Here is a 57,671-nt window from a genome sequence, read left to right as displayed (position 1 = left end):
ACCATACGCCGCCAAACCGGCGCCGCTGATGACCGCGGTAAATATCCCTTTCTCGATCGCTGTAAACAGCGGTTCACCCTGCTCGCGTTTGGCCTTGGCGAACAGAATCACCCCCGGCGCATACAACAACGCCGACAACAGCAAATACTTGACCCCGCCGGCGTACAACAGCCACACCGCATAACTCAGCGCGATGCCGCCGATCAGCAAGTCCTTGGTGCGTTCCGCCGACGCGTGCTCGTACGTTTCGCCGCGCCCGCTCAACAACACCGCATACGCTGCCGACCACAGATACGGCACCAGAATCATCGACGACGCGAGGTAGATCAGGCTGGTGTAAGTCCCGGCGGAAAACAGCGTGATCAGCAGGAAAAGCTGGATCATCACGTTGGTCAGCCACAGCGCATTGACCGGCACATGGTTGGCGTTTTCCTTTTTCAGGAAGGCCGGCATGGTCTTGTCCTTGGCCGTGGCGAAGAGGATTTCGGCGCAAAGCAGCGCCCAGGAGAGCAACGCGCCGAGCAGCGAAATCGCCAGGCCAATGCTGATCAACAACGCGCCCCAGGGCCCGACGATGTGTTCCAGCACCGCCGCCAGTGACGGGTTCTGCAGGTTGGCCAGTTCCGGCTGGCTCATGATCCCCAGCGACAACACGTTCACCAGCACCAACAGCGCCAGCACGCCAATAAAACCGATGACCGTCGCCCGGCCGACATCCGAACGTTTCTCCGCCCGCGCCGAATACACACTGGCGCCCTCGATGCCGATGAACACAAACACGGTGACCAGCATCATGTTGCGCACCTGATCCATCACGCCGCCGAAATTCGGGTTGCTGCGGCCCCAGATGTCACGGGTAAAGATGTCGGCCTTGAACGCCACGGCGGCGATGACGATGAACATGATCAGCGGCACGATCTTGGCCACGGTGGTCAACTGATTGATGAACGTCGCCTCCTTGATCCCGCGCAGCACCAGAAAATGCACGGCCCACAGCAGGACCGAGGCGCAACCGATGGCGATGGGCGTGTTGCCCTGGCCAAACACCGGAAAGAAGTACCCGAGAGTGCTGAACAGCAGAACGAAGTAACCGACGTTGCCCAGCCAGGCGCTGATCCAGTACCCCCACGCGGACGAGAAACCCATGTAGTCGCCGAACCCTGCCTTCGCGTAGGCGTACACCCCGGAATCCAGCTCGGGTTTGCGATTGGCCAGCGTCTGGAACACGAAGGCCAGCGTCAGCATTCCGACGGCGGTGATGGCCCAACCGATCAATATCGCGCCGGCATCGGCACGGGCGGCCATGTTCTGCGGCAAGGAAAAGATCCCGCCACCAATCATCGATCCAACCACCAGCGCGATCAGTGCGCTCAGGCGAAGTTTTTGCGTCGGTTGCGACATGCCTGCGTCTCCATTTTTCCCGATGTGACCGGGGAATGACCACGGCCGGGAAACCGTCACATGGTTGGTTTTAACTAAATAGGTACAGCGTAATAACGTTTATTAGAAAACGCCAAGTCATGTCCATTATTTATAGCGGATGATTCTATTAGCGTCTTGGCAAAGAGCGAATTTGTGGGTCAATCTTAATTAATCGATTCCATACCTGAAACCGGCGTCAAAAATTTGCGGAACGCAGAAAACGAACTAGCGTAAAAGTTCCAAGCAATTGGAGTTATTCCTTTTGTATGAGTCGAGGCCTCTGGACCGGGCTTTTCCGGAAATACCGTTATGCCCGGAAAAGGTTCATAAGTCTTTCATTAACAATGGAATGTAGCCATGCACTGATCTAAGTCAGCTGACTGAATTGCTAACAGAACTACTCTGTTGTCTCTCTTCTCCTGCATTGGAGTCATGCAATGTCTGAATCCCCCGGAAAACTGAAACTCGGTGCACTTGTTGCGTTGGTTGTCGGCTCTATGATTGGTGGCGGGATCTTTTCTTTGCCCCAGAACATGGCCGCCAGTGCCGACGTCGGCGCGGTGCTGATCGGTTGGGCCATCACTGCCGTAGGCATGCTGACACTCGCCTTCGTGTTCCAGACACTCGCCAATCGCAAACCTGACTTGGACGGCGGGGTCTACGCGTACGCCAAGGCCGGATTCGGCGACTACATGGGTTTCTCCTCCGCGTGGGGTTACTGGATCAGTGCCTGGCTCGGTAACGTCGGTTACTTCGTCCTGCTGTTCAGCACCCTCGGCTACTTCTTCCCGATCTTCGGCGAAGGCAATACCGTTGCCGCTGTGATTGGTGCATCGCTGCTGCTCTGGGGCGTGCACTTCCTCGTGCTGCGCGGGATCAAGGAAGCGGCGTTCATCAACCTGGTGACCACCGTCGCCAAGGTCGTGCCGCTGCTGCTGTTTGTGCTGATCGCGATCTTCGCCTTCAAGCTCGACATCTTCACCGCTGACATCTGGGGCGTGAAAAACCCCGACCTGGGCAGCGTGATGAACCAGGTGCGCAAAATGATGCTGGTCACCGTCTGGGTGTTCATCGGCATCGAAGGCGCGAGCATCTTCTCGGCGCGGGCGGAAAAGCGCAGCGACGTCGGTAAAGCCACCGTGATCGGCTTCATCACCGTGCTGTTGTTCCTGGTGCTGGTGAACGTGCTGTCGCTGGGCATCATGACCCAACCGGAACTGGCAAAACTGCAGAACCCGTCGATGGCCGCGGTGCTGGAGCACGTGGTCGGTCACTGGGGCGCGGTGCTGATCAGCGTCGGCCTGATCATTTCCCTGCTCGGTGCGTTGCTGTCATGGGTGCTGTTGTGTGCGGAGATCATGTTCGCCGCCGCCAAGGACCACACCATGCCGGAATTCCTGCGCAAGGAGAACGCCAACCATGTGCCGGTCAATGCCTTGTGGCTGACCAACGCGATGGTGCAGCTGTTCCTGATCATCACGTTGTTTTCCGCCAGTACTTACCTGTCGCTGATCTACCTCGCCACTTCAATGATTCTGGTGCCGTATCTGTGGTCCGCGGCTTATGCACTGCTGCTGGCGGTGCGCGGCGAGAGTTATGAAAACGACTCGGGCGAACGCTCGAAGGATTTGCTCATCGGTGCCATCGCGGTGATCTACGCGGTCTGGCTGGTCTACGCAGGGGGCACCAAATACTTGCTGTTGTCTGCCCTGCTCTATGCGCCCGGGGTCATCCTGTTCGCCAAGGCCAAGCGAGAACTCGGCAAACCGATTTTCACCAACGTCGAGAAGCTGATTTTTGCAGCCGTCATCGTGGGCGCCCTGGTGGCAGCTTACGGGCTGTATGACGGCTTCCTGACCCTGTAATACCCGATTGTTTTGTCATCTGGAGGATCACTGTAATGACCACGGAAAAAGTTAAGTACGGCGTACATTCCGAAGCCGGCAAACTGCGCAAAGTCATGGTTTGCTCCCCCGGCCTGGCCCACCAGCGGCTGACCCCGAACAACTGCGACGAACTGCTTTTCGATGATGTGCTGTGGGTCGCCCAGGCCAAGCGTGACCATTTCGATTTCGTCACCAAGATGCGTGAACGCGGGGTCGACGTGCTGGAAATGCACAACCTGCTGACCGACATCGTCGCGATTCCTGAAGCCCTCGACTGGATTCTGGAACGCAAGGTCACCGCCAATTCGGTCGGTTTGGGGTTGATCGATGAAACGAAGTCATGGCTGCGCAGCCTGGAGCCGCGCAAGATCGCTGAGTTCCTGATTGGCGGCGTCTCCGCCGATGACCTGCCGGACAGTTTCGGCGGCAAGACCATCCAGATGTTCCGCGATTTCCTCGGCCACTCCAGCTTCATTCTGCCGCCGCTGCCCAACACCCAGTTCACCCGCGACACCACGTGCTGGATCTACGGCGGCGTGACGCTGAACCCGATGTACTGGCCGGCGCGCCGTCAGGAAACCTTGCTGACCACCGCCATCTACAAATTCCACCCGCAGTTCACCAATGCCGACTTCGAAATCTGGTACGGCGATCCGGACCAGGAACACGGCAGTTCCACCCTTGAAGGCGGCGACGTCATGCCGATCGGCAACGGCGTGGTGTTGATCGGCATGGGCGAACGCTCATCCCGTCAGGCCATCGGCCTGTTGGCCCTGAACCTGTTCAAGAACAAGGCCGTGGAAAAAGTCATTGTCGCCGGTCTGCCGAAGTCCCGCGCGGCCATGCACCTGGACACCGTGTTCAGCTTCTGCGACCGCGACCTGGTGACGATTTTCCCGGAAGTGGTGAATCAGATCGTCGGCTTCACCCTGCGTCCGGATGAAGGCAAACAAGGGGGCATCGACATCCGTCGCGAAGAAGGCAACTTCCTCGATGTGGTGGCCAAGGCATTGAACCTCAAAGCGTTGCGCGTGGTGGAAACCGGCGGCAACAGCTTCGCCGCCGAACGCGAGCAGTGGGACGACGGCAACAACGTGGTGGCCGTGGAACCTGGCGTGGTGATCGGCTATGACCGCAACACCTACACCAACACCCTGCTGCGCAAGGCCGGTGTGGAAGTCATCACCATCAGCGCCGGTGAACTGGGGCGCGGGCGTGGCGGCGGCCACTGCATGACCTGCCCGATCATCCGCGACCCAATCGACTACTAAACGACCATCCCCCCGGCCGCACTGACCCGGTAGCGGCCGGGCCGATTACCGAACTCAAGGAGAATCATCATGGCGTTCAACATCCACAACCGTAACCTGCTCAGCCTGGAGCACCACACGCCCCGTGAGCTGCGTTACCTGCTCGACCTGTCCCGTGACCTCAAACGCGCGAAGTACACCGGCACCGAGCAACAACACCTCAAAGGCAACAACATCGCGCTGATCTTCGAAAAAACCTCGACCCGCACCCGTTGCGCCTTCGAAGTCGCGGCCTATGATCAGGGCGCCAATGTCACCTACATCGACCCGAATTCCTCGCAAATCGGCCACAAGGAAAGCATGAAGGACACCGCCCGAGTACTGGGGCGCATGTACGACGCTATCGAATACCGTGGCTTCAAGCAGGAAATCGTCGAGGAACTGGCCAAGTTCGCCGGCGTGCCGGTGTTCAACGGGCTGACCGACGAATACCACCCAACGCAAATGATCGCCGACGTGCTGACCATGCGTGAACACGCGGACAAGCCGATCCACGAAATCAGCTACGCCTACCTGGGCGACGCGCGCAACAACATGGGCAACTCGCTGCTGCTGATCGGCGCCAAGCTGGGCATGGACGTGCGCATCTGCGCGCCGAAAGCCCTGTGGCCCCTTGATGATCTGGTCTCGCGCTGCAAGAAATACGCGGAAGAAAGCGGCGCCCGCATCACCTTGACCGAAGACCCGAAAGCAGCGGTCAAGGGCGTGGACTTCATCCACACCGACGTTTGGGTGTCGATGGGCGAGCCGGTCGAAGCCTGGGCCGAACGCATCCAGCAACTGTTGCCCTACCAGGTCAACGCGGAACTGATGAAAGCCACCGGCAACCCGCGCACCAAGTTCATGCACTGTCTGCCGGCGTTCCATAACAGCGACACCAAGGTCGGTAAACAGATTGCCGAGCAGTATCCGCACCTGTCCAACGGCATCGAGGTCACCGATGACGTGTTCGAGTCGCCAGCGTGCATCGCCTTCGAGCAAGCGGAAAACCGCATGCACACGATCAAGGCGATCCTGGTGTCGACCCTGGCTGACCTGTAACGGCTGACCCGGCCTCCTGTAGGAGCCGGCTTGCCGGCGATGGCATCTCCTCGGTCTGTCAGATTCACCGCGGTGATGTCATCGCCGGCAAGCCGGCTCCTACAAGGACATCCGCAACTTCTCTGCTTTAGAAGGACTGAATCATGCGTATCGTCGTTGCTCTGGGCGGTAACGCCCTGCTCCGCCGTGGTGAACCCATGACCGCGGACAACCAACGCGCCAACATCCGGATCGCCACCGAACAGATCGCCAAGATCCATGCCGGCAACGAACTGGTCATCGCCCACGGCAACGGCCCGCAGGTCGGCCTGCTGTCGTTGCAGGCGGCGGCCTACACCTCGGTGTCGCCTTACCCGCTGGACGTGCTCGGCGCCGAAACCGAAGGCATGATCGGCTACATCATCGAACAGGAACTGGGCAACCTGCTGGACTTCGAAGTGCCCTTCGCCACGCTCCTGACCCAGGTCGAAGTCGACGCCAACGACCCGGCCTTCCAGAACCCGACCAAACCCATCGGCCCGGTGTACGCCAAGGCTGAAGCAGAAAAACTCGCCGCCGAAAAAGGCTGGGCGATTGCCCCGGACGGCGACAAATTCCGTCGCGTGGTGGCCAGCCCGAGACCGAAACGCATCTTCGAAATCCGCCCGATCAAGTGGCTGCTGGAAAAAGGCAGCATCGTGATTTGCGCCGGCGGTGGCGGCATCCCGACCATGTACGGCGCCCACGGCAAGCTGCAAGGCGTGGAAGCGGTGATCGACAAAGACCTGTGCTCGGCGCTGCTGGCCGAACAGCTGGACAGCGATTTGCTGGTGATTGCCACCGACGTCAGCGCGGCCTTCATCGACTACGGTAAACCCACGCAAAAGGCCATCGGCCAGGCGCACCCGGACGAAATGGAAAAACTCGGCTTCGCCGCCGGCTCCATGGGACCCAAGGTTCAGGCAGCCTGCGAGTTCGCGCGCCATACTGGAAAGGTCGCGGTGATCGGTTCACTCTCGGACATCGAGGCGATCGTCCAGGGCACGGCCGGCACCCGCATCAGCACGGCAAAACCTGGCATTACTTATTTATAAGGAGAACCGTCAATGGCACAGTTCGAGCCCGGTCACCTGCACATTGAGCGCCATGCACTGACACCGGACGATGTCAGCTACAACGTGCACCTCGACTATGAAGTCAGCAAGAATCCCAAGGGGGAGAAAGGAATTCAGTTCACCCTGCATGGCAGTATTCAAGGAAAGGACGTGAAGGAGCCCTTCTTTCTGCGCAAGGAGGAAGCCTACAACTTCGCCAACAACGTAACGAAAATCGCCGAGAAGTACGGGATTCCGAAGACCCATAGTCAGATCGGCTCGGTTCACAAGCATTACGATCTGATGTTCGAAGACATCCGCAAGCAGTTGGATATGAAATCCGGCGACCCGGTGAACATCGAACACTTCGAATAACCCACGCCCCTGCACAACACAAAACCTGTAGGAGCCAGCTTGCTGGCGATAGCATCGCCTCGGTGAATCAGACAAACCGAGGTGATGCTATCGCCAGCAAGCTGGCTCCTACAGAGTGGCGATCCCATCAGCGGATTTCACCTGAACCCCTCCTCCAAGGCATACTTGCCACCCTCCGCACGTCAGATAAAAAAACCGCCCCATGCGTATCCACGTCAGCTTCATCGACCGCGTCGGCATCACCCAGGAAGTCCTGGCCCTGCTCGGTGGGCGCAATCTCAATCTGGATGCGGTGGAAATGGTTCCGCCCAACGTCTACATCGACGCCCCGACCCTGAGCCCGGACGTGCTCGAAGAGCTGCACGACGCCTTGCTCAGCGTGCGCGGCGTGCAGGCGATGACGGTGGTCGACATCCTTCCCGGCCAACGTCGGCACTTGCAACTCGATGCGCTGCTCGCGGCCATGACCGACCCGGTACTGGCCCTGGACAGCGCCGGCAAGGTGCTGCTGGCCAACCCGGCATTGATTGCCTTGTACGGTCGCGAACCGGCCGGTGAAAGTGTCGCTGACCTGTTTGCCGATCCCGCATTGCTCGACGCCCTGCTGGAACACGGCTTTCGCCTGCCGCTGCGGGAGATTACCGTCAACGGTCAGACCTTGTTGCTGGACGCCACGCCGATCACCGACGCCGGCGCGCTGCTGACGCTGTATCAACCGAACCGCATCGGCGAACGCCTCTCGGCGCTGCACCACGACCATGCCGAAGGGTTCGATGCGCTGCTCGGCGAATCCCCGGCGATTCGTACGCTCAAGGCCCGCGCGCAGCGGGTTGCAGCCCTCGATGCGCCGCTGTTGATCCAGGGCGAAACCGGCACCGGCAAAGAACTCGTCGCCCGGGCCTGTCACGCCATCAGCGCGCGGCACAGTTCACCGTTCCTGGCACTGAACTGCGCGGCATTGCCAGAGAACCTCGCCGAAAGCGAGCTGTTCGGCTACGCCCCCGGCGCCTTCACCGGCGCGCAACGGGGCGGCAAGCCGGGGCTGATGGAATTGGCCAACCAGGGCACGGTGTTTCTCGATGAGATCGGCGAAATGTCGCCGTATTTGCAGGCGAAATTGCTGCGTTTCCTCAACGACGGCAGTTTCCGTCGGGTGGGCGGTGATCGTGAAGTGAAGGTCAACGTGCGGATCCTCAGCGCCACGCACCGCGATCTGGAAAAAATGGTCAGCGAAGGCTCGTTCCGCGAAGACCTGTTCTATCGCCTCAACGTGCTCAACGTCGAAGTCCCGCCGCTGCGCGAACGCGGCCAGGACATTCTGCTGCTGGCGCGCTATTTCATGCAGCAGGCCTGCGCGCAGATTCAGCGACCGGTGTGTCGCCTGGCGCCGGGCACTTACCCGGCGTTGCTGGGCAACCGCTGGCCGGGCAACGTGCGGCAACTGCAGAACGTGATCTTTCGCGCCGCGGCGATTTGCGAAAGCAGCCTGGTGGACATCGGCGACCTCGACATCGCCGGCACCTCCGTGGCGCGCCAGAGCGACACAGAAGTCGATAGCCTGGAGCAGGCGATGGAAGAGTTCGAAAAGACCCTGCTGGAAAAACTCTACGTCAGCTACCCCTCCACGCGGCAACTGGCCAGCCGCCTGCAAACCTCCCACACCGCGATTGCCCATCGGTTGCGTAAGTACGGCATTCCCAATAAGCCGTAACTCACCACAACCTGTAGGAGCCGGCTTGCCGGCGATGGTATCTCCTCGGTCTGTCAGATACACCGCGGTGATGCCATCGCCGGCAAGCCGGCTCCTACAGATTGTGGATCATCTGAAAACGACCTCCATCTGTACTGAAAGCGCTACAGCGGAACGATATCGATACACCCTCATCGGATCACCGCTGCACAAGGCTTTGATCCACCTATACTTTTTTGTTCGCATTCGACTGTAGCGATTTCGCTACACCGATCAAAAAGCCATCTCCAAAACAAACTCCTAACCAGTTGATTTATAACAATAAAATCAAATTGGCCGCGAAATTGCTTAGTAACCACTCATAAATCAGGGCTTACGCCCAAGCATTCAATCGCGTCCACCAGACGAGTCTGGCCCCCTTAGGAGTTTCCATGAGCGAGTTGCGTTTTACTGAAGATCACGAATGGCTGCGTACCGAAGCTGATGGCTCTGTCACCGTCGGCATCACCGCTTTCGCGCAGAACGCTTTGGGCGACGTGGTTTTCGTACAACTGCCTGAGCTGCAGTCCTACGACAAAGGCGCAGAAGCCGCCACCGTGGAATCGGTAAAAGCCGCCAGCGGCGTGTACATGCCACTCGACGGTGAAGTGCTTGAAGTAAACCCGGCGCTGGACAGCAGCCCGGAACTGGTCAACGAAGATCCGCTGGGCGAAGGCTGGTTCTTCCGCTTCCAGCCAACTGACGCCTCGGCTGTCGCCAAACTGCTGGATCAGGACGCCTACGACCGTCTGATCAAAGCCAACGCCGAAGCCTGAGGAGCACGCACATGACTCAAATCAATCTGAGCACTGCCAACGAATTCATCGCGCGCCACATCGGCCCGCGTTCCGGCGATGAGCAAGCGATGCTCAACAGCCTCGGTTTCGACTCGCTGGAAGCCCTGAGCGCCAGCGTCATTCCGGACAGCATCAAAGGCACCAGCGTGCTCGGCCTCGAAGACGGCCTGAGCGAAGCCGACGCCCTGGCGTTGATCAAAGGCATCGCTGCCAAGAACCAGCTGTTCAAGACTTACATCGGCCAGGGCTACTACGGCACCCACACACCGTCGCCGATCCTGCGCAACCTGCTGGAAAACCCGGCCTGGTACACCGCCTACACCCCGTACCAGCCAGAAATCTCCCAGGGCCGTCTCGAAGCGCTGTTGAACTTCCAGACCCTGATCAGCGACCTGACCGGTTTGCCGATCGCCAACGCCTCGCTGCTCGACGAAGCCACTGCCGCCGCCGAAGCCATGACCTTCTGCAAGCGCCTGAGCAAGAACAAAGGCAGCCACGCGTTCTTCGCCTCCGTGCATTGCCACCCGCAAACCCTCGACGTGCTGCGCACCCGTGCCGAGCCGTTGGGCATCGACGTGGTTGTCGGCGACGAGCTTGAACTGACTGACGTGACGCCGTTCTTCGGCGCCCTGCTGCAATACCCGGCCAGTAACGGTGACGTTTTCGACTACCGCGCACTGACCGAGCGCTTCCACGCCGCCAACGCACTGGTTGCCGTCGCTGCCGACCTGCTGGCCCTGACCGTGCTGACCCCGCCGGGCGAGTTCGGTGCCGACGTGGCCATCGGCAGCGCACAACGCTTCGGCGTGCCGCTGGGCTTCGGTGGCCCGCACGCGGCTTACTTCTCTACCAAAGATGCGTTCAAGCGCGACATGCCGGGCCGTCTGGTCGGTGTCTCCGTGGACCGTTTCGGCAAGCCGGCCCTGCGCCTGGCCATGCAGACCCGCGAGCAACACATCCGCCGCGAGAAGGCCACCAGCAACATCTGCACCGCGCAGGTTCTACTGGCCAACATCGCCAGCATGTACGCCGTGTATCACGGCCCGAAAGGCCTGACGCAGATTGCCAACCGCATTCATCACCTGACCGCGATCCTCGCCAAGGGCTTGAGTGCACTGGGCCTGACCGTCGAGCAAGCCAGCTTCTTCGACACCCTGACCCTGAACACCGGCGCCAACACCGCCAAACTGCATGACAAGGCGCGTGCGCAGCAGATCAACCTGCGCGTAGTCGATGGCGAGCGTCTGGGCCTGTCCCTCGACGAAACCACTTCGCAAGCTGACGTCGAAACCCTGTGGGCCTTGTTCGCCGACGGCAAAGCACTGCCGGACTTCGCTGCCATCGCAGCGGCAGTGGTCAGCGCGATCCCGGCTGCACTGGTTCGCCAATCGCCGATCCTCAGCCACCCGGTGTTCAACCGTTATCACTCGGAAACCGAGCTGATGCGCTACCTGCGCAAGCTCGCCGACAAGGACCTGGCCCTGGATCGCACCATGATCCCGCTGGGTTCGTGCACCATGAAACTCAACGCCGCCAGCGAAATGATCCCGGTGACCTGGGCTGAGTTCGGTGCCCTGCACCCGTTCGCCCCAGCCGAACAAAGCGCCGGTTACCAGCAACTGACCGACGAACTGGAAGCGATGCTCTGCGCCGCCACCGGTTACGACTCGATCTCGCTGCAACCGAACGCCGGTTCGCAAGGTGAATACGCCGGTCTGCTGGCCATTCGTGCTTACCACCAGAGCCGTGGCGAAGACCGTCGCGACATCTGCCTGATCCCGTCGTCCGCCCACGGCACCAACCCGGCCACCGCCAACATGGCTGGCATGCGCGTGGTCGTGACCGCCTGCGACGCCCGTGGCAACGTCGACATCGAAGACCTGCGCGCCAAGGCCATCGAGCACCGCGAACACCTCGCGGCGCTGATGATCACTTACCCGTCGACCCACGGCGTGTTCGAAGAAGGCATCCGCGAAATCTGCGGCATCATTCATGACAACGGCGGCCAGGTATACATCGACGGCGCCAACATGAACGCGATGGTCGGCCTCTGCGCGCCGGGCAAGTTCGGCGGCGACGTGTCCCACCTGAACCTGCACAAAACCTTCTGCATCCCTCACGGTGGTGGCGGCCCGGGCGTCGGCCCGATCGGCGTGAAATCGCACCTGACCCCGTTCCTGCCGGGCCACGCCCAGATGGAGCGCAAGGAAGGCGCGGTCTGCGCGGCACCGTTCGGCAGCGCGAGCATTCTGCCGATCACCTGGATGTACATTCGGATGATGGGTGGCGCGGGTCTCAAGCGCGCTTCGCAACTGGCGATCCTCAATGCCAACTACATTTCCCGTCGCCTCGAAGAGCACTATCCAGTGCTGTACACCGGCAGCAACGGCCTGGTTGCGCACGAATGCATCCTCGACCTGCGTCCGTTGAAAGACAGCAGTGGCATCAGCGTCGATGACGTTGCCAAGCGCCTGATCGACTTCGGCTTCCACGCCCCGACCATGTCGTTCCCGGTCGCCGGCACGCTGATGATCGAGCCGACCGAAAGCGAATCCAAGGAAGAACTGGACCGCTTCTGCGACGCCATGATCCGCATCCGCGAAGAAATCCGCGCAGTGGAAAACGGCACCCTGGACAAGGACGACAACCCGCTGAAAAACGCGCCGCACACTGCGGCGGAACTGGTCGGCGAGTGGTCCCATCCGTACAGCCGTGAGCAAGCGGTGTACCCGGTCGCGTCGTTGATCGAAGGCAAATACTGGCCGCCGGTCGGTCGCGTCGACAACGTCTTCGGTGATCGCAACCTGGTTTGCGCTTGCCCGTCGATCGAAAGCTACGCTTGATCTATAGGGGGCGGACTCTCTCGCCCCACTAGGACGCCACAAAAACCCGTAGGAGCGAGGCTTGCCCGCGAAGAGGCCATCAAGGTCGCCAAAAGCTTCGCGGGCAAGCCTCGCTCCTACGGGGTCGCGGTGCTCCTCATAACAAGAAACCGGAGAACAACCATGTCGTTAAGCGTGTTCGACCTGTTCAAGATTGGCATCGGCCCCTCCAGCTCCCATACCGTCGGCCCGATGCGCGCTGCTGCGCGTTTCGTCGAAGGTTTGCGCCGTGAAGGGCTGCTGGCCGCGACCACCTGCGTCAAAGTCGAGCTCTACGGCTCGCTCGGCGCCACCGGCAAGGGCCACGGCAGCGACAAGGCTGTGCTGCTTGGCCTGGAAGGTGAACACCCGGACACCGTTAACACCGAAACCGTCGCCGCCCGTCTGCAAGACATTCGTGGCAACGGTCGCTTGAACCTGCTCGGCGAACACAGCATTGCGTTCAACGAGAAAGAACACCTGGCGATGATCCGCAAACCGTTGGCCTATCACCCCAACGGCATGATCTTTCGCGCGTTCGACGCGGCGGGCCTGCAGATCCGCAGCCGCGAGTACTACTCGGTCGGCGGCGGTTTCGTCGTCGATGAAGACGCCGCCGGCGCCGACCGTATCGTCGAAGATGCGACACCACTGACCTTCCCGTTCAAAAGCGCAAAGGATCTGCTCGGTCATTGCACCACTTACGGCCTGTCCATCAGCCAGGTGATGCTGACCAACGAAAGCGCCTGGCGCCCGGAAGCGGAAACCCGCGCCGGCCTGCTGAAAATCTGGCAAGTGATGCAGGATTGCGTCGACGCCGGTTGCCGCAACGAAGGCATCCTGCCCGGCGGTTTGAAGGTCAAGCGGCGGGCGGCAGCGCTGCATCGGCAACTGTGCAAAAACCCCGAATCGTCGCTGCGTGATCCGTTGTCGGTGCTGGACTGGGTCAACCTGTACGCCTTGGCGGTCAACGAAGAAAACGCCAATGGCGGGCGCGTGGTCACCGCGCCGACCAACGGCGCGGCGGGCATCGTCCCGGCGGTTTTGCACTACTACATGCGCTTCATCCCCGGCGCCAACGAAGACGGCGTCGTACGTTTTCTGCTGACGGCTGCCGCCATCGGCATTCTCTATAAAGAAAACGCCTCGATCTCCGGCGCTGAAGTCGGTTGTCAGGGTGAAGTCGGCGTGGCCTGTTCGATGGCAGCCGGCGCGTTGTGCGAAGTGCTTGGCGGCACCGTGCAGCAAGTGGAAAACGCCGCCGAAATCGGCATGGAACACAACCTCGGCCTGACCTGCGACCCGATCGGTGGGCTGGTGCAAGTGCCTTGCATTGAGCGCAACGCCATGGGCTCGGTGAAAGCCATCAATGCCGTGCGTATGGCCCTGCGTGGCGACGGTCAGCACTTCGTCTCCCTCGACAAAGTCATCCGCACCATGCGCCAGACCGGCGCCGACATGAAAAGCAAATACAAGGAAACCGCCCGAGGCGGTTTGGCGGTCAACATTATCGAGTGCTGATGCGCGCTCACTGCATCTGCACACTTTTTCAGGAGCTGGATATGTCCACCGAACAACTGTTGAAAACCCCGTTGCACGCACTGCACATCGAACTCGGCGCCCGTATGGTGCCGTTTGCCGGCTATGACATGCCGGTGCAGTACCCGCTGGGCGTCATGAAGGAACACCAGCACACCCGTGATCAGGCCGGGCTGTTCGATGTTTCGCACATGGGCCAGATCCGCCTGACCGGCGCCAATGCCGCCAAGGCCCTGGAAACCCTGGTGCCGGTGGACATTATCGACCTGCCGGTGGGCATGCAGCGCTACGCCATGTTCACTAACGAGACGGGCGGCATCCTCGATGACCTGATGGTCGCCAACCTCGGTAACGACGAACTGTTCCTGGTGGTCAACGCCGCCTGCAAGGATCAGGACCTCGCGCACCTGCGCAAACACATCGGCGACCAATGCACCATCGAGCCGCTGTTCGAAGAGCGCGCACTGCTGGCCCTGCAAGGTCCGGCCGCCGTCACGGTGCTCGCGCGCCTGGCGCCGGAAGTGGCGAAAATGACGTTCATGCAGTTCGCCCGCGTGAAGTTGCTGGGCGTGGACTGCTTTGTCAGCCGCTCGGGTTACACCGGCGAAGACGGTTTCGAAATCTCCGTGCCGGCTGCCAATGCCGAAGCGTTGGCCCGCGCCCTGCTGGCCGAACCGGAAGTCGCGGCCATTGGCCTGGGCGCTCGTGATTCGCTGCGTCTGGAAGCCGGCCTGTGCCTCTACGGCCACGATATGAACACCGACACCACTCCGATTGAAGCGAGCCTGCTGTGGGCCATCTCCAAGCCTCGACGTGCCGATGGCGCGCGGGCCGGCGGCTTCCCTGGCGCTGAAACCGTGTTCGCCCAGCAGCAAGCCGGTGTCAGCCGCAAGCGCGTAGGCCTGTTACCGCAGGAACGCACACCCGTGCGCGAGGGTGCAGAGATCGTCAACGAAGCAGGCGAGATCATCGGTAGCGTTTGCAGCGGCGGTTTCGGTCCGACCTTGAGCGGTCCTTTGGCCATGGGTTACCTCGACAGCGCATACATCGCCATCGACACACCTGTGTTCGCAATTGTTCGTGGGAAAAAGGTACCTTTGCTTGTAAGCAAAATGCCATTCGTTGCACAACGCTACTATCGCGGTTGATTGACTGTTTCTATAAGTAACGCGGTTGCGTTAACAATGCACTAATGTGTAACGCAACCGCCATAAAACAGTGCAAGCTTTCGTTTATGAACGCTGCTTATAACAATCGAAAACAATTGAACCGCCGCATCGAATAAGCCGGAACTAGTGAAACACTAATGGCCAGCAACCTGAGTAAAACCGGGCCTCTCACAGGGCTTGTTTTTTCTCCCGTAGTTGGCGTAGAGTTTGTTCACTGTGTTTGCATGGGTCGCTTGGAATCGTGACCTGGGCAGTAGCCTACAAGTTAGCTACATCCCGTTCGACGTCTTCTTACTCTCCTGCAACCAGCCCCAGTACTCTTTCATGAGAAGGAGACTGTCATTAATTTTTGCGTCAAAGGAAATAAGAAATGTCCCAACGTCAGAGCGGTACCGTCAAGTGGTTTAACGACGAGAAAGGTTTTGGTTTTATCACTCCAGAAAGCGGTCCGGATCTGTTCGTGCATTTCCGCGCTATTCAGGGCAACGGCTTCAAGAGCCTGAAAGAAGGCCAGAAAGTGACCTTCATCGCCGTGCAAGGCCAGAAAGGCATGCAGGCTGACGAAGTACAAGCAGAAGCCTAACCTTCTGTTACGAAAAAGCCCCTGATGCTGACATCAGGGGCTTTTTTGTGCGCGTAAATCCGTAAAATGGCTTCTTTTTCCGTCGAGAGCCCTGCCATGTCGAAACACCTGCTCAACCCTCAGGGCGACTTTCCCGCCGCGACCCTGGGCCGTCGCCTGGCAGCGATGTTCTATGACTTTCTGTTGTGCACTGCCCTGCTGATCGTCACCAGCGGCCTCTACAAGATGATCCAGATGGCGATCATCGGCGAAGACAAAATGCGCACCCTGACCGAAGCCGGCGCGCTGGACGGTGACCCGTTGCTCTCGACGGTGTTGCTGTTCGTGCTGTTCGGCTTCTTCGCCAAGTTCTGGACCTGGTCCGGGCAGACCCTGGGCATGCAGGTTTGGTGCATCCGCGTGCAGAACGCCGATGGCTCATCCATCAGCCTGTGGCAGGCACTGCTGCGTTTTGTCGTGTCGATCGCATCCTTGCTGTGCGTCGGCCTTGGATTCATCTGGTCGCTGTTCGACAAACAGAAACGTAGCTGGCATGACATCTATTCGGGCACCCAGCTGGTGCGGATCCCGAAGAAGACCAAATAATCGGATAGCGTAAAACCATTGCGGGAGCGAGCCTGCTCGCGATGACGGAGTGTCAGCCGACATTAATGTTTGCTGACATTCCGCCATCGCGAGCAGGCTCGCTCCCACAGGTTTTTCAATTTGCCTGACAGCTATCAGGCGTTCCCGGCCAGCTTCATCCGCGCAGCCTGAGTGAAGTCGAGCATCCGCTTCAACGGGCGAATCGCCTGAGGGATCAACGCCGGATCGACAAAGATCTCGTTCGCCCCTTCCTTCAAGGCCTTCAGCGTGCGCTCAAGCGTATTCATCGCCATCCACGGGCAGTGCGCGCAACTGCGGCACGCCGCGCCGTTACCCGCTGTTGGCGCCTCGATGAACACCTTGTCCGGGCACAACTGCTGCATCTTGTAGAAGATGCCACGGTCGGTGGCAACGATAAGCGTCTTGTTCGGCAGGCTCTGCGCCGCTGCGATCAACTGACTGGTGGAACCGACAGCGTCCGCCAGCTCGATCACCGACGTCGGTGATTCCGGGTGCACCAGAATCGCCGCGTCCGGGTACAGCGCTTTCATGTCTTCGAGCTGCTTGGACTTGAACTCTTCGTGAACGATGCAGGCCCCGTCCCACAGCAACATGTCCGCACCGGTCTGGCGCTGAATGTAGGTGCCCAGGTGCTTGTCCGGGCCCCAGATGATCGTTTCGCCGTTATCCATCAGGCTTTCAACGATCTCCAGCGCACAACTTGAGGTCACAACCCAGTCCGCCCGGGCCTTGACCGCTGCCGAGGTGTTGGCATACACCACCACGGTACGTTCCGGGTGCTGATCGCAGAACGCCGAGAACTCGTCCACCGGGCAACCCAGGTCCAGCGAACAGGTCGCTTCCAGGGTCGGCATCAGCACACGTTTTTCAGGGTTGAGGATCTTGGCGGTTTCGCCCATGAATTTCACACCGGCGACCACAACGGTCTTGGCCGGGTGAGCATTGCCGAAACGGGCCATCTCCAGCGAGTCGGAGACACAGCCACCGGTTTCTTCAGCCAGGGCTTGAATAACCGGATCACAATAGAAGTGTGCAACCAGCACCGCGTCCTGAGCCTTGAGCTCGGCAGCAATGGCAGCGCGATAATAGGCCTCTTCCTCGACCGTCAGCGGCTTGGGCTGCTTGGCGTCGAGGTGGGCTTGAACCAGAAGGCGTTCGGAAATCTGCGTCATGTTCGCAAGACCTGCAAGCGCTTACGCGCGAAAGTCGAGTATACACCCGGCTCCGGACCCTTCAGGGGTACCGCCGGGAAAGTGAGTATTCATCAGGCATGGACAGCGTTGAAGCTGCGCAAGGCTACAGAATATCCCCTGGAGACAAAAGACCATTTCAAGCTGATTCCGATACACAACGCCTTGCCGGTCATGATTCTTGAAGCGAGAAATCTGCCAGTACTAACAGATTGAGTGGTGGCGGACGATTAAAAACCCGGCCACCACCGCTTTTCGGTGCACGAATCAAAATAACTTGATGGTGATCCAGCCGTTATCCTTGAATTGAGCATCTAGCACTTTGACATCCCCATCCATGGGCAGTTTTTTGCAAATCACGTTTGCGGGGAAATCCCTTTGCTTTTCAAGCGGCACATACTTCTGTCCCGAAAACGCTTTGATCGAAGCGTCAAAATAGTCAACTTTCAACGATGAATCGCCTTGTGAACGGCTCTTCAAAGTATCGGCAACTGTTTCCATTCGTTCAAGAACAGCACGACATCCGTTAGCAACCAAAGGAAAGTTGTACTGATAGGAGAATAGTGGCACCGCCATCATCGAAACCGAGTAAGGCAGCTTGGCAGACAAATCACTGTCTTGAATAACGATCGACATCGGATCGCCTGAGGCTGCCTTATATTCTTCAACCGATTTGAACTGCAAACCACGGAAATACGTGTACTCCCGTTCACTGAAGTTGAACCCATAAGCCTTGAACGTAAGATATAAAATAATCGAGGCGACAGCAAAACAAGCAAGCCTCGCACCGTTGATCGCATGACACCTTAGAAAATCAAGAAAAATAATTATTGCCACCCCAGCCACAAGACTGGTGGAGTAATCAATATAATTCTTGTACGACAGCATAACCCCAGAGACAACGTGCACATTACAAACAAGGAACAACGAAAGAGCAATAAAAAACTGGCTATATAGATGCCAAGTGTCTTTTATCGCGTATCGACGGGAAAGAGCAATCTGAACCAAGAAAAAACCAAGCGCTACAAGGCCGGAAACTGGCAACATCGGCACATGGCTTTTTATATAACCATCCGACATCGCGGAAATAAATGGATCTTTTGACAAAAACAGAAAATCAAAAAACATAAAACCGAAAGACATAGCCAAATAAGACGCCACGCAGGCGATACCTATTCGCAAATAGCTCAGGCTCTTATTAAAGAACCATGAATGCAGCAAGATAAAACCACAGACGAGGAAGTACGCATAAGATACCCCCACATAGAAATATAACAACGGCAACAACACAAACAAACAAAGCAAGCGCCCGGTTTTTAAAAAAGCCGAAACCGCCAACACAACAAAAAAATATGACAACTGTGGCTCCGGCGTTCTCAACGCCGATTGGTAATATTCCCAGCCGTAACCGAATACACCATAATCCCTGGTCAGATGCGCTATAAGCGGATTACCGAAATTAAAAATAATAGGAGAAAACAAAACTATCGCTGCGTATATCAATGCCCGCCCATAGTTGACATTCAACCGACGAAGAATAAATACAAGCAAGAAAAATGTGGCTGGCGTCAAGAGACAATCAAACAGAATATTGATTTCCCCCCCACTCAACCCCAGATTCTGTAGGGTATAAACGATCGCCCCGGATGCCCAATACCCAGGCACTGTCAAAGAACCCAATGCGCCTTGATAGCTAAGATAAGTCTCCTCATCCCAGGCGTTTACATAGATGAAATTGACAGATTCAAAGTAGGCGTAAATCATGGGAAAGGCGTAAGACAAATATGCCAGCACCACAAAAACTATCTTCAGAGCCAAACTGGCCGAAATTCTTTCAGATACCTGCTTTAGCACCGCAAAAAACATAATGTCTAAATCTCTGTTATGAAAACGAACTTCAATATGCCTGTTCCGGAGATATTAACCTCACGCACCATAGGCACGGATGCCACGAATGGCACCCTGTTCGCCATTGAATCTCACTGCAACTCTTCACAAAACACGTAGATTAACTAATAGCCCGCGCCAAGACGTCCACGACTTTATCTTGCTGCTCTGGTGCCAAGCCGACCCAAAGAGGTAGTCGCAATAAAGACTCTGAAAGTGCATCCGTATTGTCCATGGAACCATGAACTCGTCCGTAGCGCAGGCCGCCTGGTGACGAATGAAGAGGAACATAATGGAATACTGCGGATATATCGTTTTGCTTCAACGCTTCCAGGACAGCCTGTCGATCAACACCTGGCGCCAGCAACACGTAGTACATATGCGCATTGTGCTGACAGTCTTCCGGCACAATTGGACGACGCAACAAGCCCTTTTGCTCCAAAGGAGCAAGGGCAGCATGATAGTAGTCCCAGACTGCCAATCGTCGATCGGTGATACTTTTGGCCTCTTCCAGTTGAGCCCAAAGAAATGCGGCAATCAACTCTCCTGGCAAAAATGAAGAACCTACTTCCTGCCAGGTATATTTATCTACCAGCCCACGAAAGAAGCGACTGCGATCAGTGCCTTTCTCACGAATAATTTCAGCGCGCAACGAAAGCTGTGGCTCGTTAACTAAAAGCGCACCGCCCTCACCCGAAATCACATTCTTTGTTTCGTGAAAGCTGAATGCACCGAGATCACCAATACTCCCAAGTGCACGCCCCTTATAGCTGGACATTACACCCTGGGCAGCATCCTCCACTACTTTGAGACCATGCTTGCGAGCAATATGCATGATCGTATCCATCTCACAGGACACGCCCGCATAATGAACAGGAACAATAGCTTTGGTCCGGGGAGTAATGGCTGCTTCAATCAGCTTCTCATCCAGATTCAATGTATCTTTACGAATATCCACAAATACAGGGATCGCACCGCGCAGTACAAAGGCATTGGCGGTTGAAACGAACGTATAGGAAGGCAAGATCACTTCATCGCCAGGCTGTATATCCAGCAACAATGCAGCCATTTCAAGTGCGGCGGTGCATGAATGAGTGAGGAGCGCGGTATTACAGCCCGTGCTTTGTTCAATCCATTGATGACAACGCTTGGTGAAGGAGCCATCACCCGCCAGCATATTCCCAAACTTGGCTTCTGCGATGTAGTACAGCTCTTTACCCGTCATGTATGGACGATTGAAGAGTATTTTTTCAGTGCTCATGCCTGCTCCGACTGGGTAAGTTTTGGCCTTGGCTCATTAGGTTTTCGGAGTTTCAATGAAAACCACGGTGAGAAAAAGTTGAAACCCTATTGCCTGGACGGCAGAAGGAGAGCCCCGATCCGGGCTTTCATCTCTTTATGTCTCTGCCAATTCCACTTTGTCACAGTATGTCAGATGAGCCTGTCATTCTGAACATCCATGTCGAAAATGGCGCCTGCCATGGCCCTTACGAAGTCACACGCCTACGAAAGCCATACACCTCTGCTCCGTCCGCGCCGCGCACTTTCTTCCAGGCAAAAAAAAATCCGGAAATCCTCACTTTCGTGGGCCTTCCAGACTTTTAAAACTGCTATAAAAATGGTGGGTCGTGTGGGATTCGAACCTACGACCAATTGGTTAAAAGCCAACTGCTCTACCAACTGAGCTAACGACCCGCTGTGTGGTGGCGCGTATAATACTGATTTTTAAGGACTATTCAACACCTAATTTGAAATAAATCAAAAATAAGGTGTTGGATCGCTGATTCCGGCTGCTGCGAAGCCTTCCGCACGCAGTCGGCAGCTGTCGCATTTGCCGCACGCGTAGCCTTTATCGTCCGCCTGATAGCAGGAAACGGTCAGACCGTAATCGACGCCGAGCTTCACGCCCGCCTGGACAATCTGCGCCTTGCTCAGGTTTTGCAGGGGCGCCTGAATGCGGAAGCCATTGCCTTCGACACCGGCCTTGGTCGCCAGATTGGCCATGCGCTCGAAGGACTCGATGAACTCAGGACGGCAATCCGGATAGCCGGAGTAATCGACAGCGTTAACGCCAATGAAGATGTCGCGCGCCCCGAGCACTTCGGCCCAGCCTAGCGCCAGGGACAGAAACACGGTGTTGCGAGCAGGCACGTAAGTCACAGGGATGCCTTCACCTGCCTCTTCCGGCACATCAATGCTGCTGTCGGTCAGTGCCGAGCCACCGATGCCGTTCAGGTTCAAACCGATGACCTTGTGCTCGACCACACCCAAGTCCCGGGCAACACGCTCAGCGGCGTGTAATTCAGCGTGAGACCGCTGACCGTAATCGAAGCTCATCGTGTAGCAGCTGTAGCCTTCAGCGCGAGCCATGGCCACGACCGTCGCCGAGTCGAGGCCGCCGGACAGCAGGATGACCGCACGTTTTTCAGCAGTATTCGTTTGTTCAGTCATATCAGCGCCCCGGCTCGTCATTCCAAAGATATTTATGCAGCTGCAGTTGCAGACGTACTGGCAGGTTGTCCGCCACCACCCAGTCAGCCAGATCCCGAGCATTCAGGTCATGGTGGCTTGGCGAGAACAGCACTTCACCGGCTCGGCGATCCAGACCGTACTGAATCAGCTTCGACACGGCCCAGTCGTAGTCTTCCCGCGAGCAGATGACAAACTTCACCTGGTCGTTGGGGGTGAGCAGCTCGATGTTCTCATAGCGGTTGCGATGCGCTTCCTTCGAACCCGGGGTTTTCAGGTCGACAACGCGACTCACGCGTGAATCTACCGCCGAGATATCAAGCGCACCACTGGTTTCCAGTGACACTTCGTAACCGGCGTCGCACAACTGCTTGAGCAATGGGATGGCATTAGGTTGCGCCAGCGGCTCTCCGCCGGTGACACACACATAACGCGGGCGGAAACCGGCCACTTGCTCGAGGATGTCGTCGAGCGTTCGGACAGTACCGCCAGTGAACGCATAGGCGCTGTCGCAGTATTGGCAACGCAATGGGCAACCGGTCAGGCGCACAAATACTGTGGGCAGCCCGGCAGTCCGCGTTTCCCCCTGCAACGAGTAGAAAACTTCGGTGATTCTCAATGTGTCTTGCATAGTCGCCACGGGCGTAACAGCTAAACAGGCTGTCCGCCTCCGTCAGCACTTCAAGGAACCTCGCCAACGCGCAGGCCCCAAAAAGCGTATTTCATAAAAAGGGCGTGAATTCTAACGAAAAAACCCGCGACAAGCGCGGGTTTCTTCGAAATGGGTCAAGCAGGCTTACATGCGTTGCAGATCACGTTGGGCCAGCTGAGCGGCGGAAGTGCCCGGATATTGGGACACAACCTGTTGCAGAATGCCTTTTACCTTGTCGGGATGACCGAGGCGGCGTTCTACATCAGCCAGCTTGTACAGCGAATCAGGCACTTTGTTGTGCTTTGGGTACAGCTGCGAAACCTTGGCAAATGCCTGACCTGCACCTTGCAGATCGCCTTTGGCCAGGTTTACTTCGCCCAACCAGTACTGGGCATTGCCCGCGTATTGGCTGTTCGGGTATTTGCGCAGGAAAGCGGAGAAAGCCTGACTGGCCTTGTCGAAATCCTTGGCCTTGATCAAGTCGAAGGCTGCATCGTAATACAGTTTTTCCTTCGCTGGATCCGCCGGCTCGCTACCCGCGGCAGGAGCCTGAGCGGCTGCCGCCCCTGCACCCGCTGCTGCGCCGGGGGCATTCAGATCGCCACCGGTAGAAGAATTCTCAGGAGTCGCGGCTGGTGCAACGCCGGTTCCTATGCGCCGATCAAGATCCTGGTATCGCTCCAGGTTTTCCTGCTTCATGCGCGCTACATCATTTTGCAGAACTTCAATCACACCTTGTTGGCGCGAGATCTGCTCCTGCATCGATTGCAGTTGGTTGAACAGCTCGCCCTGTGCCGAGACAGGGGCCGAAACCCCTCCCCCGGCATAGGCGCCGTTCGTACCGTAACCCGCAGGCGGATAACTACTCCCGCTATTGTTATAGCCGGAGTCATTATCGACCACAGGAACCGCAGCCCACACCGCAAGCGGTGCGAGGCTGAGAGCCAAAACAGTTACAGCACGACGGCACGTTCGCATGACGAATTACTTACGCAGTTCGACGCGACGGTTTTGAGCCCAGGACTGCTCGTCGTTGCCGGTAGCAACTGGACGCTCTTCGCCGTAGGAAACCAGTTCCAGCTGAGCTGGGGAAACACCTTGCAGTACCAGGTAGCGTTGAACGGCTTTCGCACGACGCTCGCCCAGTGCCAGGTTGTACTCACGAGTACCACGTTCGTCGGTGTTGCCTTCCAGAACAACGCGAGCGCCGTTTGCTTTCAGGTCTTTGGCGTGAACGTCCAGAGCGCGCATGGCTTCTGGCTTCAGGTCCGAGCTATCGTATTCGAAGTAGAAGGTGGTGATTGCGCGCAGAGCAGCTTCTTCGCTCAGGGAGCCATCAACGGCACCAGTGTTAGCGCCGTAACCAGCGTTTGGATCAACAGCGCCTTCACCGGCGTTGTCGCCGCCTTTGGACGAGCAACCTACAGCTACAGCCATGGCCAGAGCCAGCGCAGCAAATTTACCAAACTTCAGCATTTCCATCGTGAAACTCCTAATGAACCCCAGTGTGTTAAGTACAACGTGTAGCGCCGCGTCAGTTCAGGTAAGGGGACCAGGAAGGTTCTCTGACTTCGCCTTGTGCGGTAGGAAGCGGGAGCCTTACGCGTCCATTAATGGACACGAGCATCAAGACTCCCCGGCCCTGCTGGCGGGTGGCGTAGATTACCATGGTGCCGTTGGGCGCAACAGTAGGCGACTCGTCCAGAGTGCTATCAGTGAGGATTTTTACGCTTCCGCGCTGCAAATCCTGGGCCGCCACCTTGAAATTAGTGAAGCCATCCTGGCGGTGAATCATCACCAGGGTCTTTTCATCAGCCGAAAGCTTCGGATTGGCGTTGTAGTTGCCGATGAAAGTCACACGCTCCGCACCACCGCCACTGGCGCTGGTTTTGTAGATTTGTGGCTTGCCGCCACGGTCGGAGGTGAAGTAAAGGGTATTACCATCCTTGCCCCAGAACGGTTCGGTGTTGATGCCAGGACCGTTGGTAACACGGGTCAGCTGACGCGAACCCAGGTTCATCACATAGATATCCGGGTTACCGTCTTTCGACAGAACCAACGCCAGGCGATTGCCATCCGGCGACCAGGCTGGCGCGCCATTCAGGCCTTCGAAGTTGGTGATCTGCTCACGGCGACCGGTATCGATGTTCTGCATGAAGATGCGCGGACGCTTCTGCTCGAACGACACATAAGCGATGCGCTTGCCATCCGGTGCAAAACGCGGCGACAGGATCGGCTCGCGCGATTGCAGCAGGGTCACGGCGCGGGCACCGTCATAGTCAGAACGTTGCAGCGTGTAGCGCGTGTTCTTCTCGGAGAAACGCTCTGCAGTCACGTACAGCAGACGTGTCGAGAACGCACCTTTGATACCGGTGAGTTTTTCGAACGACTGGTCCGCGATGTAGTGCGACATGTCACGCAGTTGATCAACGCTGCCCGACACGCTGCCGGTCAGCACTTGCTGTTCGGTGGCGACGTTGAACAGAGCGTATTGAACCTGCAGGCGACCGCCCGCCGGAGCAATGCTGCCGACCATGACGTACTGGGCGCCGAGCGCCTTGAAGTCACGGAAGATGATTTCGCTGGCCTGGCTCGGCTGGCTGATCATGTTCTGCTTTGGAATCGGCGAGTAGTAACCCGAGTTGCGCAGGTCGTTACCGATGATTTCGGCCATGTCGTCCGGCAACACGCTGCCGCCCTGGTTGCCAAACGGTACGACGGCGATCGGAGTAGCCCGATCGCTGCCGCTGGTGACCAGAATGTTTTTTTCATCTGCCGTCGCAATCCCTGCCAGGCAGCAGATCACGACAAGCATTCCTCGAAGAAGGTTTCTCACAAGGCTAGATCCTCAGGTGTGAATGTCATCTTGAATGAACGATACGGAGCGAAATCACTCGGCTTCATTCCCTGCATTTCTGTCAAACGTCCAATATTCTTGACCGCAGCAACTGCCGACGCGTCAAACGGACCGTCACCACTGGACTTGGACACGCTGACCGAAGTCACCGTACCGTCCGGCAACATGCCGATTTGCAACACGACCGTCATGCCTTTGCGTGCCGAAGGTGGACGAGCCCAGCCTTCCGCTGCACGAGCACGAATCAGGTCATCGAAACTGCCGGCGACTTCGTCACCCTGCTCATCCGCCAAGGCCTGCTGACGCTGAGGCGTGTCGGAAAGCAAATCTGCCAGGGCCTGAGCCTTTTTCTCTTCGGCGGATTTACGTGCCGCTTCCTGCGATTTCTTTTTCGCAGCATCGGCAGCAGCTTTCTTCTTCGCATCTTCGGCGACTTTCTTCTTCGCCTCTTCAGCTTCAGATTTCTTCTTGGCGTCTTCCGCGGCTTTCTTCTTCGCGTCTTCGACGATCTTTTTCTTGGCTTCTTCAGCGGCCGCTTTCTTGGCCTCTTCTTCAGCAGCCTTCTTGGCTTCTTCTTCAGACTTCTTCTTGGCTATATCAGCCAATTGTTTCTCTTCAGCCTTTTTGGCCTCGGCGGTCTTCTTCGCTTCATCGGCTTTTTTGGCTTCATCAGCCTTTTTAGCCTCTTCCGCTTTCTTGGTCTCGTCGGCCTTCTTGGATTCTTCGGCTTTTTGAGCCGCGTCTTCCTTCTTTTGTTCCGCAGCCTTGATCGCTTCCTGCTCGATCAACTTCTGTTCCATCTGCTCGACTTCGGTCTGGCGCGCGGCGGATTTCTTCGCCTCACCCGCAATCTTCTGATTGGTCTGGGTGGTCGCCTGACTTTTCGACTTCAGTTGGTACAGGGTCGCCTGGACAATCGGCTTGGCCGGCGGCAGCTCCGGCGTGAAGGCAAAACTGACGAACAGCATGCCGAAAACCAGCACGTGCAAGACAATCGCCAGGACACTAGGCCAGAAGTAGCTTTCCGAGGCGGATGGCTCTCGCATTTGCTGCATCAGGGTGCCTCGGTAATCAAGCCAACATTACCGACCCCGGCCTTCTGCAATCCGCCCATGGCACCCATGACGGAACCGTAATCGACGGTTTTGTCGCCGCGGATGAACACCTGGGTACGTTTGCCGCCTTCAGTCCCGGCGCGAATGATCTTGGTCACCGCATCAGTCATCTGAGGCAAGGTCATTGCCCTGTCCTGCTGCTTTTCAGTGTCGACTTCGCTGCCAAGGTTCCAGTAGTAGGTCTTGTCAGCCTTGATCGAAATGGTCAGGACCTGGGTGTTGTTGTCCTGCGGCAAGGCTTCGCTGGAAACCTTGGGCAGATCAACTTTCACGCCCTGATTGAGCATCGGCGCGGTCACCATGAAGATGACCAGCAGTACCAGCATCACGTCGATGTAAGGCACTACGTTCATCTCGGCAACCGGCTTGCGCTTTTTGCGAGCTCGAGCGATTAAAGCCATTGGAAATTACCTGCTTATTCTTCGCTGGTGTGCACTTTGCGGTGCAGGATCGCCTGGAATTCATCGGCGAAGGTGTAGTAACGGCCGATCAGCGTTTCGCTGCGAGCGGCAAAACGGTTGTAAGCGATAACGGCAGGGATGGCGGCGAACAGGCCGATCGCAGTTGCAATCAGTGCCTCGGCGATACCTGGAGCCACAGTGGCCAGGGTCGCTTGCTGGGCAGTTGCCAGGCCACGGAAGGAGTTCATGATGCCCCAGACCGTACCGAACAGACCGATGTAAGGGCTGACGGAACCGACGGTGGCGAGGAACGGCAGGCTCTGCTCGAGCTTTTCTTCTTCGCGGGAGATGGCGACGCGCATGGCGCGGGCCACACCTTCCATGACCGCTTCCGGGTCAACGCCTGGCTGCTGACGCAGACGGGAGAATTCCTTGAAGCCGGCACGGAAGATCTGCTCGACGCCCGAATCCGGGTCCGGGTTGCTGCCGGCCTGACGGTACAGTTTGGACAGGTCGATACCCGACCAGAAGCGCTCTTCGAAGCTCTCCAGGGCGCGTCGACCGGCGCGCAGCAAGTTGCTGCGCTGAAAGATCATGATCCATGAGGTCACCGATGCGGCTACCAGGATCAGCATTACCAGTTGCACCACGATACTGGCATTGCTGACCAGGCTCCACATGGAGGAATGGTCGACGACGTTAGCTTCCACGCTTTATCTCCTGCTTTGAGTGTGTACCCGCGCCGCTCACGTCGGCAAAGGCCGCACGTAGAGCTTCGGGAATGGCCCGGGGTTTTAAACTTTCAGTGCGCACACAGGCCACCAAAAACTGCCCTTCACAGAGCAGCGCATTATCCGTGGCTCGCCTGACCTGCTGTTTAAAGCGCAGGCTGACACGGTTCAATTCGATTACTTCAGCGCTTACCAGTAGCTCGTCGTCCAGTCGCGCCGGCGCGTGGTAACGCGCTTCGCTGGAATGCACGACAAACAACAGGTCCTCCCCTGCCAGCTGGGATTGGGCAAAGCCCAGCTCCCGGAGCCGCTCGGTTCGAGCCCGTTCCATAAACTTGAGGTAATTAACGTAATACACGATGCCGCCCGCATCGGTGTCCTCGTAATAAACGCGACAACGATGTGCGAAAGGCTCAAGCCCGTTTTGCGCGCGCATACTCTAGTGCTTACTCCTCAGGTTGCCAATCCGGCCAGGCAACTGTTTTTCATTGATCTGCGGCTTTCTCGCGAAAGTACGGTCCTGGGACAGCACAATGCCCGAAAAATAAGCGCGCAAAGATTAATTAATCGTCCACTGCATCAAGGAACTCGTCTACCACGGGCATCTCGCCCAATCGTGACGGAATGTTTAAACCAAAGTGCAGGTACGCATGCCGGGTGACCACCCGCCCCCGCGGCGTGCGCATGATGTAGCCTTGCTGGATCAGGTACGGTTCCAGCACGTCCTCAATGGTGTGCCGTTCTTCGCTGATCGCGGCGGCCAGACTGTCGACGCCCACCGGTCCACCGTCGAACTTCTCGATCATGGTCAGCAGCAGACGCCGGTCCTGGTGATCGAAGCCACGCTCGTCGACATCCAGCAGATTCAAGGCAAGATCGGCAATCGGTTTGGTGATGTGGCCCTTGGCGCGAACTTCGGCGAAATCACGCACCCGGCGCAACAGTCGGTTGGCGATCCGCGGAGTGCCACGAGCCCGGCGGGCGATTTCGAATGCGCCTTCGGGATCCAGTGGCAAGCCAAGAATGTTCGCCGAACGGCTGACAATCGTCGCCAGGTCGGCGGTGCTATAGAACTCAAGACGCTGGACGATGCCGAAGCGGTCGCGCAGCGGGTTGGTCAGCATGCCGGCGCGCGTCGTCGCCCCCACCAACGTGAACGGCGGCAGATCCAGCTTGATCGAACGGGCAGCCGGGCCTTCGCCGATCATGATGTCGAGCTGGAAATCTTCCATGGCCGGGTACAGCACTTCTTCGACAATCGGCGACAGCCGATGGATTTCGTCGATAAACAGCACGTCGTGCGGCTCGAGGTTGGTCAGCAGCGCAGCCAGATCCCCCGGGCGTTCAAGGACCGGGCCCGAGGTGCTTTTGATCGACACACCCATTTCCTGGGCGATGATGTTGGCCAGGGTGGTTTTACCCAGGCCCGGCGGGCCGAAGATCAAAGTGTGGTCCAGGGATTCGTTACGCCCACGGGCAGCCTGGATGAACAGCTCCATTTGCTCGCGAACGGTCGGCTGGCCAATGTATTCGGCCAGACTGACAGGACGAATCGCCCGATCCTGGACTTCCTCGCGGTCGCGCGGGCCCGGCGTGGCGGCTATCAGACGATCAGCTTCAATCACTTAGATCATTCCCTTCAGGGCACGGCGAATCATGTCTTCACTGCTCAAACCTTTCTCCTTGATCGCGGAAATCGCCTTGCTGGCTTCCTGCGGCTTGTAGCCCAGGGAAATCAGCGCACTGACGGCGTCATTTTCCGCAGTGGCGACCGGCGCAATATCCGGCCCGCCTGGTTGGTTTGGCACCAGGGCAAACATCGCCGGCACGGTTTCCCACGCCTTGAAGCGATCCTTGAGTTCCACCAGCAAACGCTCGGCGGTCTTCTTGCCCACGCCCGGCACCTTGGTCAGGGCCGAGGTGTCCTGGGACTGCACGCAACGTACCAGTTCATCGACTTCCAGACTCGACATCAACGCCAGGGCCAATTTCGGCCCTACACCATTGAGACGAATCAACTCGCGAAAAAAGTCTCGCTCACGCTTGCTGGCGAAACCATAGAGTAACTGCGCGTCTTCGCGTACGACCAAATGGGTGTGCAACGTCAGCGGTTCACCGACCGACGGCAAGCGATACAGCGTGGTCATGGGCACTTCAAGCTCATACCCCAGACCGTTTACATCCAGAATCAGGTGCGGCGGCTGTTTCTCAGCCAGTGTGCCGCGCAAGCGTCCAATCACGTTTCAGATCCTTGAGCGTTGGCCAGTTCGGTGGCTGGCGACTGACAGAACAAGGGTGTTGCGCCGACAACACAGGCACAAAACCCTCATTCCGTAAAAATGACTGCTGATGCTATCAGAGACGCAGGCGCCCGCCACGACTGCGTGCCGTGCCCAGACCATGAGGCAACAGGCTGGAACGGGTGTGAGCATGGCAAATGGCAATGGCCAGGGCGTCCGAGGCATCGATTTGCGGTTTGCTGGTGAGTTTCAACATGTGCATCACCATCATTTGCACCTGCTCTTTATTCGCCGCGCCGGTCCCGGTTACTGCCTGTTTGACCTGGGTGGCCGTGTATTCGGCGATTTCCAGATTTTCTTCGGCGCCGGCAACGATTGCCGCGCCTCGGGCCTGACCGAGTTTCAGCGCGGAATCGGCGTTGCGCGCCATGAACACCTTTTCGATGCCCATGGTCACCGGGCCGTAGGTCTGGATGACTTCACGCACGCCGCGATAGACGATTTGCAAACGCTCATGCAACTCGCCGGAACCGGTACGAATACAGCCCGACGCCACGTACACGCAGCCACGCCCCGTATCGCGTACCACGCCATAGCCGGTGATGCGCGAACCGGGGTCGATACCAAGAATTAAAGTCATAACGCCTGCGGCTTAAGAGGGTGGGGCCTGCTGATGACACATTACGGGAAAGCGACCCGATCTGTAGGAGCCGGCTCCTACATGATGGTGTGAGCCCTTAGCCGAGCTGTGCGGCCACCGACTCGGGGATATCCGCGTTGGAATAGACGTTCTGCACGTCATCCAGGTCTTCGAGCATGTCGATCAGCTTGAGGACTTTCTCGGCACCTTCCAGGTCCAGTTCGGCACTGGTGGTCGGCAGCATGACGATTTCCGCGTCATCACCTTTGAAACCGGCGGCTTCCAGAGCGTTACGCACGGAGTAGAAACCGGCGAACGAGGTGAACACGTCAATGGAGCCGTCTTCGTTCGTGACCACGTCATCGGCGTCGGCTTCCATCGCCGCTTCCATCAAGGCGTCTTCATCCACGCCCGGCGCGAAGGAAATCTGCCCTTTGCGCTCGAACAGATAAGCCACGGAACCGTCGGTACCCAGGTTACCGCCGCACTTGCTGAACGCATGGCGAACAGCCGCTGCAGTGCGGTTGCGGTTGTCGGTCATGCACTCGACCATCACCGCCACGCCGCCCGGGCCGTAGCCTTCGTAGGTCAGCTCGACCATGTCATCGGTGTCGGCTGCACCGGCACCTCGAGCCACCGCGCGATCGATGATGTCGCGGCTCATGTTCGCGCCCAGCGCCTTGTCCAGGGCCAGTCGCAGACGCGGGTTGGAGCCCGGATCACTGCCGCCCTGACGGGCAGCAACGGTCAGTTCACGAATCCACTTGGTGAAAATCTTGCCCTTCTTGGCATCCTGACGTTCTTTGCGGTGCTTGATGTTCGCCCACTTGGAATGACCCGCCATAACTCGCTCCGAATTCTCTTTGAAACATTGCCCGCCACACACGGAGTGCCGGCCAGCAAACAAAAAATCTCGACCTGAAGAAAAGGCGCATCCCATGAGGATGCGCCTTCAGGGTCAGCCTTACTCAGCCTTTGGCGTTTCGCGCAGACGAATGTGCAGTTCGCGCAATGCCTTGGCATCGACCACACCCGGTGCTTGCGTCATCACGTCGGCAGCACTCTGGGTTTTCGGGAAGGCGATCACTTCACGGATCGACTGGGCGCCGGTCATCAGCATCACCAGACGGTCCAGACCGAAGGCCAGACCACCGTGCGGCGGCGCGCCGTATTTCAGGGCGTCGAGCAGGAAGCCGAATTTCTCCTCCTGTTCCGCTTCGTTGATACCCAGCAGGCGGAATACCGTCTGTTGCATTTCCTTGCGGTGGATACGGATCGAACCGCCACCCAGCTCGGTGCCGTTCAGAACCATGTCGTAGGCACGGGACAGGGCGGTCGCCGGGTTGGCTTCCAGCTCTTCCGGGGTGCATTTCGGCGCGGTGAACGGGTGGTGCAAGGCAGTGAAGCTGCCGTCGTCGTTTTCTTCGAACATCGGGAAGTCGACGACCCACATTGGCGCCCACTTGCAGGTCAGCAGGTCCAGGTCGTTACCGACCTTGATCCGCAGTGCACCCAAGGCTTCGCTGACGATCTTGGCTTTGTCGGCACCGAAGAACACGATGTCGCCATCCACTGCGCCAACGCGATCGAGGATCACGTTGAGGTTGGCTTCAGGGATGTTCTTGACGATTGGCGACTGCAGGCCTTCAACGCCTTTGGCGCGCTCGTTGACCTTGATGTACGCCAGGCCCTTGGCACCGTAGATGCCGACGAACTTGGTGTAGTCGTCGATCTGCTTGCGCGGCATGCTCGCTGCGCCAGGAACACGCAGGGCAGCGATACGGCATTTCGGATCGTTGGCCGGGCCACTGAAGACCTTGAAGTCGACTTCTTTCAGTTGATCGGCAACGTCCACCAGTTCCAGCGGGTTACGCAGGTCCGGTTTGTCGGAACCGTAACGACGCATGGCCTCTTCGAAGGTCATGTGCGGGAATTCACCGAATTCCAGATCCAGCACTTCCTTGAACAGGTTGCGGATCATGCCTTCGGTGAGGCCCATGATGTCTTTTTCATCGAGGAAGCTGGTTTCGATGTCGATCTGGGTGAATTCAGGCTGACGGTCGGCACGCAGGTCTTCGTCGCGGAAGCACTTGGCGATCTGGTAGTAACGGTCGAAGCCGGCCACCATCAGCAGCTGCTTGAACAGCTGTGGCGATTGCGGCAAGGCGAAGAACGAGCCAGCGTGAGTACGGCTCGGCACCAGGTAGTCACGTGCGCCTTCAGGGGTGGCACGGGTCAGGATCGGCGTTTCGACGTCGAGGAAACCGTTCTCGTCGAGGTAACGACGGATGCTGGTGGTCATGCGCGAACGCAGACGCAGCTTCTCGGCCATTTCCGGGCGACGCAGGTCAAGGAAGCGATAGCGCAGACGGGTTTCTTCGCCCACTTCGGAATATTCGTTGAGCGGGAACGGCGGGGTTTCCGATTCGTTCAGTACTTCCAGCTCGTAGCCCAGCACTTCGATCATGCCCGACGCCATGTTGGCGTTGCCGGCACCGGCCGGACGCAGGCGGACCTTGCCGGTCACTTTAACCACGTATTCGCTGCGCACGCGGTCGGCGGCGGCGAAGGTTTCAGCGCGGTCCGGGTCGAACACCACCTGGGCCAGACCGTCACGATCACGGATATCGAGGAAAATCACCCCACCGTGGTCACGGCGACGGTGAACCCATCCGCAAAGGGTAATTTCCTGGCCTTCCAGGCTTTCGTTCAGTTGGCCGCAATAATGGCTGCGCATCATGGTAGTGGTTTCACTTCTCGTAATTCGAAATTCGGTTAGAGGCCTTGCACACGGGATGGTGCAAGAGCTCGCACGTGTCGTTCAACTCAGGTTCCAGACCCTAGTCGGCTTTATCGCCGCCGGCCAGGTTCTTCTTGGAACCGGTCTTGAAATCGGTTTCGTACCAGCCGGTGCCGCTAAGGCGGAAGCCCGGCATGGACAGCATCTTCTTGAGCTCTGGCGCCTGGCAGGCAGGGCAGTCGACCAGCGGTGCTGCGCTGATCTTTTGAATGGCTTCCAACTGATGACCACAGGAAGCACATTGATAGTCGTACATCGGCATGGGGGTTGTCTCGGCGATCAGATTGCTACCGCGCACGCTGGGTTTTGCGGCAAAGAGCGGGATTATATCCATTAAATGCAGCCTGTGCAGCCGTAAGACTGCACAGACTGACACACGATGCATTCCGCCATCACGGCTAGGCCATGACGACGCAACTCCCTTCCTTCAGGCTGTGCACAACGCAGACAACCCGCACCAGCCCGCTGAAATTCTTCACCCCGCCGTGACGCAAATGCACTTCTCGATCCACGTGAGACAACAACGCACTGACCGAACAGCAATTGATCCTGGCCATTTCCCCCAAAATATCCCAATACACCTGCTCAAGCCGCAAGCAGGTGGCAAAGCCATTCAAGCGTACGGATCGGGATAATGGCTGGGCCAGGCCCATATCGAACTCACTGACAAACGGATCGATCCTTACATCCTTGAATGAACCGTTCCTCCCCTCGCTTCGCCTGTCTTCATAAACCATACCGTTGACACTCCTTTGCCATCCCTGGTTCTTATAAGAGTCATGCTGTGATTCTTATAAAAGCGCAGGCGCAAAGTTATATCCAGATGACTTTTTGACCATCCACGTAGGATAAGCCAACAACTGAAGGCGGATCATGGAGACCGTCCTAGTCCGGACAATTTCCTACACCTACTGACGTAAGATCATTCAACGAAGAGAGGCCGAAACGACAGCGCGCGGATAACACCTGCAAGGCTCCATCCGCGCACTGAACGCGTTACTCATCCAGCAAGGCGCGCAACATCCATGCGGTTTTCTCGTGAACCTGCATACGCTGGGTCAGCAAATCCGCCGTGGGCTCGTCGCTGACTTTGTCGAGCAGGGGAAAGATCCCCCGCGCCGTACGCGTGACGACCTCCTGCCCTTCGACCAGTTGCTTGATCATGCCTTCTGCGCTGGGCACGCCCGGTTCCTCCTTGATAGAAGAAAGGCGCGCATAAATGGAATAGGCACCCGGAGCAGGAAAGCCCAGCGCGCGAATGCGCTCGGCAATCGAATCGACCGCCAGGGCCAACTCGTTATATTGCTCCTCGAACATCAGGTGCAGGGTCCGAAACATGGGACCGGTGACATTCCAGTGGAAATTATGGGTTTTCAAATAAAGTACATAAGTGTCCGACAGCAGACGCGAAAGTCCGTCGACGATGAACTTGCGATCCTCTTCACTGATACCGATATCGATTGCCATGCTTTTCCCCTAAAGGTGATCAAATTCATCCGACAGGTGCAGGACCACTCTAGCAAGCCTGTCGCCACACCGCAGGCGGGAATGCCCCCGCTCCCTGCGACATATCGCCCCCGATGCACCGCTGGACTCCCTGATTTGAGTAGCCGCAAGCTTTGCTGTTAAATAGGCAGTGTGTCGCAAAGCCCTATTTTTCCGGGCGTTGCGCATAGGCTGATAACGAGTACGTGCTCAACGCCTCTTATTGTTCTGAAGCGAACCGTGCTCCATCAGCTCTTCCTTGTGATCCGTCTTAACGTGAGTTAATCAAAATGTTGAAAATCGTCCACCTGCTAATGGGCGCAGCGGCCCTGCTGCTGTCCTTCATCCCTAGCCTGCGATCCGAAGCTGTTCCTTACCTGCAACAACCCGATGCGCTTTACCTGGCCTTTTTCGGCCTGCTCAACCTTACCCTCGCACCTGTAATCCCTTACTGGAACAAAGGCCCGCGTCATCAACTGCAAAACCTGGTCAGCGCCCTGCTGGTTCTGACTGTCGTATTGCAAACCCTGACGCTGCTCGCGCCGATGCCTGTCATCGCCGGTCAACCTGCCGTACTGTTCAGCCTGGTGGCGGCCCTGATCGCCGTGCTTCTTCATCTGGCCATCAGCTTCTACAAATCTTCACCGGCCACCGCTTCGCCAAGCTATGACATGACCAACCGCGATACCGGCACCGTGAAGTGGTTCAACACTTCCAAAGGCTTCGGGTTTATTTCCCGTGATTCCGGCGATGATATTTTCGTGCATTTCCGGGCCATTCGTGGCGAGGGTCATCGCGTCCTGGTCGAAGGCCAGCGCGTGGAGTTCTCCGTCATGAATCGTGACAAGGGCCTGCAAGCCGAAGACGTGATCGCCGCTCTTCCGCGACGCTGATTCAAGGCTAAAAAAAACCGCGAACAGCCAGGCTGCTCGCGGTTTTTTTACGCCTGCATGTTCAGTAATGCGGCGGTGGCGCTTCTTCTTCGAACGTTTCGAACTGGCCGGCCATTTCCTCCTGGCGCTTGAGCAAGGCCGCCATTTGCAGTTGCAGACGCTCAACGGCACGCTGCTGCGTCGCCAGCACATCGCTCAATGCCTGGATGGTGTCATCCTGAAAGGCCAGCTGGCTCTCCAGATCGGTAACGCGTTCTTCCAGGCTCATGATTCAACCCTCCAGAAACGTAAAATCATCGGTCAACACCAGGCGCAGCCGCTCGCGAATCACCGCGATCTGCTCTGCACTGTAAGGCTTCGCCGGGTGCTTGCCCCAGACCGGGGCTGGCCAGGCGGCATCCTCACGCTTGCGCACAATCACATGCATGTGTAACTGACTGACGACGTTACCCAGGGCCGCGACGTTCAATTTATCCGCGTCGAACGAGTCCTTGAGCATTTCCGCCAGCGCAGTCGTTTCCTTCCAGAGCTGCACCTGATCAGCGACATCCAACTGAAATATCTCGCTGATATCGTCGCGACGAGGTACCAGGATGAACCACGGGTAGTTCGAATCATTGGACAACAGCAACCGGCTGAGCGGGAAATCCCCGATCGGTAACGTGTCTTGTTGAAGTCGTGGATCTAAAGCGAACACTGCGCGCACTCCCGTCTAGTCATCATTTTCAGCTTAGCGCCCCTCCACGCAGGACGACGCACCAAGCGACAGGACGGCAGCATACCTGTGAACACCACCGCCTTCACGACGAACCACGGCCGAAGGCCCATCGAAATTCGAGCGACCTGCAGAATGCGCGCCCCGACATGAGACATTTTTCGCAAGGGCGCACCATTACAGAACCGATGATCATGCAAAAAACGCTGAAATGACTGACAGACAACGACCTGTTCGCAATCACTCAGCAGTCATGCTGTATGAATTCAGTACAGCGATTAAAATTTTTTGCACCAAAACCGCACAGTGCGTCTACGCTGAGTGCGTCGGGTATCCGCCAATTACCCACTGGCGGGGTGAACCGGTAACGTTTTTGTTTGTCACGCAGTCGGCCAGGAGGGCGCAACACGATGCAAACCGTGGCGTCAAGCCCCATTAAAAGGTGCTTGTAACCCCCGGTTTTATGAGGTTTTTACGGTAACACGCAGGCGTTCAGAAAAAAAAACAGCAGTTTTCTGATTTGTGCACGCTTGTTGCATTCACACTCACATCGCCTGCAATGCAACCACTGGAAGTGGAAGCCTTCAGGCAAATAAAAACAGTGGCAGGGTTGCCCGATGGAGATTCAAACGTTTCACCAGGGACTCTTTTTACCGATGCTCACGCCTTGGAAAACAGCGATGACGTTGTCATTCCGGTTGCATTGGGGCTGTAAATTTGCGACATCTACCAAGCTGTTTGCGACGGGGTCGTAAAGAAGCTGAAAGGATAGATACGCAAGTATCGCCAACATGGTCGGCGTGATATAAGTTTGCGCCGACACAAAAAGAAAGAGCCGCCCAGATAATAAAACAGGTGGGACGGCAGTACTCTTCTAAAACCAAAGGAGCAAATCACGATGCGCGTGATGAAGTGGAGCATGATCGCACTGGCAGTTGCAGCAGCAGCCAGTACTCAAGTGGCTACGGCCGCACCTTTCGTAAGTGACCAGGCTGAAGCCAAAGGTTTTGTTGAAGACAGCTCGTTGAACTTGCTGGTCCGCAACTACTACTTCAACCGTGACAACAAAGACGGCGCCCGCGACGTCAAAGACTGGACCCAAGGTCTCTGGGGCACCTACAACTCCGGCTACACCCAAGGTACTGTCGGCGTTGGTGTTGATGCATTCGGTTACCTGGCCATCAAACTGGATGGCGGCGATGGCACTTCCGGTTCGGGCAACATGAGCCGTAGCGACGTCGTAAACGCCAACGGTGGCCGCAACGTCAACGACAGCCAGGGTAAAGCAGGCGCGGCCATTAAATTCCGCGTTTCCAAAACCGAGCTGAAAATCGGCGACATGTCGCCAAGCACTGCTCCAGTGTTTGCTGTTGGCGGTTCCCGTATCCTTCCTCAAGTTGCCAGCGGTATCCAACTGCAGAGCAGCGAAGTCAAAGACCTTGACCTCGAAGCCGGCCACTTCTACTCGGGTTCCAGCCAGGACAAAAACTCCCGCGACGGCGACCTGTTTGCAAACTATGCTGGCGTGAAAGCCAAAAGCATGGACTACTTCGGTGGCAAGTACGGCATTACCGACAACCTGTCCGCATCGCTGTATGGCGCCCAGCTGGAAGACATCTGGAACCAGTACTACGCCAACGTGAACCTCACCACTCCATTTGGTGGTGACACGTCGCTGAACACTGACTTCAACATCTATCGCACCACCGATACCGGTGATTCGAAAGCTGGTGACATCAGCAACACCGCATTCTCGCTGGCAACTGCTCTCTCGTTCCTGAAAGCGCACACCATCACCCTGGCCTTCCAAAAGGTTAATGGCGATACCCCGTTCGACTACGTCGGTATCGGCAAGAACAACCGCGGTGGCGACTCGATCTTCCTCGCCAACTCCATCCAGTACTCTGACTTCAACGCCCCTGGCGAGAAGTCTGCCCAGATCCGTTACGATCTGAAAATGGCTGAGTACGGCGTTCCAGGTCTGAGCTTCATGACCCGTTACGTGAAAGGTTGGGACATCGACGGTACCAACACCCCAGCAGGCAGCGCTTACACCGGCCTGTACGGTGAAGATGGCAAGCACAACGAAACCAACTTCGAAGCCAAGTACGTTGTTCAGTCTGGCCCGGCAAAAGATCTGTCCGTTCGCTTCCGTCAAGCTTGGCACTTTGCTAACGCCGACGAAGGTGAAGGCGACGTGAAAGAGTTCCGTGTGATCGTCGACTACCCACTGTCGATTTTGTAATCGCATCCAGTTAGTTTGCGGTAACAAATAAAAAAGGCCCATCTTCGGATGGGCCTTTTTGTTGCCTGCGTGTTGCTTACTGCACCGCAGATTCCTGCACCACACGAATCACCCGCTGTGGAAACGGGATATCGATACCGGCCGTTTTCAACCGGTCACGGGACTGTTCGTTAAACATGAACATCACATCCCAATAATCCGCCGTCTTCACCCACACTCGCAGGGAAACAGTGATCGAACTGTCGCCCAGGGTAGAAATGACAGCTTGCGGAGCTGGCTCAGCCAGGATGCGTTCATCCTTGGCCAGGTCCAGCAATACTTCACGGGCTTTCTGCAAGTCCGCTTCGTAATCCACGCCCACATCAAACACAACCTTGCGGGTGGGTTGACGGTTAGTGTTGGTGATAATGCCGTTCGACAAGTTGCCGTTCGGGACGATGATGGTCTTGTTATCGCCAGTGCGCAGTACGGTGTGGAAAATCTGAATGCTGTCGACCGTACCGGCAACACCTTGAGCTTCGATCCAGTCACCAATACGGAACGGACGGAACAACAGAATCAGCACGCCACCGGCGAAGTTCGCCAGACTGCCCTGCAACGCCAGACCGATGGCCAGACCGGCCGCACCGATTGCAGCAACGAAGGAGGTGGTTTCGACACCGATCATCGACGCCACGCTGACGATCAGCAAGATCTTCAGAATAATGTTCGCCAGGCTGCTGATGAAGCCTTGCAGCGCCAGGTCAGCGTTACGCAACGCGATCAGGCCGCCCAGCTTCTGCGTCACTTTGTTGATCAACCACCAGCCGATGGCCAGGGTGATGATCGCCAGCAGCACCCGGCTGCCGTATTCCATGATCATCGGAATCCAGGCTTGGGACGCCTTGACCAGGTTGTCCACTTCAGCATTCAAGTCCATCTACATTCTCCTGATTTCCGGCCACACGGCACGCGAAAAAAATAAGCGGCAGAAAGGCTGCTCCCGTTCGGGGACAGCCTTTCTGCCGCTGCTTGGGCCTCGGACGCCGAAAACGCCGAGAGGTTCCCGCCTGAAAAAATCAGTCGCGGAAGTTGTTGAACTGCAACGGCATGTCGAATGTCTTGGCGCGCAGGGCTGCGATGGCTTCCTGCAAATCGTCACGCTTCTTGCCGGTAATGCGCACTTGCTCGCCCTGAATGGCGGCCTGCACCTTGAGCTTGGCGTCCTTGACGTGAGCGACGATTTTCTTTGCCAGCTCTTTGTCGATGCCTTCCTTGAGAACGGCTTCCTGCTTCATCAGCTTGCCCGACGCATAGGCATCCTTGACTTCAAGGCACTGCACGTCGATCTTGCGCTTGACCAGCGCCAGCTTGAGGATCTCAATCATTGCTTCGAGCTGGAAATCGGCTTCAGCGGTCAGGTTGACGGTCAGGTCCTTTTCCTTGAACTCGAAGGTGCCCTTGCCTTTCAGGTCATAACGACGATCGAGTTCCTTGACGGCGTTCTCGACCGCGTTGGTGACTTCGTGTTTGTCCAGTTCGGATACCACGTCGAACGACGGCATGTAATCTCTCCAATAAAGGGCGCGCTCGATCAAGATGGAGCACGCCTGGCTTGCGGTTAAAATCCGCGCTGATTATAACGGGTCTTTCCCATCATTCACTGCGAGCGTCCGATGCACGCCTCAAACAGAGCAAAAAGCTGATGTCCACCACCTGGCATGTTCTGGGCGCCGGCAGCCTCGGCACTTTATGGGCCACGCGTCTGGCGCGGGCCGGGGTGCCGGTCCGGCTGATCGTGCGGGATGCGCCGCGCTTGCAGGCTTATCAGGCTGCGGGCGGCTTGACGCTGGTGGAGCACGGTGAAGCAACAACGTATGCCATCCCCGGCGAAACTACCGACAGCGATGAGCCGATCAACCGCCTGCTGGTGGCCTGCAAAGCCTACGATGCCGAGCAAGCCGTGGCCCGACTGGCGCCGCGCCTCACGTCCGGTGCCGAATTGATCCTGTTGCAGAACGGCCTTGGCAGTCAGGACGCCGTTGCGGCGCAGGTGCCGCAAGCGCGCTGCATTTTTGCTTCGAGCACCGAAGGCGCGTATCGCGACGGTGACTGGCGCGTGGTATTCGCCGGTCACGGTTACACCTGGCTGGGGGATGCCGGTCATCCTGTGGCGCCGATCTGGCTGGATGACGTGAGCGCCGCCGGGATTCCCCACGAGTGGAGCACCGACATTCTGACCCGGCTTTGGCGGAAACTGGCACTCAACTGCGCGATCAATCCACTGACGGTGTTGCACGATTGCCGCAATGGCGGCTTGCAGGACCACCATTGCGAAGTCGCGACCCTCTGCGGCGAACTGACCGAGCTGCTTGAACGCTGTGGCCAGCCGGCCGCCGCCGAAAACCTCCAGCCGGAAGTGGAACGGGTGATCCACGCCACCGCAGCCAATTTCTCGTCGATGTATCAGGACGTTGCGAATCAACGCCGTACCGAAATCAGCTACCTGTTGGGCTATGTGTGCAAAGTGGCTTCGCGACACCAACTGAACCTGCCGCACCTCAATCAGCTTGAATCACGCTTGATCGCCCATCTGCACAGCCTTGGATTGCCCAGCGACTGAGCAGCGGCTACGCTGGCCACTTGTTCCTTTTCAGCGATAAACCTGATGCCATTGCGCCAGCGCCTTGAAAACCTTCCCGTCGGCCAGAAACTGCTGGCCGCCCTGCTGGTGCTGTTGACCACCGTTTTGCTGGTCGCCAACCTGACCTTTATCAGCGCCGCGTACTACATTTCCCAGGAAAGCATGGCGCCCCAGGCCTTGCAGACCATCGGCCGACTGGTATCCAACCCGAGCCTGGTGGCTGAAGCGCTGCAGTCACCACAAAATGCCGAGCGACTGCTCAATGAGCTCAACAGCTATTCACCGCTGCGCGCGGCAGCCCTGTATGACGGCAAGGGCGAAAGGCTGGCGCAGTTGCAACGTGGCGATCATTTGGGCCTGCCAGCGCGTTACCGCCACATCGAATCCTGGCAAGCCACCGAATTTCGCAGCAACCAAGTGATCACCCTGCCCCGCCCCGGCACCGCGCCCGGCCATCTGCTGCTGGTCGCCAGCAGCGAACTGCCGATGGCCTTCTACACCGGGACCCTGACGGCCAGCCTCGGCATTCTGATCTTCAGCGTACTGTTATGGCTGGTGATCGCCCGGCAGATCAAACGCCTGATTACCCGGCCGATCCATCAACTCGAAGAGCTGTCGCGGCAAGTGACCCGGGAGGAGAACTACGCCCTGCGCGCCTCACGCGGCAACCATGACGAAATCGGCAGCCTGGCCGAGGCGTTCAACACCATGCTCTCGCGTATCGAGGCACGGGAGCAGCAACTCAAACGGGCACGGGACGAATCCCAGGCCGCTTACGATCAGGCCCAGGGCCTGGCCGAAGAAACCCGCCACACCAACCGCAAACTGGAACTCGAGGTCCAGGTGCGCAGCAAGATCGAGAAGAAACTCACCGGATTCCAGAATTACCTCAACAGCATCATCGACTCCATGCCGTCGGCGCTGATCGCCCTCGACGAGCAGCTCTACGTGACGCAGTGGAATCAGGAGGCCAGCGCCCTCTCCGGCACACGCTTGGACGAAGCGCTGAATCAGCCTATCTTCCTTGCGTTCGAACCGCTCAAACCATTTTTGCCGCAGCTCAAGCAAACCGTCGAGCAGCACACGGTGGCGAAGATCGAGCGCGTGACCTGGCTCAAGGACGATGAACCCAAGCATTACGCCCTGACCTTTTACCCGCTGATGGGCGGTGCCGGTCGTGGCGTGGTGATCCGCATCGACGACATCACCCAGCGCCTGTCGCTGGAGGAAATGATGGTGCAGTCGGAAAAAATGCTCTCGGTTGGCGGCCTCGCCGCCGGCATGGCCCACGAAATCAACAACCCGCTTGGCGCAATCCTGCACAACGTGCAGAACATTCGTCGACGCCTGTCCCCGGACTTGCCAAAAAACCTCGAACAGGCCGAACAAGTCGGCGTTGAGCTGGATACGGTCAACGAGTACCTGAAAGTACGTGAGGTGCCGCAGCTGCTCGACGGCATTCAACAGGCCGGCGCCCGGGCGGCGAAAATCGTCACCCACATGCTCAGCTTCAGCCGCCGCAGCACCCGGCAAATGGCGCCGTGCGATTTGCCGGCGCTGATCGATCAAGCCGTGGAAATCGCCGGTAACGACTTTGACCTGGCGATTGGCTTTGACTTCAAGGGTCAGGCGATCATTCGTCAGTTCGACCCCGCTCTGGGCCCCGTGCCCGGCACCGCCAACGAACTTGAGCAGGTGCTGCTCAACCTGCTGAAAAATGCCGCGCAAGCCATTCACCAGCGCGAGGACGGCTGCGAGCCGGGACGGATCATCCTGCGGACCCGACTCAATCCGCCGTGGGCGGAAATCCAGGTCGAGGACAATGGCATCGGCATGAGCGAGAGCGTGCGCAAACGCACCTTCGAACCCTTCTTCACCACCAAGGAAATCGGTCAGGGCACCGGGCTTGGCTTGTCGGTTTCGTATTTCATCATCACCAACAACCACAAGGGTCAGATGGAAGTGCAATCGACCCTGGGCCAGGGCACGTGTTTCACCTTGCGCCTGCCGTTGACGAGCACCCCGCTCGTTTCCCAAGAACTCAATCAGCTTTCGAGGTAACCATGGGCTTTCGCTTGTCGAAGATCTACACCCGCACCGGCGACAAAGGCGAAACGGGGCTGGGCGACGGCCGCCGCGTGCCCAAGGACCACCCGCGGATCGAAGCCATTGGCGAAGTCGATTCATTGAACAGCCAGGTCGGCGTGCTGTTGGCCGGGCTCGAAGCGGAACGTGAAAAGTTTCCCGGATTAAACGAAGTGATCGAGGTATTGGCGCCTTGCCAGCATCGGTTGTTCGATCTCGGTGGCGAACTGGCCATGCCGGAATATCAGGCGTTGAATGCAGCAGAAATCGAACGCCTGGAAGCAGCGATCGATGTGTGGAATGAAGAGCTGGGGCCCCTGGAGAATTTCATTCTGCCGGGCGGTTCGGCACTGATTGCGCAAGCGCATGTGTGCCGAAGCCTGGCGCGCAGTGCCGAGCGCCGGTGTCAGCATTTGAATGCGCTTGAACCGTTGGCCGGGGTTGGCCTGGCGTACATCAATCGGTTGTCGGATCTGTTGTTTGTGGTGGCGCGGGTGATTGCCAGGCGCCAGGGGGTTGCGGAGATTTTGTGGCAGCCTGCTGCGAAACCCGGGGTTTAAGCGGCACTCTTAAGGACGCCTTCGCGGGCAAGCCTCGCTCCTACTGAAGAATGCATATCCCTGTAGGAGCGAGGCTTGCCCGCGAATAGGCCGGCAGCTACACCAAAGAATCCGGCCAGAACGCCCGGATCCCCGCCACACCTTGGGCGCCTGCCGCCCAAGCCTGATCAACTTGCGCCGGTCCAACACCACCGAGCAAGAACACCGGCTTGCTGAAACCTTCGATCAACGTCGAAGCCTTCTCCCAACCCAGCGGCTGAGCCCCCGGATGCGTCAGGGTCGGCTGCACCGGCGACAGGGTCACAAAGTCCACGCCCATCTGCTCGGCCAGCGCCAGTTCCTCGGCGTTATGGCAGGACGCCGCCAACCAGCGCGACGCCGGCAGCGGACGACCGGCCGCTGCGTATTTGCGCAGCTGTGCCGAGGTGATGTGCCAACCGGCCGACGGGAAATCGCCCAACCATTCGAACGGCCCCTTGATCATCAACTGCGCCTTGCCGGCACACAGCCCGGCCGCGTCCACCGCCAGATCGCGGTATTTCGGGTCGTAGCCGTTGGGCGCCCGCAGCTGGATCAACTTGATGCCGTTGGCGATGGCTTTCTGAATACCGCGTAGCAACGCAGGGGTTTCCAGATCTTCAGGCGTAATCAGGTAAGCCGAAGGCAATCGCGCCGCCGCAACGATTGGCTGGTTGGCGGCCGGAAACTCATAGCCCGGCAGATCACGCGGCGCCACCCATTCCAAAGGCTGGCCTTCGGCGCCGTGAGGTTCGCCGGAAAAGTCCGAGACCTCCCAGACATCCAGCAACACTTGTTTGTCCGGGTAGTCATGGCGGACCTTTATCAGCGGTCGCGCGGCATTGACCACAATTCCCAACTCTTCATGAAGCTCACGGGCCAGTGCAGTTTCCACGGATTCGTCGGACTCGACCTTGCCACCCGGGAATTCCCAAAGACCGCCCTGATGCTGAGTGTCGGCGCGCCGGGCGATAAGGATCTTGCCGCTGCTATCGCGGATAACCGCGGCGGCTACGTGTACTCGTTTCACTGCCCGACCTCCTCCAGACCCGCCTTTTGCCAGGCCTTGAAGGCTGGCCATTGGTAGATCGTTTCGACGTAGGCCTCGTCCGCCACCGGCAATTTCACCTGGTAGGTGCGAAGGCGCACGGCAATCGGTGCGAAGAAGGCATCGGCCAGGGTCGCGCGGCCAAACAGGTATGGACCGGTTTCGGTCGCGGCTGCGCGGCACTCGGCCCACAACGCCAGCATGCGTTCGATGTCCGCCTGGACGTCGGCCGGGACCGGCGACAAAGGTGCGTCGCGGCTCAGGTCAAACGGCATGTTGCCGCGCATGGCGAAGAAGCCGGCGTGCATCTGTGCACAGGCCGAACGTGCCTGGGCGCGGGCCGCGACGTCTTTGGGCCAGAGGCCGGCATCAGGGAATTGTTCGGCCAGGTACTCGGCAATCGCCAGGGAATCGGCGATGGTGCCGTGCTCGGTTTTCAGCAACGGGACTTTGGCGGTCGGCGAATGCTTGAGCAACTGCTCGCGAGTGTCCGGCTGGTTCAGTTTGATCAATTCTTCGGTGTACGGGGCGCCGGCCAGGTCAAGGGCCAGGGCGCCGCGCAGGGACCAGGAGGAATGCAATTTGTCGCCGATGATCAGGTGGAGGCTCATGTTCGGGACCTTTTGATGAGGGGGGACAGGCCAGAATCTTTGGTGTCTGATCGGACCTCTTCGCGGGCAAGCCTCGCTCCTACAGGGATTGCGCGATCCTTGTAGGAGCGAGGCTTGCCCGCGAAAGCGATCTGTCTTATGTACGGTACTCGGCGTTGATCTTCACGTATTCGTGGGACAGGTCCGTGGTCCAGATGGTTTCGCTGCAATCGCCGCGACCCAGTTCGATACGGATGGTGATTTCTTCCTGCTGCATCACCGCTGCGCCCTGGGCTTCGGTGTAAGTCGATGCGCGGGCGCCACGGCTGGCGATGCAGACTTCGCCGAGGAACACGTCGATCTTGCTCACGTCCAGATTCGGTACGCCGGCACGGCCAACGGCAGCCAGGATGCGGCCCCAGTTAGGGTCGGATGCGAACAGCGCGGTCTTGATCAGCGGCGAGTGCGCCACGGTGTAGCCGACGTCCAGGCATTCCTGGTGATTGCCACCGCCGTTGACTTCAACGGTGACAAACTTGGTCGCGCCTTCGCCGTCACGCACGATGGCCTGGGCCACGTCCATGCACACTTCGAACACAGCCTGTTTCAGCTTGGCGAACAGTTCACCACTGGCGGAGGTGATTTCCGGCAGTGCCGCCTGACCGGTAGCGATCAGCATGCAGCAGTCGTTGGTCGAGGTGTCGCCGTCGATGGTGATGCGGTTGAACGACTTGTTGGCGCCGTCCAGCAACAGGTTTTGCAACACGTCGCGGGAGACTTTGGCGTCGGTGGCGATGTAGCCGAGCATGGTTGCCATGTTCGGACGGATCATGCCCGCGCCTTTGCTGATGCCGGTAACGGTGATGGTCACGCCGTCATGCTGGAACTGGCGGCTGGCGCCCTTCGGCAGGGTATCGGTAGTCATGATGCCGGTGGCGGCAGCTTCCCAGTTGTTCACCGACAGGTCGTCGAGAGCGGCTTGCAGCGCGCCTTCGATCTTCTCGACCGGCAGCGGTTCGCCGATCACACCGGTGGAGTACGGCAGCACCAGGCTGGCATCGACGCCGGTCAGTTCGGCCAGTTTCGCGCAGGTGCGCTCGGCGGCCGCCAGACCCGGTTCGCCGGTGCCGGCGTTGGCGTTGCCGGTGTTGGTCAGCAGGTAACGCACCGGACCTTGCACACGCTGCTTGGCCAGGATCACCGGAGCGGCGCAAAAGGCGTTCAGGGTGAACACGCCTGCCACGGTGGAGCCTTCGGCGCAGCGCATGACCACGACATCCTTGCGTCCAGGACGCTTGATGCCGGCCGAGGCGATACCGAGTTCAAAACCGGCAACCGGGTGCAACGTTGGCAAAGGACCAAGACCAACAGCCATGAATGCGCTCCTTAATAAATGATGTCTGCACCGCTTTCAGGAAGAACGGTGGTGTAAATGGCAAAACGCCGCGACGGCTGATGCCGGTCGCGGCGCGGGTATTTCAGCGTATGAAACGGGTTTTACTGGATCTGCCCGTGGCAATGCTTGAACTTCTTGCCCGAACCGCAGTAGCACAGTTCGTTACGGCCCAGCTTCTGTTCGTTGCGAACCGGTGCGGTGGCGAGGGCTACATCGAGCTCTTCACCCAGCTGTTCCGGTTGATCAAGACCAGGTGCTTCAGCGTGCTCGAACTGCATGCGCGCCGCCAGTGCTTCGGCTTCCTGGCGCAGGCGTTGCTCTTCTTCGATCGGATCTTCGCGGCGGACCTGAACGTGCGACAGCACACGGATCGAGTCGCGCTTGATCGAATCCAGCAGCTCGGAGAACAGCGTGAACGACTCGCGCTTGTACTCTTGCTTCGGGTTCTTCTGCGCATAGCCACGCAAGTGAATGCCGTGACGCAGGTGGTCCATGGTCGACAGGTGGTCTTTCCACAGGTCGTCCAGCACGCGCAGCACGATTTGCTTCTCGAAGGTGCGCAGCGCGTCGGCGCCCGCCTGGTCTTCTTTCTCGTTGTACGCCGCGATGAGCTCCTGCATCAGCTTCTCGCGCAGGGTTTCTTCGTACAGGTGATCGTCTTCGTCGAGCCATTGCTGGATCGGCAGCGCCACACCGAAGTCGCTCTGCAACGCTGCTTCCAGACCCGCCACGTCCCACTGCTCAGGCAGCGACTGCGGTGGAATGTGAGCGCTGACGGTAGCGTTGAGTACGTCCTGACGGAAGTCGGCGATGGTTTCACCGATGTTGTCGGCGGCCAGCAACGTGTTGCGCATGTGATAGATCACTTTACGCTGTTCGTTGTTGACGTCATCGAACTCGAGCAGTTGTTTACGAATGTCGAAGTTGCGGCCTTCAACCTTGCGCTGAGCCTTCTCGATGGCGTTGGTCACCATGCGGTGCTCGATCGCTTCACCGGACTGCATGCCCAATGCTTTCATGAAGTTCTTCACCCGGTCAGAGGCGAAGATGCGCATCAGGCTGTCTTCCAGCGACAGGTAGAAACGGCTCGAACCGGCGTCACCCTGACGACCGGCACGACCACGCAACTGGTTGTCGATACGGCGCGATTCGTGACGTTCGGACGCAATCACCTGCAAGCCACCCGACTCCAGCACTTGCTGGTGACGCTTCTGCCAGTCGGCCTTGATCTGGGCAATCTGCTCCGGCGTCGGGTCTTCCAGAGACGCGACTTCCACTTCCCAGTTGCCGCCCAACAGAATGTCGGTACCACGACCGGCCATGTTGGTAGCGATGGTCAGTGCGCCTGGACGACCGGCCTGGGCAATGATTTCGGCTTCTTTTTCGTGGAACTTGGCGTTCAGGACCTTGTGCTCGATGCCTTCCTTCTGCAGCAGCGCAGACATGTGCTCGGAAGTTTCGATGGTTGCAGTACCCACCAGCACCGGACGGCCGTGAGTCATGCACTCCTTGATGTCGTTGATGATCGCCGCGTATTTCTCTTCGGCGGTCAGGAACACCAGGTCGTTGTAGTCTTTACGCGCCAAAGGCTTGTTCGGCGGGATCACCATGACCTGCAGGCCGTAGATCTGGTGGAATTCGAACGCTTCGGTGTCTGCGGTACCGGTCATGCCGGACAACTTGTTGTACAGACGGAAGTAGTTCTGGAACGTGGTCGACGCCAATGTCTGGCTTTCGGCCTGGATGTTCAGGTTTTCCTTGGCTTCGATAGCCTGGTGCAGGCCTTCGGACAAACGGCGACCCGGCATGGTACGACCGGTGTGTTCGTCGACCAGGACAACCTGACCGTCCTGCACGATGTATTCAACGTTGCGGTTGAACAGCTTGTGCGCACGCAGGCCGGCATAGACGTGGGTCAGCAGGCCCAGGTTATGCGCCGAATACAGGCTCTCGCCTTCAGCCAGCAGGCCGACGCGGGTCAGCATGTCTTCGATGAACTGGTGACCGGCTTCGTTGAGTTCGACCTGACGGGTCTTCTCGTCGACGGTGTAATGGCCGGCCTTGGTGACTTCGCCTTCGACTTCTTCGACGTGCAATTGCAGCTGCGGGATCAGTTTGTTGATCTCGATGTACAGCTTCGAGCTGTCCTCGGCCTGACCGGAAATGATCAGCGGGGTACGGGCTTCGTCGATGAGGATGGAGTCGACTTCGTCGATCACGGCAAAGTTGAGTTCGCGCTGGAATTTTTCTTCCATGCTGAACGCCATGTTGTCGCGCAGGTAGTCGAAACCGAATTCGTTGTTGGTGCCGTAGGTGATGTCGGCGGCGTAGGCCTGACGTTTCTCTTCCGGCGGCTGGAAAGGTGTAACCACACCGACCGTCATGCCGAGGAATTCGTAGAGCGGACGCATCCAGTTGGCGTCACGGCGGGCCAGATAGTCGTTCACGGTAACAACGTGCACGCCTTTGCCGGACAGCGCGTTGAGGTAAACGCCCAGTGTGGCCACCAGGGTCTTGCCTTCACCGGTACGCATTTCCGCGATCATGCCTTCATGCAAGGTCATGCCGCCGATCAGCTGGACATCGAAGTGGCGCATACCCATGACGCGCTTGCCGGCTTCGCGGGCGACCGCAAAGGCTTCTGGCAGCAGCTTGTCGAGGGTTTCCCCTTTGGCGATGCGGGCCTTGAACTCATCCGTCTTGGCACGCAATTGATCGTCCGAAAGGGCCACCATTTGCTCTTCGAAGGCATTGACGAGTTGCACCGTCTTGAGCATGCGTTTGACTTCACGCTCGTTCTTGCTTCCAAAAAGTTTCTTTAACAAAGGCGCAAACATATCGGCAGGATCTTCCACACTAAAGGGATGGAGGGCGGCCCCGTGAGTCGCCCGTGCAGCCCTCATGGCCGCATGCGAACGAGCATTCTACCCGGAAACGATGGTGAGGAAAGTGGCGTTGTTCCACGATGCATGCACTGCGCTGTTACGGGGCTCACTTAAAATAAGGGCTTTTTGCTGAACTTCAAGCCACTGACGGCAGAAGTTACTTGTTGATTTAATGGGTAAAGCGCGCGCAAAGCAATGGGTCGGGTGCAACCAGTGCTTTCTGCTACCATGGCGGCTCTGTTACTTCAGGTGTCTGATCATGGCATTTCGCCCTCTTACGGCCAGAGCACCCGCCGTTCTGCTTCGCGAAGCCAAACCGCTGAAAGCCATTTTTGGCCATGCTCAACGCCTGGGTCATTTACAACGTCTGCTCGAAAGCCAATTGCAGCCCGCTGCGCGCGAACATTGCCATGTGGCGTCGTGGCGCGAAGGCAGCTTGTTGCTGATTGTCACTGACGGACATTGGGCAACGCGTCTGCGCTATCAACAGAAGCGTCTGCAACGGCAGTTGCAGATGTTTGATGAGTTCGCCAGCCTGACGCGGATTCTGTTCAAGGTGCAGCCGCCGACCGTTCAGCAAGGAGCGGCCGGGCATACCATCAGTTTGTCGACGGATGCGGGGGCGACGATCCAGGCTACGGCTGAGGGGATCAGCGATCCTAATCTCAGGGCTGCCCTCGAACGACTGGCCGCTCACGCCAAACCCAAGGATTGAAATCACCTGGACCTTGTAGGAGCGAGCGGTGCGGCGATCCGACTTGCCCGCGAAGCTTTTGGCGGCTTCAAGGGCCCCTTCGCGGGCAAGCCTCGCTCCTACAGGGCATGCATACGCCAGGAAATTAGCGGCGTTTGCTGCCGCCGAGCAGTGACCCCATCAACCCGCGCACCAGTTGCCGACCAAGCTGATTGGCCGCCTGTCGCATCGCCGACTTCAGCGCCTGCCCTGCGGCCGTGCCGAGAAGCTCCCCGGCCTTGTCGGTGAAGCTCGGTTCTTCTGGCGCAGGTTTGCCCGGTGCCGCTTCGGGTTCCGGCGCCAGGCCTTTGCGCCCCATCAGCACTTCATAGGCTGATTCGCGATCCACCGGTTTGTCATACCGCCCCTTGAACGGCGAGCCGGCGATCAGCAGCGTGCGCTCGGTTTCGCTCAGCGGCCCGATCCGTGATTGCGGCGGTGCCACCAGGACGCGCTGGACCATCTCTGGCGTGCCTTTGTCCTGCAATGTGCCCACCAGCGCCTCGCCGATCCCCAGTTCGGTCAGCACCGACAAGGCATCGAACGCCGGGTTCGGCCGGAATCCCTCGGCCACGGCCCGAAGGGATTTTTGTTCCTTGGCAGTGAACGCACGCAAACCATGCTGGATACGCAGGCCGAGCTGCGCCAGCACGTCATCTGGCAGGTCGCCCGGCGATTGGGTGACGAAATACACGCCCACGCCTTTCGAGCGAATCAGCCGCACCACTTGCTCCAGACGTTCCTGCAACGCCTTGGGCGTATCGGCAAACAATAAATGGGCTTCGTCGAAAAACAGCGCCAGCAGCGGTTTGTCGGCATCGCCGCGCTCCGGCAGTTGCTCGAACAGTTCAGCCAGCAGCCACAACAGGAACGTCGCGTAGACCTTCGGCGCTTCGTGCACCAGACGACTGGCATCGAGCAAGTGAATGCGCCCGCGCCCCTCGGCGGTCGGTTGCAGAATGTCTTCGAGTTGCAGCGCCGGCTCGCCGAACAAGGCCTCAGCACCTTGTTGCTCCAGGGTCGCCAATCGGCGCAACAGAGCCTGGCTGGAACCGGTGGTCATCAACGCGGCGTCGTCGCCCAGCAATTCGGGGTGGTCGCGCAGGTGATTGAGCAGTGCCTTCAGGTCCTTCAAGTCCAGCAGCAACAGGCCTTCGCGGTCCGCCACTTTGAACGCGGCGTACAGCGCCGATTGCTGGCTGTCGGTCAACTCCAGCAGGGCGCCAATCAACAGCGGGCCCATTTCGCTCAAGGTTGTGCGCAAGGGATGACCGGACTGGCCGTGAATGTCCCACAAAGTGACCGGGTACGCCTGCGGCGTGTGATTCAGCCAGGGCATCCCGGCGATTCGCTCGGCGATCTTGCCCTGCGGGTTGCCGGCAGCGCCGAGACCGCACAGGTCACCTTTGATGTCCGCCGCGAACACCGCCACGCCGGCATCGCTGAACGCTTCGGCCAGTCGTTGCAAGGTGACGGTCTTGCCGGTCCCGGTAGCGCCCGCGACCAGACCGTGACGGTTCGCCAGGCGCATGGCCTGGGCGATCGGTTGCCCCGCGAGATCGGCACCGATAACGAGTTGCGATGAATCAGGCATTTGGTCACCCATGGTTAATCTTTAATCCTGCACGGCCGATATAAAAGACTGAAAAGCTTCGGTAATCCCCCCAAGGAGAGGACGGAAATATCAGCTTGTTTTCATGACCGCCCACTGCGCGCTTCCTTATAAAAGCACGCCTTGGGCATTAAGACCTTAGCGGAACCCCAAGCCATGAACAAAAATCTGCGCTTCAGCCATAAAATCCTGCTTGCCGCCGCCCTCATCGTCATTGCCGCGTTCGCCTCGTTCACCCTGTACAACGACTATCTACAGCGCAACGCCATTCGCGAGGACCTGGACAAGAATCTGCAAAAAATGGGCAGCGTGACTGCCAACAATATCCAGACCTGGCTGACCGGACGCAGTCTGCTGATCGAAAACCTCGCACAAAACGCCGCGCTGAACCCGGACATCGGCAACGTCGCCAAGCTGCTGGAGCAGAAGGCGGTGACGTCGACCTTCATGGGTGCTTACATTGGCAACAAGGATGGCACCTTCATCATCCGCCCGGACAGCAAAATGCCGGATGGCTATGACCCGCGCGCCCGTCCTTGGTACAAAAGCGCCCAAAGCACCAGCGGCTCGGCGCTGACCGAACCCTACATCGATCTGGCCTCTGGCCAACTGGTCATCTCCATCGTCAACAGTGTGCTCAAGGACGGCCAGAACATTGGCGTGGTCGGTGGTGACCTGAGCCTGCAAGTGATCGCCGACAGCCTGAATGCGCTGGACTTCGATGGCATGGGTTATGCGTTCCTGGTCAGCGCCGACGGCAAGATCCTGGTGCACCCGGACAAAGCGCTGGTGATGAAATCCCTGGCTGAGTCGTATCCGAAAAACACACCGCGCATCAGCAGCGATTTCAGTGAAGTGGAAGTCGATGGCAAAACCCGCATCGTCACTTTCACCCCGATCAAAGGCCTGTCTTCCGTCAACTGGTACATCGGTCTGTCGGTGGATAAGGACAAAGCCTTCGCGAAACTCAGCGATTTCCGCGCCTCGGCGGTCGTTGCGACCGTCATCGCAGTTGCGATCATCATTGCCTTGCTGGGCATGCTGATCCGCATCCTGATCCAGCCGCTGCACGTCATGACCCGCGCCATGGCCGACATTGCTGACGGTGAGGGCGACCTGACCAAACGCCTCACTATCCAGAACAACGATGAATTCGGCCTCCTGGGCACCGCGTTCAACCGTTTCGTGGAGCGCATTCACGGTTCGATCCGCGAAGTGTCTTCGGCCACCGGCCAGGTCAACGAAGTGGCGCTGCGTGTAGTCGCGGCTTCCAACTCGTCGATGTACAACTCCGACCAGCAAGCTTCGCGCACCAGCAGCGTCGCCGCCGCGATCAATCAGCTCGGTGCCGCGGCCCAGGAAATCGCGCGCAACGCCGCCCAGGCGTCGAGCCAGGCCAGCGATGCCCGAAACCTCGCCGAAGACGGCCAGCAGGTGGTGGATCGCAGCATTGTCGCGATGAACCAACTGTCGAGCATGCTCAGCGCTTCGAGCACCAACATCGAATCGCTGAACAGCAAAACCGTGAACATCGGGCAGATTCTCGAAGTGATCACCAGCATTTCCCAGCAAACCAACCTGCTGGCGCTCAACGCCGCGATCGAAGCAGCCCGTGCCGGTGAAGCCGGGCGTGGTTTTGCCGTGGTGGCCGATGAAGTGCGCAACCTGGCACACCGCACCCAGGAATCGGCGCAGCAGGTGCAGACCATGATCGAGGAGCTGCAAATCGGCGCCCGCGAGTCCGTCAGCACCATGAGCGACAGCCAGCGCCACAGTCAGGACAGCGTGGAAATCGCCAACCTGGCGGGCGAACGCCTGAACAGCGTGACGTTGCGCATTGGTGAGATCGACGGGATGAACCAGTCCGTGGCGACGGCAACCGAGGAACAGACGGCGGTGGTGGAGTCGATCAACGTCGACATTACCGAGATCAATACGTTGAACCAGGAAGGGGTGGAAAACCTGCAATCGACGTTGCGGGCGTGTTCGGACCTGGAGCAGCAGGCGGCGCGTCTCAAGCAGTTGGTCGGTAGTTTCCGGATCTAATGCGATTCTGAGGGCCCCTTCGCGGGCAAGCCTCGCTCCTACAAGGTTTTACGTGAACCTGTAGGAGCGAGGCTTGCCCGCGAAGTCTGTAACACACCACAAAACCCCAGCCGAACATCTATTCTTCATTAAGGTCAACCAAGGGAGTACAACGGACCGGAGGGATGTTCATCGTGCACATCGCGGACATAACCATGTTCTACGCCCCTGCCAGCGGTGGCGTGCGCACGTATCTGGATGCAAAACACCGTCGCCTGGGCGTCAAACCCGGCATTCGCCACAGCCTGCTGATCCCCGGTTCACATCTCAGCGAACAGGACGGCGTTTACACGGTTCCGGCCCCTGCCCTGCCCTTCGGCAAGGGTTATCGTTTCCCTCTCCGTCTCGCCCCTTGGCGAAATGTCCTGCAGGATTTGCAGCCCGATCTGATCGAAGTCGGCGACCCGTACCTCACAGCCTGGGCGGCGCTCGATGCCCGCCGCCAACTCGACGTGCCGGTGATCGGCTTCTATCACTCGGACTTGCCGCTGCTGGTCAGCAATCGCATGGGCAATTGGGTCACAACCAACGTCGAAGCGTATGTCAAAAAGCTCTACGGCAACTTCGACCGGGTCTTGGCGCCGAGCCGGATCATGGCCGACAAACTGACCAGCCTGGGCGTGAACAACGTTTTCGTCCAAACCCTGGGCGTCGACCTGCAAACCTTTCATCCCGATGCCCGGGATCCAAGCCTGCGCACGCAACTGGGCATCAATGAAAACACGCACCTGCTGATTTTTGCCGGACGTGGTTCCAAGGAAAAAAACCTGCCGGTGTTGCTGGAATGCATGCGGCGCCTGGGACGGCGTTATCACCTGTTGCTGGTGGGGTCGTCGATGCCGGTCGTGGTCCCGGACAACGTCACCGTCATCCATGAGTTCTGCCCCGTCACGCAGGTGGCGAAGTTGATGGCCAGCGCCGATGCGCTGCTGCATGCCGGTGACCAGGAAACGTTTGGCCTGGTGATCCTCGAAGCCATGGCCAGCGGCATTCCGGTAGTAGCTGTGGCGGCGGGAGCCTTTGAAGAAATCATCAGCGCAGAATGCGGGCTGCTGTGCGCGCCGAACGACCCGGTGGCGATGGCCAATGCGGTGCGGGAGCTGTTCAGTTCAGGCAGTGCCGCGCTCGGCCAACAAGCACGCCTCCATGTCGAACGGCATTACTCGTGGGACGCGGTGGTCGACAGTCTGTTGGGCCACTATCACGCCGTCCTCGGCAATCAATGGCCGCTGGCCGCCAATGGTTGAGCCCATGAACGCGCCCTGCCTGTTACTCGTGCTGCATGACGTCGCGCCGCACACCTGGGCCGATTACCAACCTTTTGTCGAAGCCGTCGACGCCTTGGGTGAAGTGCCGATGACCTGGCTGGTGGTGCCGGATTACCACAGACACAACGATCTGGAGGCACACCCGGGGTTGCGCCGCCTGCTGACCGGTCGTGTCGCCCGAGGTGACGAACTGGCGCTGCACGGCTATTTTCATTGTGATGACGAGCCGCTGCCCAACACGCCACGAGACTGGTTCATGCGCCGCATTTATACCCGTGAAGGCGAGTTCTACACGCTGTCGCAGGACGCAGCCCTCGCGCGTCTGCGCGCAGGTATCGAGCTGTTTCATCGCTATCACTGGCCGCTCGAAGGGTTCGTCGCTCCGGCCTGGTTGATGAGCGAAGGTACACGCCAGGCCTTGCGCCAGTTACCCCTGAGTTACACCAGTGATCCACAGCATCTGTTTCGTCTGCCGGATTTCACCCCGGTCGATGCGCCGGGACTGGTCTGGAGTGCGCGCAGCGCATGGCGGCGAGGTTTGTCGAAGCTCGTCAGCGATCAGCGCGAGCAACGCTTGCGCCAGGCGCCGGTGATTCGTCTGGGCCTGCACCCGGTGGACATGCGTCATCGGTTCGCGCGCGATTACTGGCTGCACACCCTCAAGCGATTACTCGACCAAGGCCGCATGCCGATGACCAAGGCTCGTTGGCTGGCGCTGCACAGCGACCGCATCGGTCGCGCCGCATGAGCCGGGGGATTCTGCTGTTTGTCGCGCTGCTCGCGGCGGTGCTGATTCCACTGCTGCTGGGTGGCAACCAGACCTGGTCACGATTGCAAAGCTTTCCACTGAGCTGGTTGCTGATCATGTTCGGCATGATCCTGCTGTGCTGGGTGGTGAACACGATGCGCTTGCGCCTGTTGCTGGGTGATGAGCGCGACAAGGTCAGCCCGGTCAAAAGCCTCGGCGTGGTGATGGCTGCCGAGTTCGCCTACTGCGCCACACCGGGCGGCAGCGGTGGACCGCTGACCATTATGGCGCTGCTGGCCCGCAACGGGGTGCGTCCGGCACGGGGCAGTGCGGTTTTCGCCATGGACCAACTCAGCGATCTGCTGTTCTTTCTCTGCGCATTAAGCGGGATTCTGATTTATGCGCTGTTCCAGCACCTCAGTGAACGCATGGAGTGGCTACTGACCGTCAGTGCGATATCGATGTTCGGCGGGCTGCTCAGTTGTGTGGTGATCGCGCGCTACCATCGGCTGCTGATTCGCCTGAGCGGGCGGCTGCTCGCACGCCTCAATGTCAAAGGCACCACGCGCCTGCGCTGGGCGCGAAAACTCCTGCACTTTCTTGCGGCGTTCACTGACACGCTGAAGTTGCCCTTTCGGACATTGATCAAGGTGTTTGCCCTGACCTGTGTGCATTGGGTGCTGCGCTATAGCGTGTTGTACCTGGCGTTGCGCGGGCTCGGCGCGGATTTACAGTGGGCCTGGAGCTTTTTGATTCAGATGCTTTCGCTGAGTGCGGGGCAGTTCAGCCTGTTGCCGGGGGGCGCCGGGGCGGCGGAATTGACCTCGGCTGCATTGCTGGCGCCCATGGTGGGGAAATCTACTGCGGCGGCGGCGATTTTGATTTGGCGGGCGGTGACTTATTACTTTTATCTGGTGGTGGGGGGGCCGGTGTTTTTGTTGATGGTTGGGCGGCCGTTGTTGAAGAAGTTGATGAGGTTTAGGCAGGCTTAGTTTTTTGATTGTGTGTATATCCGTTGATGCGGTAACGGCGGCTTATGGTTTCGCTTTTACAGCGAGTCACTTTCGAAAAGCGCGAAAGTAACCAAAGCGCTTCTGCCCCTTTCGTTCGGTGCCTCGCTAAGGCTCGGCATGCCCTCGCTCCGGTCCTGCTCCGTGGGCCCGCCGCCATCGGCCATCCATGGCCGGGGGCGGCTAACCCGGCATCCATGCCGGGTTGCCCACTGCGCAGAACCTCCACTCGGCCTCTCGAGGGGGCGACTACCGCCACAGCCGCCGAGGCGGCCTGAAAGCCGACCTGGCTCTTTGGT

At 58.4% G+C, this 57,671-nt stretch carries 52 protein-coding genes and 1 tRNA gene (1 of these 53 running past the window's edge); 22 read left to right on the top strand and 31 right to left on the bottom strand.

Features of this window, described 5'->3' with window-relative positions; all coding sequences use genetic code 11:
• On the bottom strand, positions 1–1,401 hold the 5' portion of the coding sequence (gene arcD / locus KGB25_RS10015) for an arginine-ornithine antiporter (protein ID WP_008027826.1). The gene continues 27 nt to the left of window position 1, outside the view; only the first 1,401 of its 1,428 coding nucleotides appear in the window; the start codon lies at positions 1,399–1,401; its stop codon lies beyond the left edge, outside the window.
• A gap of 458 nt (positions 1,402–1,859) precedes the next feature.
• Here arcD (KGB25_RS10015) and arcD (KGB25_RS10010) point away from each other — a divergent pair, with 458 nt between their 5' ends.
• From arcD (KGB25_RS10010) to KGB25_RS09955, 12 genes are all read left to right on the top strand, one after another.
• Positions 1,860–3,287 (top strand): arginine-ornithine antiporter, encoded by a 1,428-nt coding sequence (gene arcD, locus KGB25_RS10010; protein ID WP_008038651.1) that lies wholly within the window; start codon positions 1,860–1,862, stop codon positions 3,285–3,287.
• Positions 3,288–3,322: 35 nt separating this feature from the next.
• Entirely contained in the window at positions 3,323–4,579 is a 1,257-nt protein-coding gene (arcA, locus tag KGB25_RS10005; RefSeq protein ID WP_008027822.1) for an arginine deiminase, read from the top strand.
• 69 nt (positions 4,580–4,648) lie between these two features.
• Positions 4,649–5,659 (top strand): ornithine carbamoyltransferase, encoded by a 1,011-nt coding sequence (locus KGB25_RS10000; RefSeq protein WP_008027820.1) that lies wholly within the window; start codon positions 4,649–4,651, stop codon positions 5,657–5,659.
• A gap of 143 nt (positions 5,660–5,802) precedes the next feature.
• Positions 5,803–6,732: a carbamate kinase gene (gene arcC, locus KGB25_RS09995; protein WP_008027818.1), complete on the top strand. Its 930-nt coding sequence runs from the start codon at positions 5,803–5,805 to the stop codon at positions 6,730–6,732.
• 12 nt (positions 6,733–6,744) lie between these two features.
• Positions 6,745–7,107, top strand: a complete 363-nt coding sequence (locus KGB25_RS09990) for a DUF5064 family protein (RefSeq protein ID WP_008027817.1) — start codon at positions 6,745–6,747, stop codon at positions 7,105–7,107.
• 202 nt (positions 7,108–7,309) lie between these two features.
• Entirely contained in the window at positions 7,310–8,818 is a 1,509-nt protein-coding gene (locus KGB25_RS09985; RefSeq protein ID WP_008027814.1) for a sigma-54-dependent transcriptional regulator, read from the top strand.
• A gap of 410 nt (positions 8,819–9,228) precedes the next feature.
• Complete coding sequence (gene gcvH / locus KGB25_RS09980) at positions 9,229–9,612, top strand: glycine cleavage system protein GcvH (protein WP_008027813.1); 384 nt, start codon at positions 9,229–9,231, stop codon at positions 9,610–9,612.
• Between the two features lie 11 nt (positions 9,613–9,623).
• Positions 9,624–12,476, top strand: a complete 2,853-nt coding sequence (gcvP, locus tag KGB25_RS09975; protein ID WP_008027811.1) for an aminomethyl-transferring glycine dehydrogenase — start codon at positions 9,624–9,626, stop codon at positions 12,474–12,476.
• Between the two features lie 162 nt (positions 12,477–12,638).
• Complete coding sequence (locus tag KGB25_RS09970; protein ID WP_008027809.1) at positions 12,639–14,015, top strand: L-serine ammonia-lyase; 1,377 nt, start codon at positions 12,639–12,641, stop codon at positions 14,013–14,015.
• Between the two features lie 41 nt (positions 14,016–14,056).
• Entirely contained in the window at positions 14,057–15,181 is a 1,125-nt protein-coding gene (gene gcvT / locus KGB25_RS09965; protein ID WP_008038659.1) for a glycine cleavage system aminomethyltransferase GcvT, read from the top strand.
• 391 nt (positions 15,182–15,572) lie between these two features.
• Positions 15,573–15,785 (top strand): cold-shock protein, encoded by a 213-nt coding sequence (locus KGB25_RS09960; protein WP_007977299.1) that lies wholly within the window; start codon positions 15,573–15,575, stop codon positions 15,783–15,785.
• A gap of 96 nt (positions 15,786–15,881) precedes the next feature.
• Positions 15,882–16,370, top strand: a complete 489-nt coding sequence (locus tag KGB25_RS09955; protein ID WP_008038661.1) for an RDD family protein — start codon at positions 15,882–15,884, stop codon at positions 16,368–16,370.
• Between the two features lie 134 nt (positions 16,371–16,504).
• Here the strand turns inward: KGB25_RS09955 and nadA are convergent, their stop codons facing one another.
• The 21 genes from nadA to KGB25_RS09850 form a co-directional block, all read right to left on the bottom strand.
• Positions 16,505–17,563: a quinolinate synthase NadA gene (gene nadA, locus KGB25_RS09950; RefSeq protein WP_008027802.1), complete on the bottom strand. Its 1,059-nt coding sequence runs from the start codon at positions 17,561–17,563 to the stop codon at positions 16,505–16,507.
• 285 nt (positions 17,564–17,848) lie between these two features.
• Complete coding sequence (locus KGB25_RS09945) at positions 17,849–19,447, bottom strand: hypothetical protein (protein ID WP_223434871.1); 1,599 nt, start codon at positions 19,445–19,447, stop codon at positions 17,849–17,851.
• Between the two features lie 142 nt (positions 19,448–19,589).
• Positions 19,590–20,729 (bottom strand): dTDP-4-amino-4,6-dideoxygalactose transaminase, encoded by a 1,140-nt coding sequence (gene rffA, locus KGB25_RS09940; RefSeq protein WP_008038669.1) that lies wholly within the window; start codon positions 20,727–20,729, stop codon positions 19,590–19,592.
• Positions 20,730–21,087: 358 nt separating this feature from the next.
• Positions 21,088–21,163: transfer RNA gene (locus KGB25_RS09935), tRNA-Lys, on the bottom strand.
• A 63-nt stretch (positions 21,164–21,226) separates the two neighbouring features.
• Complete coding sequence (queC, locus tag KGB25_RS09930; RefSeq protein WP_008038671.1) at positions 21,227–21,919, bottom strand: 7-cyano-7-deazaguanine synthase QueC; 693 nt, start codon at positions 21,917–21,919, stop codon at positions 21,227–21,229.
• A 1-nt stretch (position 21,920) separates the two neighbouring features.
• Positions 21,921–22,568, bottom strand: a complete 648-nt coding sequence (gene queE / locus KGB25_RS09925; protein ID WP_192229105.1) for a 7-carboxy-7-deazaguanine synthase QueE — start codon at positions 22,566–22,568, stop codon at positions 21,921–21,923.
• Between the two features lie 165 nt (positions 22,569–22,733).
• The gene (ybgF, locus tag KGB25_RS09920) at positions 22,734–23,567 is read right to left on the bottom strand and encodes a tol-pal system protein YbgF (protein ID WP_008038675.1); all 834 of its coding nucleotides are present in this window, start codon (positions 23,565–23,567) and stop codon (positions 22,734–22,736) included.
• A gap of 6 nt (positions 23,568–23,573) precedes the next feature.
• Entirely contained in the window at positions 23,574–24,071 is a 498-nt protein-coding gene (gene pal, locus KGB25_RS09915) for a peptidoglycan-associated lipoprotein Pal (RefSeq protein ID WP_008027793.1), read from the bottom strand.
• A gap of 52 nt (positions 24,072–24,123) precedes the next feature.
• Positions 24,124–25,425, bottom strand: coding sequence for a Tol-Pal system beta propeller repeat protein TolB (gene tolB, locus KGB25_RS09910; RefSeq protein ID WP_032832453.1), 1,302 nt, complete (start codon positions 25,423–25,425; stop codon positions 24,124–24,126).
• Positions 25,422–26,501 carry a cell envelope integrity protein TolA gene (tolA, locus tag KGB25_RS09905; protein WP_008038679.1) on the bottom strand — a complete coding sequence of 360 codons (1,080 nt, stop codon included), beginning with the start codon at positions 26,499–26,501 and terminating at the stop codon, positions 25,422–25,424. Before tolA ends, tolB begins: the two co-directional genes overlap by 4 nt.
• Complete coding sequence (gene tolR / locus KGB25_RS09900) at positions 26,501–26,953, bottom strand: protein TolR (RefSeq protein ID WP_161806672.1); 453 nt, start codon at positions 26,951–26,953, stop codon at positions 26,501–26,503. The genes tolA and tolR overlap by 1 nt, the downstream gene beginning before the upstream one ends.
• 23 nt (positions 26,954–26,976) lie before the next feature.
• On the bottom strand, positions 26,977–27,672 hold the full coding sequence (gene tolQ, locus KGB25_RS09895; protein ID WP_008027789.1) for a protein TolQ: 696 nt from the start codon (positions 27,670–27,672) through the stop codon (positions 26,977–26,979).
• Positions 27,662–28,129, bottom strand: coding sequence for a tol-pal system-associated acyl-CoA thioesterase (gene ybgC / locus KGB25_RS09890; protein WP_008027788.1), 468 nt, complete (start codon positions 28,127–28,129; stop codon positions 27,662–27,664). Before ybgC ends, tolQ begins: the two co-directional genes overlap by 11 nt.
• Before the next feature lie 127 nt (positions 28,130–28,256).
• Entirely contained in the window at positions 28,257–29,318 is a 1,062-nt protein-coding gene (gene ruvB / locus KGB25_RS09885) for a Holliday junction branch migration DNA helicase RuvB (RefSeq protein WP_008027785.1), read from the bottom strand.
• The gene (gene ruvA / locus KGB25_RS09880) at positions 29,319–29,933 is read right to left on the bottom strand and encodes a Holliday junction branch migration protein RuvA (protein ID WP_008027783.1); all 615 of its coding nucleotides are present in this window, start codon (positions 29,931–29,933) and stop codon (positions 29,319–29,321) included.
• Positions 29,934–30,048: 115 nt separating this feature from the next.
• A complete protein-coding gene (ruvC, locus tag KGB25_RS09875; RefSeq protein ID WP_019693260.1) occupies positions 30,049–30,573 on the bottom strand; it encodes a crossover junction endodeoxyribonuclease RuvC in 525 nt (174 codons plus the stop codon).
• 97 nt (positions 30,574–30,670) lie between these two features.
• Entirely contained in the window at positions 30,671–31,417 is a 747-nt protein-coding gene (locus KGB25_RS09870) for a YebC/PmpR family DNA-binding transcriptional regulator (RefSeq protein ID WP_008043322.1), read from the bottom strand.
• A 120-nt stretch (positions 31,418–31,537) separates the two neighbouring features.
• A complete protein-coding gene (aspS, locus tag KGB25_RS09865; RefSeq protein WP_008029229.1) occupies positions 31,538–33,313 on the bottom strand; it encodes an aspartate--tRNA ligase in 1,776 nt (591 codons plus the stop codon).
• A gap of 100 nt (positions 33,314–33,413) precedes the next feature.
• Positions 33,414–33,635: an FmdB family zinc ribbon protein gene (locus tag KGB25_RS09860; protein WP_010457489.1), complete on the bottom strand. Its 222-nt coding sequence runs from the start codon at positions 33,633–33,635 to the stop codon at positions 33,414–33,416.
• A gap of 136 nt (positions 33,636–33,771) precedes the next feature.
• Positions 33,772–34,110 (bottom strand): ribbon-helix-helix domain-containing protein, encoded by a 339-nt coding sequence (locus tag KGB25_RS09855; protein WP_008029232.1) that lies wholly within the window; start codon positions 34,108–34,110, stop codon positions 33,772–33,774.
• 259 nt (positions 34,111–34,369) lie between these two features.
• Positions 34,370–34,840 carry a Dps family protein gene (locus tag KGB25_RS09850; RefSeq protein WP_223434870.1) on the bottom strand — a complete coding sequence of 157 codons (471 nt, stop codon included), beginning with the start codon at positions 34,838–34,840 and terminating at the stop codon, positions 34,370–34,372.
• A 308-nt stretch (positions 34,841–35,148) separates the two neighbouring features.
• Between KGB25_RS09850 and KGB25_RS30450 the strand changes: the two genes are divergently transcribed.
• Positions 35,149–35,751, top strand: coding sequence for a cold-shock protein (locus KGB25_RS30450; RefSeq protein WP_008029235.1), 603 nt, complete (start codon positions 35,149–35,151; stop codon positions 35,749–35,751).
• Positions 35,752–35,812: 61 nt separating this feature from the next.
• Here KGB25_RS30450 and KGB25_RS09840 read toward each other — a convergent pair whose 3' ends face one another.
• Together KGB25_RS09840 and KGB25_RS09835 are read right to left on the bottom strand one after the other, a co-directional pair.
• The gene (locus KGB25_RS09840; RefSeq protein ID WP_008029236.1) at positions 35,813–36,019 is read right to left on the bottom strand and encodes a SlyX family protein; all 207 of its coding nucleotides are present in this window, start codon (positions 36,017–36,019) and stop codon (positions 35,813–35,815) included.
• A 3-nt stretch (positions 36,020–36,022) separates the two neighbouring features.
• Positions 36,023–36,448: an HIT domain-containing protein gene (locus KGB25_RS09835; RefSeq protein ID WP_008029239.1), complete on the bottom strand. Its 426-nt coding sequence runs from the start codon at positions 36,446–36,448 to the stop codon at positions 36,023–36,025.
• Between the two features lie 916 nt (positions 36,449–37,364).
• On the opposite strand from KGB25_RS09835, the gene KGB25_RS09830 reads away from it, so the two are divergent.
• Positions 37,365–38,711, top strand: coding sequence for an OprD family porin (locus KGB25_RS09830; protein WP_008043324.1), 1,347 nt, complete (start codon positions 37,365–37,367; stop codon positions 38,709–38,711).
• 76 nt (positions 38,712–38,787) lie between these two features.
• Here KGB25_RS09830 and KGB25_RS09825 read toward each other — a convergent pair whose 3' ends face one another.
• Positions 38,788–39,630, bottom strand: a complete 843-nt coding sequence (locus tag KGB25_RS09825; protein ID WP_008029242.1) for a mechanosensitive ion channel family protein — start codon at positions 39,628–39,630, stop codon at positions 38,788–38,790.
• A gap of 139 nt (positions 39,631–39,769) precedes the next feature.
• Positions 39,770–40,255 (bottom strand): YajQ family cyclic di-GMP-binding protein, encoded by a 486-nt coding sequence (locus tag KGB25_RS09820; RefSeq protein WP_007906601.1) that lies wholly within the window; start codon positions 40,253–40,255, stop codon positions 39,770–39,772.
• Between the two features lie 140 nt (positions 40,256–40,395).
• Between KGB25_RS09820 and KGB25_RS09815 the strand changes: the two genes are divergently transcribed.
• The 3 genes from KGB25_RS09815 to KGB25_RS09805 are packed head-to-tail and all read left to right on the top strand — an operon-like array spanning position 40,396 to position 43,979.
• The gene (locus KGB25_RS09815) at positions 40,396–41,313 is read left to right on the top strand and encodes a putative 2-dehydropantoate 2-reductase (RefSeq protein WP_207285462.1); all 918 of its coding nucleotides are present in this window, start codon (positions 40,396–40,398) and stop codon (positions 41,311–41,313) included.
• Positions 41,314–41,358: 45 nt separating this feature from the next.
• Positions 41,359–43,395, top strand: a complete 2,037-nt coding sequence (locus KGB25_RS09810) for an ATP-binding protein (RefSeq protein ID WP_223434869.1) — start codon at positions 41,359–41,361, stop codon at positions 43,393–43,395.
• A gap of 2 nt (positions 43,396–43,397) precedes the next feature.
• Positions 43,398–43,979, top strand: coding sequence for a cob(I)yrinic acid a,c-diamide adenosyltransferase (locus KGB25_RS09805; protein ID WP_223434868.1), 582 nt, complete (start codon positions 43,398–43,400; stop codon positions 43,977–43,979).
• Positions 43,980–44,076: 97 nt separating this feature from the next.
• Here KGB25_RS09805 and KGB25_RS09800 read toward each other — a convergent pair whose 3' ends face one another.
• The 4 genes from KGB25_RS09800 to secA all read right to left on the bottom strand — a co-directional run bounded on the left by KGB25_RS09800 (position 44,077) and on the right by secA (position 49,868).
• Positions 44,077–45,027, bottom strand: coding sequence for a Nudix family hydrolase (locus KGB25_RS09800; RefSeq protein ID WP_223434867.1), 951 nt, complete (start codon positions 45,025–45,027; stop codon positions 44,077–44,079).
• Positions 45,024–45,656, bottom strand: coding sequence for a glutathione S-transferase family protein (locus KGB25_RS09795; RefSeq protein WP_192417097.1), 633 nt, complete (start codon positions 45,654–45,656; stop codon positions 45,024–45,026). The genes KGB25_RS09800 and KGB25_RS09795 overlap by 4 nt, the downstream gene beginning before the upstream one ends.
• 136 nt (positions 45,657–45,792) lie before the next feature.
• Positions 45,793–47,010: a bifunctional glutamate N-acetyltransferase/amino-acid acetyltransferase ArgJ gene (gene argJ, locus KGB25_RS09790; RefSeq protein ID WP_008029257.1), complete on the bottom strand. Its 1,218-nt coding sequence runs from the start codon at positions 47,008–47,010 to the stop codon at positions 45,793–45,795.
• A 122-nt stretch (positions 47,011–47,132) separates the two neighbouring features.
• Complete coding sequence (secA, locus tag KGB25_RS09785) at positions 47,133–49,868, bottom strand: preprotein translocase subunit SecA (RefSeq protein ID WP_032832795.1); 2,736 nt, start codon at positions 49,866–49,868, stop codon at positions 47,133–47,135.
• A 307-nt stretch (positions 49,869–50,175) separates the two neighbouring features.
• Here secA and KGB25_RS09780 point away from each other — a divergent pair, with 307 nt between their 5' ends.
• Entirely contained in the window at positions 50,176–50,631 is a 456-nt protein-coding gene (locus KGB25_RS09780) for a DUF721 domain-containing protein (protein ID WP_008029261.1), read from the top strand.
• A 124-nt stretch (positions 50,632–50,755) separates the two neighbouring features.
• Here KGB25_RS09780 and KGB25_RS09775 read toward each other — a convergent pair whose 3' ends face one another.
• Positions 50,756–52,243 (bottom strand): helicase HerA-like domain-containing protein, encoded by a 1,488-nt coding sequence (locus tag KGB25_RS09775; RefSeq protein WP_032832797.1) that lies wholly within the window; start codon positions 52,241–52,243, stop codon positions 50,756–50,758.
• Positions 52,244–52,417: 174 nt separating this feature from the next.
• On the opposite strand from KGB25_RS09775, the gene KGB25_RS09770 reads away from it, so the two are divergent.
• From KGB25_RS09770 to KGB25_RS09755, 4 genes are all read left to right on the top strand, one after another.
• A complete protein-coding gene (locus KGB25_RS09770) occupies positions 52,418–54,307 on the top strand; it encodes a methyl-accepting chemotaxis protein (RefSeq protein WP_192230039.1) in 1,890 nt (629 codons plus the stop codon).
• Between the two features lie 164 nt (positions 54,308–54,471).
• Positions 54,472–55,593 carry a glycosyltransferase family 4 protein gene (locus KGB25_RS09765; protein WP_008043334.1) on the top strand — a complete coding sequence of 374 codons (1,122 nt, stop codon included), beginning with the start codon at positions 54,472–54,474 and terminating at the stop codon, positions 55,591–55,593.
• A complete protein-coding gene (locus KGB25_RS09760; RefSeq protein ID WP_223434866.1) occupies positions 55,586–56,362 on the top strand; it encodes a DUF2334 domain-containing protein in 777 nt (258 codons plus the stop codon). The genes KGB25_RS09765 and KGB25_RS09760 overlap by 8 nt, the downstream gene beginning before the upstream one ends.
• Complete coding sequence (locus KGB25_RS09755) at positions 56,359–57,354, top strand: YbhN family protein (protein ID WP_008043336.1); 996 nt, start codon at positions 56,359–56,361, stop codon at positions 57,352–57,354. The genes KGB25_RS09760 and KGB25_RS09755 overlap by 4 nt, the downstream gene beginning before the upstream one ends.
• Positions 57,355–57,671: the final 317 nt, after the last annotated feature.

It is taken from the genome of Pseudomonas sp. BF-RE-21 (assembly GCF_019947305.1).
In the GTDB taxonomy this organism is placed as follows: Bacteria; Pseudomonadota; Gammaproteobacteria; order Pseudomonadales; family Pseudomonadaceae; genus Aquipseudomonas; species Aquipseudomonas migulae.
Note: the sequence above shows the minus strand (reverse complement) of the source record. Positions and strands in the feature narration are given on the sequence as shown.

What these genes read in the sequence shown, in the direction of transcription:
- KGB25_RS30450 (WP_008029235.1), top strand. Translation starts at nt 35,149, where the DNA reads ATGTTGAAAATCGTCCACCTGCTAATGGGCGCAGCGGCCCTGCTGCTG.
- KGB25_RS09860 (WP_010457489.1), bottom strand. Translation starts at nt 33,635, where the DNA reads ATGCCGATGTACGACTATCAATGTGCTTCCTGTGGTCATCAGTTGGAA.
- KGB25_RS09955 (WP_008038661.1), top strand. Translation starts at nt 15,882, where the DNA reads ATGTCGAAACACCTGCTCAACCCTCAGGGCGACTTTCCCGCCGCGACC.
- KGB25_RS09805 (WP_223434868.1), top strand. Translation starts at nt 43,398, where the DNA reads ATGGGCTTTCGCTTGTCGAAGATCTACACCCGCACCGGCGACAAAGGC.
- KGB25_RS09775 (WP_032832797.1), bottom strand. Translation starts at nt 52,243, where the DNA reads ATGCCTGATTCATCGCAACTCGTTATCGGTGCCGATCTCGCGGGGCAA.
- queC (WP_008038671.1), bottom strand. Translation starts at nt 21,919, where the DNA reads ATGACTGAACAAACGAATACTGCTGAAAAACGTGCGGTCATCCTGCTG.
- gcvT (WP_008038659.1), top strand. Translation starts at nt 14,057, where the DNA reads ATGTCCACCGAACAACTGTTGAAAACCCCGTTGCACGCACTGCACATC.
- KGB25_RS09810 (WP_223434869.1), top strand. Translation starts at nt 41,359, where the DNA reads ATGCCATTGCGCCAGCGCCTTGAAAACCTTCCCGTCGGCCAGAAACTG.
- KGB25_RS09755 (WP_008043336.1), top strand. Translation starts at nt 56,359, where the DNA reads ATGAGCCGGGGGATTCTGCTGTTTGTCGCGCTGCTCGCGGCGGTGCTG.
- ybgC (WP_008027788.1), bottom strand. Translation starts at nt 28,129, where the DNA reads ATGCGCGCGCAAAACGGGCTTGAGCCTTTCGCACATCGTTGTCGCGTT.
- KGB25_RS09960 (WP_007977299.1), top strand. Translation starts at nt 15,573, where the DNA reads ATGTCCCAACGTCAGAGCGGTACCGTCAAGTGGTTTAACGACGAGAAA.
- rffA (WP_008038669.1), bottom strand. Translation starts at nt 20,729, where the DNA reads ATGAGCACTGAAAAAATACTCTTCAATCGTCCATACATGACGGGTAAA.
- KGB25_RS09970 (WP_008027809.1), top strand. Translation starts at nt 12,639, where the DNA reads ATGTCGTTAAGCGTGTTCGACCTGTTCAAGATTGGCATCGGCCCCTCC.
- arcA (WP_008027822.1), top strand. Translation starts at nt 3,323, where the DNA reads ATGACCACGGAAAAAGTTAAGTACGGCGTACATTCCGAAGCCGGCAAA.
- KGB25_RS09830 (WP_008043324.1), top strand. Translation starts at nt 37,365, where the DNA reads ATGCGCGTGATGAAGTGGAGCATGATCGCACTGGCAGTTGCAGCAGCA.
- KGB25_RS09945 (WP_223434871.1), bottom strand. Translation starts at nt 19,447, where the DNA reads ATGTTTTTTGCGGTGCTAAAGCAGGTATCTGAAAGAATTTCGGCCAGT.
- argJ (WP_008029257.1), bottom strand. Translation starts at nt 47,010, where the DNA reads ATGGCTGTTGGTCTTGGTCCTTTGCCAACGTTGCACCCGGTTGCCGGT.
- KGB25_RS09825 (WP_008029242.1), bottom strand. Translation starts at nt 39,630, where the DNA reads ATGGACTTGAATGCTGAAGTGGACAACCTGGTCAAGGCGTCCCAAGCC.
- nadA (WP_008027802.1), bottom strand. Translation starts at nt 17,563, where the DNA reads ATGACGCAGATTTCCGAACGCCTTCTGGTTCAAGCCCACCTCGACGCC.
- KGB25_RS09770 (WP_192230039.1), top strand. Translation starts at nt 52,418, where the DNA reads ATGAACAAAAATCTGCGCTTCAGCCATAAAATCCTGCTTGCCGCCGCC.
- secA (WP_032832795.1), bottom strand. Translation starts at nt 49,868, where the DNA reads ATGTTTGCGCCTTTGTTAAAGAAACTTTTTGGAAGCAAGAACGAGCGT.
- KGB25_RS09855 (WP_008029232.1), bottom strand. Translation starts at nt 34,110, where the DNA reads ATGGTTTATGAAGACAGGCGAAGCGAGGGGAGGAACGGTTCATTCAAG.
- arcD (WP_008038651.1), top strand. Translation starts at nt 1,860, where the DNA reads ATGTCTGAATCCCCCGGAAAACTGAAACTCGGTGCACTTGTTGCGTTG.
- arcC (WP_008027818.1), top strand. Translation starts at nt 5,803, where the DNA reads ATGCGTATCGTCGTTGCTCTGGGCGGTAACGCCCTGCTCCGCCGTGGT.
- KGB25_RS09985 (WP_008027814.1), top strand. Translation starts at nt 7,310, where the DNA reads ATGCGTATCCACGTCAGCTTCATCGACCGCGTCGGCATCACCCAGGAA.
- gcvH (WP_008027813.1), top strand. Translation starts at nt 9,229, where the DNA reads ATGAGCGAGTTGCGTTTTACTGAAGATCACGAATGGCTGCGTACCGAA.
- KGB25_RS09760 (WP_223434866.1), top strand. Translation starts at nt 55,586, where the DNA reads ATGGTTGAGCCCATGAACGCGCCCTGCCTGTTACTCGTGCTGCATGAC.
- ybgF (WP_008038675.1), bottom strand. Translation starts at nt 23,567, where the DNA reads ATGCGAACGTGCCGTCGTGCTGTAACTGTTTTGGCTCTCAGCCTCGCA.
- KGB25_RS09840 (WP_008029236.1), bottom strand. Translation starts at nt 36,019, where the DNA reads ATGAGCCTGGAAGAACGCGTTACCGATCTGGAGAGCCAGCTGGCCTTT.
- KGB25_RS09870 (WP_008043322.1), bottom strand. Translation starts at nt 31,417, where the DNA reads ATGGCGGGTCATTCCAAGTGGGCGAACATCAAGCACCGCAAAGAACGT.
- ruvC (WP_019693260.1), bottom strand. Translation starts at nt 30,573, where the DNA reads ATGACTTTAATTCTTGGTATCGACCCCGGTTCGCGCATCACCGGCTAT.
- KGB25_RS09820 (WP_007906601.1), bottom strand. Translation starts at nt 40,255, where the DNA reads ATGCCGTCGTTCGACGTGGTATCCGAACTGGACAAACACGAAGTCACC.
- aspS (WP_008029229.1), bottom strand. Translation starts at nt 33,313, where the DNA reads ATGATGCGCAGCCATTATTGCGGCCAACTGAACGAAAGCCTGGAAGGC.
- KGB25_RS09765 (WP_008043334.1), top strand. Translation starts at nt 54,472, where the DNA reads ATGTTCATCGTGCACATCGCGGACATAACCATGTTCTACGCCCCTGCC.
- KGB25_RS10000 (WP_008027820.1), top strand. Translation starts at nt 4,649, where the DNA reads ATGGCGTTCAACATCCACAACCGTAACCTGCTCAGCCTGGAGCACCAC.
- tolA (WP_008038679.1), bottom strand. Translation starts at nt 26,501, where the DNA reads ATGCAGCAAATGCGAGAGCCATCCGCCTCGGAAAGCTACTTCTGGCCT.
- gcvP (WP_008027811.1), top strand. Translation starts at nt 9,624, where the DNA reads ATGACTCAAATCAATCTGAGCACTGCCAACGAATTCATCGCGCGCCAC.
- KGB25_RS09780 (WP_008029261.1), top strand. Translation starts at nt 50,176, where the DNA reads ATGGCATTTCGCCCTCTTACGGCCAGAGCACCCGCCGTTCTGCTTCGC.
- KGB25_RS09990 (WP_008027817.1), top strand. Translation starts at nt 6,745, where the DNA reads ATGGCACAGTTCGAGCCCGGTCACCTGCACATTGAGCGCCATGCACTG.
- KGB25_RS09795 (WP_192417097.1), bottom strand. Translation starts at nt 45,656, where the DNA reads ATGAGCCTCCACCTGATCATCGGCGACAAATTGCATTCCTCCTGGTCC.
- queE (WP_192229105.1), bottom strand. Translation starts at nt 22,568, where the DNA reads ATGCAAGACACATTGAGAATCACCGAAGTTTTCTACTCGTTGCAGGGG.
- pal (WP_008027793.1), bottom strand. Translation starts at nt 24,071, where the DNA reads ATGGAAATGCTGAAGTTTGGTAAATTTGCTGCGCTGGCTCTGGCCATG.
- KGB25_RS09815 (WP_207285462.1), top strand. Translation starts at nt 40,396, where the DNA reads ATGTCCACCACCTGGCATGTTCTGGGCGCCGGCAGCCTCGGCACTTTA.
- KGB25_RS09850 (WP_223434870.1), bottom strand. Translation starts at nt 34,840, where the DNA reads ATGGCAATCGATATCGGTATCAGTGAAGAGGATCGCAAGTTCATCGTC.